Here is a 57,671-nt window from a genome sequence, read left to right as displayed (position 1 = left end):
CACGCAGAATCGCCACCACAGGAATGATCGTCAGGAAGATGCCCGCGAACAGCTTGGCAACCTCTTTCATCGGCTCCCAGTTGAAGCCGTTGCCTTCGCGCGCCGTGCGCGGTGTGATCGCCAGGGAGATCAGCGTCACCACCACCAGGCCAACGTCACGTGCCAGGTTCTGCAAGGCGACCGGCGTGCCGAACACATCGAACGAGACACCCGGCTTCCAGATACCGCTCATCAGCACCAGACCGACGGCGGCGGCGAGCAGAATGAAGTTACGTTTGCCTTCGAGTCGCAGTGGTGCGGCGTGCGGCGTCGGATCCAGCTCGTCGATCTGACGTTCGTTCTTCTGACGGAAGTGATAAGCGTCGATGATGAAGAACAGCACCAGCAATACGGCACAGATAAACAGCGTTTCCGGCCAGATATGCGCGGTCGTCCAGAAGAAATCGACCCCTTGCAGGAAACCGAGGAACAGCGGCGGATCGCCCAAAGGAGTCAGCGAACCACCGGCGTTGGCCACGAGGAAGATGAAGAAGACGACGACGTGCACATTGTGTTTGCGGTTGTCGTTCGCGCGAATCAGCGGACGAATCAGCAGCATGGCCGCGCCGGTCGTCCCCATGATGCTCGCCAGCACCGTGCCCAGCGCCAGCAGCCCGGTGTTGAGCCACGGCCCGCCGCGCAGGTTGCCGTGCACACAGATGCCACCCGCCGTCGTGAACAACGCCGTGAGCAGCACGACGAACGGAATGTACTCCGCGACGACCGCGTGAACGGCCCCGTACCACGCCGCCCCGGCACCGAAGACCAGCGCGAACGGCAGCAGGAAGGCTGCGCCCCAGAATGCCGCGATCTTGCCGAAGTGGTGGTGCCAGAACGCGGGCGCCAACAGCGGTCCGAGCGCGATCGACAGCAGCAGTCCGGCAAACGGCAGCCCCCACCAGGCGACGAGTTGTGCGCCGTCCGGTCCGGCAGCAAAAGCCGCAGGGCTTGCCAATGCCAGCCCCGCCGCCGTGAGTGCTCCCCAAATCCCCTTATGCATTGTTTCTGGTTCCTAGTGATTGATGGTCGACTGCGTACGAGTCGCCGTCAGCGCCGGAGTGCCCCTAATGGCACGACCTTGGGATAAATCCCAAAACAATGATGTGTGTTCTCCGAAAGGACCGATGCCTTCGGCATTCGGTCGCTTTGCGCAAGTCTTGCGCCCCGCTGTCGTGAATCCACGCGGGCGGGTGAGAAAGTCGAAGTCGATACGTCGCGCGCCGGATCGATCGTCTGCGCGACGCGGCGCTACTTAAGCGCCGTCGACAATGATGAGGTGGACGCGGTAGGGGCCATGCGCCCCCAGCACCAGCGTCTGTTCGATATCGGCGGTCCGCGACGGGCCCGCAATGAAATTGGTCGCGCGCGAGAGTTGCCCTCGCTCGCTGCGCATCAACGCAAAGCCGTCTTCGTGCCCCGCGACGACGCGCGACGCAGGCACCACGGCGATGTGCGTCTCGGGCAGCAGCGTGGCCGACGCAAATGTCTCCGGTCCCGACATCATCATCAGCGCGCCGGTCTCGGCAATCGCGCAGAAGCAGCCGGTGATGCCGACGAGATCGTCGCCGTGCGGCTTACGGAATTCCACTTCGCAACCCGCGCTTGCCCAATCGAGCGAGCGTAGCGTCGGCCAAGCCACCGCGCGGGTGGTCAGGCCGTTCGCCTGCAAATACGTGCTGGCTGCGGCCGGCACGTCGCTCATGGCGGGAACACGGTTGATCGTCGTCGACAGGGCTTCGGCCTTGGCGATGAACGTCGCCATGATGTCGCCGGACATCGCCGGACGCGGTCCCTGCGGGTGACGCGCCAGATAGTCCTCGGCCGCCGCCTGCTCGTTCGCTCGGGCGGCATCGGGACGATGCTGGGCGTTGCGAATGCGGGCGAAGATGCGATTGCGAGCGTCGGAGGTATCCATGGGCTGTCCTGTGAAGCCGACGCGCCGGTCTGCGGCCGGCGTCGTCACTGTGTCGTCTCTCGAAGCCACCGGGCCTGAGTCCGGCGGGCGATGCGCAATTATAGCGGCTGGGTCTGCCGACGCGACGGGCGTTCGCGCACTATCGGAATCGTCTGTACCCGCCTTCGGATCACTTCGCCTTTTCCGGCAACGGTGCGATCTCGAACACCTGACGCAGATACGCCAGGTAAGCGTCGTCCTCGCACATATTCTTGCCCGGCGAATCCGACAGCTTGGCCACCGGCTGACCGTTGCAACGCACCATCTTGATGACGATTTGCAGCGGCTGATAGCCGAGGTCGTTGGTCAGGTTCGTCCCAACGCCGAAGGCCAGTTTGCAGCGGTCGCGGAAGCGCTCGAAAAGCTGCAACACCTTCGGAATATCCAGACCGTCCGAGAAGATCATGGTCTTGGTATGCGAGTCGACGCGATTCTGCGCGTAGTGCTCCAGCAAACGCTCGCCCCACGCGAACGGATCGCCCGAATCGTGGCGTGCGCCGTCGAAAAGCTTGCAGAAGTACATGTCGAAGTCGCGCAGGAAGGCGGACATGCCGTAGACATCGGAGAGCGCGATCCCGAGGTCGCCGCGATACTCCTTCGCCCACGTCTCGAAGCCGAAAATCTGCGAATCGCGCAGACGCGGCCCCAGCGCCTGACACGCCTGAAGATACTCGTGCGCCATCGTGCCCAGCGGCGTGAGCCCAAGCTTCGACGCGTAGTACACGTTGCTCGTACCCGCGAACTGCTCGCCGAGTTCGTCGCGAAGTGTGTGTATCACTTCCTCGTGCCACTCTTTCGAGAAACGGCGACGCGTCCCGTAATCGGCGATTTTGCAATCACGGTAATCGGCCGGCTCGGCCAGCATGCAAATCTTGTCCTTGAGACGCTGACGCCCTTCCTCATACGCGGGCGCGCGCTGCGTATTGCGGAAATACACCTCGTTGACGATGGCGAGCACCGGAATCTCGAAGAGAATCGTGTGCAGCCAGGGCCCGCGAATTTCGATGTCGATCTCGCCGTTCCCCTTCGGCGACGGCGTGACCGTGATGTACTTCTCGTTCAGATGGAACAGGTCGAGGAAGTCGATGAAGTCGCTCTTGATGAAGCGCATAGCGCCGAGATAGCGCAGCTCCGATTCTGTGAAGCGAAGCCCGCACAGCAGGCGAATCTCGTCACGGATCTCATCGACGTACGGCGTAAGGTCGACACCTTCGGTGCGGCACTTGAAGCGGTATTCGACCTGAGCCGCAGGAAAGTGATGCAGAACGACCTGCATCATCGTGAACTTGTAGAGATCGGTATCGAGCAGCGACGTGATGATCATGACGACAGGCTCCGCGTGGAGCACTCATGAGAAAGCATCGAACGCTGCCGAACGTTCACGCGTACTTTCATACGCTCGGAATGCTTGTTGACGGGCAGCGCACAGGAACAGCTGGCATCGTACCGCAAAGCGGTGTCACGTATCACATCATCCCCAATGCACTAAGGGATCACAGCGGGGATCATGCTGCGCCTTGCGGTGGGGCGTGCGGAAGCTCGCGAGTCGCACCCGAGGCCCAACGGCAACACCCGTTCGGCTCTCGCACCAGCAATGGCGGGCTGCGTTACAATACGCGCTTTAACGGCCGATCGAAGCCGTTTTGCGCCCTACTCTGGAGTTGGCATGACGCACGTTGTCACCGAAAGCTGCATCAAATGTAAATTCACCGACTGTGTGGACGTTTGCCCCGTGGACTGCTTCCGCGAAGGCCCGAACTTCCTGTCCATCGATCCGGACGAGTGCATTGATTGCGCGGTCTGCGTGGCCGAGTGCCCGGTGAATGCCATTTATGCCGAAGAGGACGTGCCGGGCGACCAGCAGGAATTCATCAAGCTCAACGCCGACCTCTCGCCGGGCTGGCCGAGCATCACCAAGACGAAGCCGTCGCTCGCCGATGCGGACGACTGGAAAGACGTCAAGGAAAAGCTCCATCTGCTCGAGCGCTGAGCCGCGAGCACGACTGGCGGAATTCGCATGACGGACGCATAAAAAATGCGTCCGGAGTGTTGACAGTGTGTAAAAACCGCCACTATAATCGCTTTCTCTTTTGATCCCCGATAGCTCAGTTGGTAGAGCGCCGGACTGTTAATCCGTAGGTCCCTGGTTCGAGCCCAGGTCGGGGAGCCAAGAATACCGAAGCGATGGCCTCGCTCCCGCGAGGCCTTTGTTTTAGTCGGCACATCGTTACAGCGGTGTGCGACTGCCCAGTTTGATCCTCGATAGCTCAGTCGGTAGAGCGCCGGACTGTTAATCCGTAGGTCCCTGGTTCGAGCCCAGGTCGAGGAGCCAAAACACAGAAAAGCCCGTCATTGACGGGCTTTTTTTTTCTACGTCCGAATCGATCGACATCGACAAAAGACCAGCGCTCAAATGAAAAACGGGGCACCGTTTCCGGCACCCCGTTTCCCTGTCATCAATACCGCTGAGAACCGATACAGCAGCCTGCTGCGACCTTACTCGCTGGCAGGTGCACCCATCGCCACCGACGGGCTCGTCGACGTCTTTGCGACGTTGCTGTTTTCGGATTCGATCCAGCGACGGCGCATCGGGGCGAGCACGAACTTCGCACCCACTGCCGCCACGATACTGATGCTTGCCGCCGCAATGAACACACGATCCCAGTGACCGCCGACCGCCAGCACCGACGCCAGCGGCACCAGCAACGCGGCCGTGCCCTTGGCGGTGTACAGCGTACCTGCGTTCGACGCGGCGTTCTTGCTGCCGAACGTGTCCGCACACAGCGCCGGGAAGATCGAGAAGATTTCGCCCCAGCACAGGAAGGTCATCGCCGCGAAGAACACGAACATGTACGGGTTCTGACCGAAGTGCATCAGACCGAGCATCGCCACGCCTTCACCGAGGAAGATGACGAACATGGCGTTCTCACGACCGATCTTGTCCGAGACGAAGCCGCACAGCGGACGCGTAAAGCCGTTGCACAGATTGTCGATGGACAGCGTCATCGTCAGCAGCGGCAGCGTTGCGCCGAACAGCGTCATCGGCATCGAAGCAATGCCATAGTCCTTCGCGATCGGGCCGATCTGCGCCGTAGCCATCAGACCACCGGCCGCCACTGCAACGAAGCAGATGTAGATCACCCAGAACACCGGCGTGCGAATCATCTGGCCCGACGTGTAATCCTGCTTCGTCGCCAGATTGCGGCGCGACACCGTCACACCCTTCGGGGCACGCGGCTTCACCAGCAGCAGTGCGAGGATGAAGATCGCCACGCCTTGCACGATGCCGAAGTTGAAGAACGCAGCTTCATAACCCGACGCTTTGATCATGTTCGCAATCGGAATCACGGTGATGGCAGCGCCCGCACCGAAACCCGCCGCCGTCAGACCGGCCGCCAGACCGCGCTTGTCCGGGAACCACTTCAGCGCATTACCCACGCACGTGCCGTACACGCAACCTGCACCGATACCGGCAATGACAGCCGCCGTATAGAGCACGGTCAGCGATTCGGCGTAGGAATACATGATCCACGACAGCCCGACGCAAACCGCGCCGCCGGCCACCACGGGACGCGGCCCGAAGCGATCCACCAGCCAGCCCTCGATCGGGACCAGCCACGTTTCCACCACGATGAAGATCGAGAACGCCACCTGAATCGCCGCGATGCCCCAGTTGTGCTTCGCTTGCATCGGCTCGACGAACAACGTCCACGAATACTGCAAATTGGCCACAAGGCCCATACAGATGATGCCGATCACCAGTTGTGACCAGCGCCCTCCCAGAAAAGAGGTCTTCTCCTCCGGTTGCGCAGCTGCTTGCATGACTTGCCTCCTGTTCCTGTCAGACGATTGACGACGGCCCGCGTTTTCGTTGTGCGGTGCCCGCCGTCATCGCGTGCTGTCGCGCGCCCCGACCGAGATCGGGGATGTCGCGCAGACGGCACGCCTCCTGGCGTTGCGTGCGGCTCATGCTTGGCCGCTTGATCGCGGAGCACTGCCTGGCGGCAGGCTCGCAGGGCTAAAGCCCCGGCTGACTGACTCTCGGAAGTGCCAAAGGACCCTTCCGGTCCCCTCTTCGGCGCGGCGACGCAGACTTTTCAGGGTCCGCGCCGGCAAGTTGCCGGCTGCCGAAGGGTGACTGGTGAACAAATTCGAGTGCGGATCGGCCTGCGCTGTCGGCGTATCGCGATGGACCGCTCGGATCGCATCGCAGACCTGATCCCATCACTCAGGCGGGCGCGCCTCGCGGACGCGTGATCGCCAGATCGCCTGCCCACAACGGGCGGCAGGGAGATGAGGAACACCCCAGGGCACGCATGTCTCGCGTGGCCACTGACGGCGGATACGACAGGGCAGCCGGTGCGGACTCAACGTCGCACGAAAACTGCCCAAAAGGAAATGTGTACTTACCCACTGATGTCTCCGATGAATCCCGTGCCGCGCCGTCCCCTACCCGGAAATCTCACAGGTCCTGCCGGGGCCGGTTCGACACTTTGAATCTGATATACAAGATTCAATATATCGAATTAAGTATTTTTTATGGTTCCAAAATTAGTCGATGGCCGAACCACTGTCAACCCGAAAGCGCCCGCATATCGGTGTCGGGTGCGTGGGTAAGGCGACGCGCGGCAGCATCTGACGTAAGCGCTCGATAACTCGGAAACTGAGGTAAACCGCGCCATTACGGGGCGTGCCACGCCTGAGCGTCGGCGCAACTGCCCCTGGGCGACGGACGTCACGCAGCGGGAAGGTCAGGGAAAACGATGAGGTTTTGGCGGGTGGGGTTTGCCCTCGGGCGAGGGCCCCGCCGACGCGATAAATCGGGGTCAGACCGGCTCGACGTCGCCCGAGTTGTTGCGGATGAAGGTGAGGTGCTCGCGCAGCGAACGTTGCGCGCTACCGGCATCGTGCGACGCCACGGCATTGAAGATGCGTCGATGCTGATCGATCAGCTCCGCCAGATCGGCACCGTGTCCGACGATCGCGCGGTAATTGTCGACGACCGAACCACGCAGCAATTCGAAGATCGCGTGCATCAGATGCACCAGTACGAGGTTGTGCGTCGCCTCGGCCAGCGCCAGATGGAAATGGGCATCCAGTTCAGGCACGCGGGTGAGCAACGACTGGCCGCGCGCGTCGCCCTCCCCGTCCAGACCATCGCGACCGGTGGCATAGGCCGCTTCCAGCGCTTCGAGGGCCTGTGCGAGTCGGGCGATGTCTTCCGGCGTCGCGCGCTCGGCCGCCAGTTCCACAGCCTTGGCTTCGAGCACTTCGCGCATCTCCAGCACATCGTCGACGGTCTTGCTGTGTCGCGACATCAATTGCGAGAGCGGCTCGGCGAGCAGCGGCTGGCTGGCGTTGGCGACGAGATAGCCGCCGCCGGCCCGGCCGACGATCAGCCCGCGTGACTCCAGCCGCAACAGCGCTTCGCGCAACGACGGGCGCGACACCCCCATCTGCTGCGCCAGATCCCGCTCGGACGGCAGCGCCGAGCCCGGTGCGAGCCGACCTTCGACGACCATCGTCTCCAGTTGCTCGTAGACCATGTCGGACAGGCGCAGACGCGGCGGCGGCGTGACCGGCGCAAAGCTCGCGACGGTCCCTGAGGGTTCACTGGCAGATAAGGAAGACATAGGCAAGGACGACTCGTTTGACGACATGTCGGCTTCGGCTCTCGACAGAAAAATCACAGACGCCACGATACAGGATGCGGCTTCGCTCAGGGCTCCCCTGCGGCCCGTCATCCCAGCGCGCTAGAGGATCGACGTTAAATCTAGGGTTAACCCGCTAGTCGGAATCAGATCATTCCCTTTACGATGACGTCATCCGACAACTGGTCGACCAGTCTACCAGTAGACCAAGGTCCGTCAATGTCATTACACGTCAACGATCGTCCGAGAGCAAGCCAGATGGCATCGAATGCGTCGCCCCTTCCTTCTCCCGTGTCAGCGCCGCCCATGCCCATGACACCTGTATCGCCGATGTCAGCGAGCCCCGCAGTGACGGCCGCCGCCTTCGATACCGCTCGCGCGAACGAGCCGGTCTTCGACACGCTGAACGACGCCACGCGCGTCGCCCGGCTGGCCGCCTTGCGGGCCGCCTTGCGGGCCGCTGTGCCCGACGCCCAATGGCTCACCGACCGCGAACAGATCACGCCGTACGAATGCGACGGCCTGGCCGCCTATCGCAAGCTGCCGCTGGCCGTCGTATTGCCTGCCGACGAAGATCAGGTCTGCCGCATTCTGCGTGCGTGCCACGCGAACAACGTTCCCGTCGTGCCACGCGGCGCGGGCACCGGCCTGTCCGGCGGTGCCATGCCGATCACCGACGGCATCGTGCTGTCGCTCGCGAAGTTCAAGCGCATTCTGGAAGTCGACGCTTACGCCCGCACCGCCACCGTGCAGCCGGGCGTACGCAACCTTGCCGTCTCGGAAGCCGCTGCGCCCTACGGGCTGTACTACGCGCCGGATCCGTCCTCGCAAATCGCGTGCACCATCGGCGGCAACGTCTCCGAGAACTCCGGCGGTGTGCACTGCCTGAAGTACGGCCTCACCGTGCACAACGTCCTGCGCGTGCGGGCTGTGACGATGGACGGCGAGATCGTCGAATTCGGCTCCCACGCACTCGATTCCCCTGGCCTCGACCTGCTGTCGGTGTTCATCGGTAGTGAGGGGATGTTCTGCGTCGTGACGGAAATCACGGTCAAGCTCGTGCCGAAGCCGCAAGTTCAGCAAGTCATCATGGCGAGTTTCGACGACGTCGAAGCGGGCGGCAACGCGGTCGCCGCGATCATCGCCGCAGGCATCATCCCGGCCGGTCTCGAGATGATGGACAAGCCAGCGACGCAGGCCGTCGAAGAGTTCGTGCACGCCGGTTACGATCTGAACGCCGCCGCCATCCTGTTGTGCGAATCCGACGGTACACCGGAGGAAGTCGCCGAAGAAATCGCCCGCGTCTCGGCCGTCCTGCGCGCTTCGGGCGCGACGCGCATCCAGGTCTCGGCCTCGGAGGCTGAACGTCTGCGCTTCTGGTCAGGGCGCAAAAACGCCTTCCCCGCTGCCGGTCGCATCTCGCCCGACTACTACTGTATGGACGGCACCATTCCGCGTCGCACGATCGGCACGTTGCTCAAGCGTATCGAGGCGATGGAGGTGCAATACGGGCTGCGTTGCATCAACGTCTTCCACGCGGGCGACGGCAACATGCATCCGCTGATCCTGTTCAACGGCAACGATCTGGACGAATGGCACCGCGCCGAAGCCTTCGGCAGCGACATTCTCGAGGCGTGCGTCGAACTGGGCGGGACGGTGACCGGCGAGCATGGCGTCGGCATCGAGAAGATCAACTCGATGTGCGTGCAGTTTTCCGAAGCCGAGCGCGACGCCTTCTTCGCCGTGAAGCGCGCCTTCGATCCCGCTGGCCTGCTCAACGCCGACAAAGGCATTCCCACCCGCGCGCGCTGCGCCGAGTACGGCAAGATGCATGTGCGCGGCGGCCTGCTCCCCCATCCCGATCTGCCGAGGTTCTGATGTCGCAAGTCCTTCAGACGGCGTCGGCGGTGCCGCTCACGCCACCGCCGCCATCGTCATCCCCCGACAGCGAAGCGAGCCGCGCCGCACAGGTGCTCGCCGCGATCCGCGAGCGCGTGCTCGCTGCGACTGCCAGCGGTGTGCCGCTCGACATTCAAGGCGGCGGCACGAAGCGCTGGTACGGTGAGACGCCCGCGGGCGAACCGCTCGACGTGCGCGCCTATCGCGGCATCGTCTCGTACGATCCGGCCGAACTCGTGATTACCGCGCGTGCTGGCACCCCGCTCGTGGAGATCGAAGCCGCGCTCGCCGAGCGTGGCCAGATGCTGCCGTTCGAGCCGCCCCACTTCGGACCCGGTGCGACGCTGGGCGGCTGCATCGCTGCCGGGCTCGCCGGGCCGCGTCGCCCGCACGTCGGCGCACCGCGCGACTTCGTGCTCGGCGCAGTCGTCATGAACGGACACGGGCAGGTGCTGCATTTCGGCGGGCAGGTGATGAAGAACGTGGCAGGCTACGACGTCTCGCGTGTGCTCGCCGGTGCACTCGGCACACTGGGCATCCTGCTCGAACTCTCGATCAAGGTGCTGCCCTGCCCGGTGGCGGAGGCGACGTTGCGCTTCGATCTGATGCAGGCGCAGGCCATCGACCAGCTCAACCGCTGGGGCGGTCAGCCGCTGCCGCTCATGGGCTCGGCGTGGCACGACGGTGTGTTGAGCGTGCGCCTCGGCGGTGCCGCTGCCGCCATCGACGCCGCCCGCGTCACGATGGGTGGCCGTCACGTCGACGCCCTCGAAGCGCATGCTTTCTGGGCGTCACTGCGCGAGCAAACGCACCCGTTTTTCGCCACCGCGCCGGTACAGGGAGAGGGGCAGCCGCTATGGCGTCTGTCGGTGCCGCCGACTACGCCACCGCTCGTTGAGAGCGACGGCCATCTCGTCGAATGGGGCGGTGCGCAGCGATGGTGGATCACGCCGCGCTCGGCGAGTGAAATTCGCGCAATCGCCGCAGCGGTCGGCGGGCATGCTACGCTGTTTCGCCACGGCAGCAAGTCGGCTGGCGCAGAGCACGTATTTACGCCTCAGAGCGCCGCACTGCAAGCTATCGGCGAGCGTCTGCAACAAGCATTCGATCCGAGCCGCATCTTCAACCGTCATCGGTTGTACCGGTAAATCGCTAAATACAGAACGATGCAAACGAACCTCGCAGAATTCCTTCGTCAGACACCGGACGGCGACGAAGCCGAAGCCATTCTCCGCAAATGCGTGCATTGCGGATTCTGTACCGCGACCTGCCCGACCTATCAGTTGCTGGGCGACGAACTCGACGGCCCGCGCGGGCGTATCTATCTGATCAAGCAGATGGTCGAAGGCCAGACCGTGACGCGCGAAACGCAGCGCCACCTGGACCGTTGCCTGACCTGCCGCAGTTGCGAATCGACCTGCCCCTCGGGCGTGCAATACGGGCGTCTTGCCGACATCGGCCGCCGTCATATCGACGCCAAGGTCGGCCGTCCCGCCGGTGAGCGCGCTGTGCGCTGGACCCTCGCCCACGTGCTGCCCAACCGCACCCTGTTCTCGCCGGCCCTGCGCCTCGGCCAGCAGTTCCGCACGCTGCTGCCGCGCTCGCTGCGCGAGAAGGTCCCGCACCGTCAACGCTCCGGCAGTTGGCCGCAAGCGAAGCACACACGCCGCATGCTGATGCTCGAAGGCTGCGTGCAACCGGCCATGCTGCCGAACGTCAACAAGGCCACCGCCCGTGTGCTCGACGCCCTTGGCATCGAGATGGTGCGTCCCTCGTCCGCCGGCTGCTGCGGCGCGATCCGTCTGCACCTGAACTATCACGACGACGGTCTCGACGATGCCCGCCGCAACATCGACGCCTGGTGGCCCGAGATCGAAGCCGGTGCGCAAGCCATCGTGATCAACGCGTCGGGATGCGGCGCGACGATCAAGGAATACGGTCATCTGCTGCGGCACGATCCGAAGTACGCAGGCAAGGCACAGCGGGTCTCCGAACTCGCCCGCGATCTGTCGGAAGTGCTGCTCGACAATCTGGAAGCGCTGCAAAAGCGTGTGCCGAACAGAAAGTCCGGCAAGATCGCCTATCACCCGCCCTGCACGCTGCAACACGGCCAGCAACTCAAGGGCGTGGTAGAGAAGGTGCTCGCGGGCGTGGGCGTGAACGTCATGCTGCCGCAGGACAGCCACATCTGCTGCGGCTCGGCCGGGACGTATTCCGTCACGCAACCGGATCTGTCGCATCAGTTGCGCGATGCCAAATGGAAGTCGCTCGACGCACTCGACCCCGAACTGGTCGTGTCGGCCAACGTCGGCTGCATCTGCCATTTGCAAGCGACGGCCAAGGGCGAACACGCCCGTGACCACGCACCGGTTCAGCACTGGGTCGAACTGCTCGACCGGATGATTGCGACGGCCTGAGCGACTGAGCGGCCGACGTAATCCTGCGCGATGCAAGCCCCCCCGGGTGACCCGGGACGCTTGCATCGCCAGCATCACCCCCGCATTATCCCTGTCAACGGGACAATCAATCCCTTCACCGCTCGTTTATCTGCACGATCTCGCTCCCTAGAATTGGGGCTAAGTCAGTCGTCGACGTTGCACCTTCACCCGTCACCGTCGATGGCCGAGCCGACCCTTATTCCCTCACCGGAGCTTGTCATGATCGATACCAAAACTGCCCCGTACGCTGCCCTGCTGCTGCGCGTCTCGCTGGGTATCCTGTTCCTTTCGCATTTGTCGCTGAAGGTGTTCGTCTTCACCGTGCCCGGCTTCGTCGGCTTCATGGGCTCGCTTGGCCTGCCGCCGGTCGTCGCCTATGTCACGATGGCGCTGGAACTGATCGGTGGCCTCATGCTGATCACCGGCTTCTACGCTCGCTGGGCCGCCTTGCCGCTCGCCGCTCTGATGCTCGGTACCATCGTCTCGGTGCACGGCCACAACGGCTGGTTGTTCACCAACAAGGGCGGTGGCTGGGAATTCCCGGCGTTCTGGGTCGTGGGCCTGTTGGCCGTGGCCTTGCTGGGTGACGGTGCTTTCGCGATTCGTCGCAATCGCACCGCGTAATCGCCAAAGCCCGTCAGTAAAGCCTGCCAAGTCGTACGCCGCCTGATTCTGTCGTGATGTCGTTTAGCGTTGTTTTGCCGGAGTGAATGCCATGTCTGCCCTTCCCACCCTCTTCGTCTCCCACGGCTCGCCGTTGCTCGCGGTCGAACCGGGCCGCACCGGTCCGTTGCTGACGGCGCTGGGGCGTGCGGTGCCGCGTCCCAAGGAGATCCTTGTGATTTCGCCGCACTGGTCGACGCCGACACCGCGCGTGGGCAGCCTCGCGCAGCAACGCACAATCCACGACTTCGGCGGCTTCCCGCGCGAACTCTATGAACTGAAGTACCCCGCTCCGGGCGCGCCGGCACTCGCCGAGCGCACCGTCCAGATGCTCAAGGACGTCGGCCTGCCCGCCGTCACCGACGATCAGTGGGGTCTCGATCATGGCGCGTGGGTGCCGCTGAGCTATCTGTATCCCGATGCGGATGTACCGGTCACACAGTTGTCGCTGCAACGGCATATGCGTCCCGAATATCAGTATCAGGTCGGGCAGACGCTTGCGCCGCTCGCTCGCGAGGGCGTGCTGATCGTGGCGTCGGGCAGCTTCACGCACAATCTGCACGAGGTGTTCCGCGCCCCGGGCGGTGCACGCGAAGCGGCCCCCGAAGCGCCGTACGTGGCGGAGTTTTCGACGTGGTTCACCGAGCGGCTGGCGGCCATGGACCTGGACGCCCTGTTCGACTATCGGGCCCGCGCGCCGCACGCCGAGCGCGCGCACCCGACGGACGAGCATCTGCTGCCGATCTACGTTGCCCTTGGCGCGGCCGACGATCCTGCCCGTCAGACGCACTTCGACACCGGTTCGACCTACGGCGCGCTGCGCATGGACGCCTTCGCGTTCGGCAGCGCCGCCCCGTCGCTCGCGGAAGTCGGCGCGCTGGCACAATAACGCCATCGACACCCATGGACCCGGCATGAACAAACTTCGCGAGATCGAGTGCTTCATCGCCGTGGTCGAGTCGGGCAGCTTCGTCAAAGCGGCCGAGTCGATGGGCATTTCGAAGACGGCCGTCTCACGGTACGTCGCAGACCTCGAAGCGCGTCTGGGCACGCGACTGATCCAGCGCACCACGCGCCGGCTGTCGCTGACCGAACCCGGTCAGCGATACGTCGAGCGCTGTCGTCAGATCCTCGCTGAACTCGACGAAGCCGACGCGATGGCCGGCGAGCAGGACGGCGAACCCGCTGGCCCCTTACGGATCAACGCCCCGCACACGTTCGGGGTGCTGCATCTCGCGCCGCTCTGGCCCGCCTTTCTCGCGCAATTCCCGCAAGTCTCGCTGGACATCACGCTGAGCGACCGGCTCGTCGATATCGTGGACGAAGGCTACGACCTGGCGATTCGCATCTCGCGGCTGCCCGATTCGTCGCTCATTCATCGCCGTCTGGCGGGTACGCGTCTGGTGCTGTGTGCATCGCCCGGCTATCTCGCACAACACGGCACACCGAAGCATCCGAGCGAACTGGCGCATCACGAGACGGTCGGTTACAGCTACTTCCTGCACCGTCGCGAATGGCATTTCGACGGACCGGACGGCCCCGTCTCCGTGCAGACGCACGCCCGCCTCATTGCCGATAACGGCGACACGTGCATGGCTGCGGCGCTCGCCGGGGGCGGCATCATCCTGCAACCGGCCTTTCTCGTGCAGGACGCGTTGCGCGACGGACGCCTCGTCGAATTCCTCCCCGAATACACGCAGGGCGAGCGCGGCATCTATGTCGTCTATCCGTCACGCAAATACCTGAGCGCCAAGGTGCGCGCCATGATCGATTTCCTCGTGGAAGCCTTTGCCATGCCGGGTTGGCGCTTGCTAAATCGTCCCTAAGTGTTTGTCACTTATACTGTCGGGCCTGTCGTCCCATTCCCTATATTTTGGAAAACTTCTTACTGATCGTCGCTGCGATCCTGCTGGTGTTGCTCAACGGCTTCTTCGTGGCGGCGGAATTCGGCCTCGTCAAACTGCGCCAGACGCGCGTTCATGTCATTGCCCGCCAGCGCGGTTGGCGCGGCCGTATCCTGGCCAAGGTCCACGGCCAGCTCGATACCTACCTTTCTGCGTGCCAACTGGGTATCACCCTCGCCTCGCTCGGTCTGGGCTGGATCGGCGAACCCGCGTTTGCTCGCATTCTCACGCCGCTGTTCGAACTCGCTGGCGTCACCTCGCCCGAGCTGATCCACGGGCTCGCGTTCTTCATCGCGTTCTTCACGATCTCGTATCTGCACATCGTCGTGGGCGAACTCGCGCCGAAGTCGATGGCGTTGCGCATGCCCGAAGCCGTGTCCGTGTGGACAGCCGCGCCGCTGTACGGCTTCTACTGGCTGATGTACCCGGCCATCTGGGTGCTCAACCACAGTGCCAACCGCCTGCTGCGCTGGACCGGACTCGATCCGTCGCATGGCACCGATGCCCATTACTCGGCCGACGAAATCAAGCTGATCGTGCGTCGTGGCGCGTCGAGCGAAAAACTCTCGCGCGACGACTGGAACGTGGTCGCCTACGCCATCGACTTCAGCGATCTGACGGTGTCCGATCTGATGCGTCCGATGAGCGAAGTCGCAGCGTTCCGTCGTAACGCCACGTTCGCGCAGAACATGGACACGGCCTATCGCCATCGCTACAGCCGCTATCCGTTCTTCGACAACGACGGCGAAACCGTGCTCGGTGTGGTCCACCTGAAGGATCTGTTCCTGGCCGAGCACCATGGTCAGTCCATCGAGGATCTGGGCAGCATGGCGCGCCCGGTCGAGCGCGTGAAGCCCGACATGGCCGCTCGCGAGCTGTTCAGCCGCTTCCGCCGGGGTGCACCGCACTTTGCCATCGTGGGATGGCCGGATCAGAAACCCATCGGCTTCCTCACGCTGGACAACCTGCTCTCCGCGCTGGTCGGCAAGATTCGCGACGAATTCCGTCAGACGGAAGACGACTGGACCCGCATGGAAGACGGCACGCTCATCGGGCGCGGCAGCTTGCCAATCCTGACGCTGGAGCGCGCGCTCGGCCTGGATATTCCGAGCGAGCACGCCGAGTCGGTGGGCGGACTCATCATGAACGCGCTGGGTTATCTGCCCCGCGAGGGCCAGAAGGTCGACTTCGACGGCTTCTCGGTGGTTGTGAAGAAGATGCAGGGGCCACGTATCGTGCTCGTGCGCATCTACCCGGACGGCGTGCGCGAAGCGCGCGGGGAACCGCCGGATGTGGCGGTGCAACAACGCGAGCATTGACCCCGATTGATCCCCGTCAGGTCGCTTGCCAGAATGTCCAGCATGCGTAACACGCCCGTCAGAGGCAACCACAAGGGTTACGCATGTTGGCGCGGGCACGGCAGGACACAAGTTCGTCAAAACAAAGCCAGGGGAGGCGATGATGGACGACACGGGGAAGTTGTCTCTCGATGCGCTGATCGGCACCTGCTACGACGGCGTGCTCGACGAAGCGTGTTGGGATCGGGCATTGCGCGATTTCAACCGGTGGGCCGGCGGTATCGGGTTTCATTCGGTGACTTGGGATCGCGTGCGCCACCGCGCGACGCGCGAATCCAACTCACTGAACGCGCCTCCCGATCTCATCCGCGAGTTCCTCGAGAAGCTCGCCCCCACCGATCCGCGCGTGGCGCTGATGCTGCAACAGCCGATCGGTCACGCGATGCGGTGCCACCATCATCTGAGCGATCGCTACGTCGCCCGTAGCGAGCTGTTCAACGACTTTCTGATTCCCAACGGCGTGCGTTATACGTACGGCATGCATCTGGCTGGCGCAGACGGCACCAGCGAGCTACTGGCGGTGTTCCGCACGCCCGATCACGTGCCGTTCGAAGACGCCGACGACGCGCCGGAACTGGAAATTCTGACCAAGCACATCGCACGCGCGGCACGTCTGCGGGCAGGCACCCGTCACTTGCAGGCGCAGGCGGCCATCGGCATGGCGGTGCTCGATCATCTGGACATGGCCATCGTCATTACGGATGAGACGGGCCATGTGCACTATCTGAACGTCGCTGCGCATCAACGGCTCGGCGTCACGCGAAACGTCTGCATTCGCGGCGGGAAGTTCACCGCCGTGCTGCCCAACGACGAACAGGCAGTGCGCCGTCTGATCACCCACGCGACCGCGCCGATGCCGGTCGCGGGCAGCCATCGCCTGCAAGGCGACAATCAGCAGCACTGGGTCGTCACGGTGCTACCGCTGCGCGAGTCGCATGCCTGTGCTGCGCCGTGGGAAAAGCCGATGGCGATGCTGACGATCGGCGAACTCGACCGGCGCGTCACACTCGGTCCCTACACGCTCAAGGTGCTGTTCGGGCTGTCACCGGCGGAAGCGCGTCTGGCACAAGCCCTGGCCGAGGGCCGTGAGCTGACGCAATACGCCCAGGACGCCAACGTCGCCATCAATACGGCGCGCACGCAGTTGCGACATATCTTCGACAAGACGGGATGCCGGCGGCAGACAGATCTGCTACGTCTGCTGCACGCCATACCGGCGCTGCGAATTCATGCGCCGGGGTGATATCGGGGCAGCAGGCACGGAGCCATGCACTGAACAAGCGACGAGAATGCAAAAAGGGCGACCGAAAGGCCGCCCTTTTTTTGTCGCGTAACGTCGAATGACGTCACGGCTTTCGCCGGAGACCTTAGCCTCGGGCGAACGCCTTGCGATTGAGTTCGAGTTGCGTGATCAGCTTTTGCAAACGCGACTCCGCCGTGCGCGACAGTGCGATGAAGCGGCAGCCAATGTGATACTCGATGTCTTTGGCGAGCGGCACGGCGCGCACTGCGCACACTTCGAGATCGACCTGCACCGTGCCGTAGTCACGCAGTTCGATCTCGACGTGCATCAGCATCGATCCCTTCGGAATCTCGGCAGCCGCTTCGGCCTTCGTGCGCAGCCCAACGCCTCCAAGCGACAGGTCGAACACCGCGAGGCGCATCGGCGTGTCTTCCGGGAATTTGACCGTGCACTGATACGGATCGAGGATCGGCGTCTTCACGCGGAAATAGTCGCGACGCTGCAAGCGCACGAGGGTTTCCGGATACGACGAATAGAACGCGGGATAGCCTTCGTACTCGCGCTCTTCGACGTCGCCGATGGGGAAATGCACCTGAATGCCCTCGGGCACGCCGACGAACAATGCGCGCTTGTTGGCGAGCAGTGCCCGGTTTTCCGTCTCGATGCCGCCCCAGTCGAAATAGAAACCGCGTGCTTGCGGTTCGACCTTGAGCAGTCGCGTGACGAGCTGACGCTGGCCGTTTGCGAAGTACACCGTCATGAAGTCGCCGCGGGTCGCCAGATGACGCAGCACGCCGCCGATTTCCAGCGGGTTGCTGATGCGATACGAGTCATGCAGTTGTGACTCTTCGTCCGTGGGCGCCGGTGTCACCTGCGGTTCTGTCGTTTCCATACCTGATCTTCTATTTGTCCCCGTGACGGTGCGCGCGCAACCACGCTCACCGTACGTAATAAAGCCGTCCCATGCATCTGGTCATGAACGTTAACGGTCACTGGCCGGAAATATTGAGTGCCCCGGCGCACGAGCCTACTGCTCCCCGTGCCGTGCGCCACACCCGGGCCATTCCACGCCCTTCACGCCCTTTCCTTACCTTTCCCGCGTGCGCCGTACGATCAGCGATGCACGGCCGCCATCAACGCACCGAAGCCCATGAACACGCCACCGCTAATGCGGTTGAATGCCTTGAGCACGCGCGCTTCACGCAGATACGGCGCAATGCGCAGCCCGCCCGTGGCGTAGACCATGTACCAGCTCATCTCGATGACGGCGAACGTGCCGAGCAGGATCGAGAATTGCGGCAGCTTGGCAGCCGTCGGGTCGATGAACTGCGGCAGGAATGCCGCAGCGAAAAGAATGGCTTTGGGGTTGCTGGCCGCGACGAGGAAGCCCGACTTGAACAGCTTGCCGAAGCTCGAATCGGCAACCAGCGCCGGCGTCGCGAGTTTGGCGGCTTCGTCCTCGGCGTTCACCGGCGAGCGCCAGCTCTTGTAACCGAGGTAGACGAGATAGGCCGCGCCCACATAACGCAGCGTGTCGAACAGCATCGGCCAGGCTTTGAGCACAGCGCCCAGACCCGCGGCGGAAATCGACATCATCGCGATGAGCGCGGTCATGCAACCGGCCATCGTGCCGAGCGATGCGCGCAGCCCGTGGCGCGCGCCATGCGTCATGACGAGCAACATGTTCGGGCCCGGCGTGGCGGAGACGAAAAAAACGGTGACTACGAATAGCCACCACGTTTGCAGGCTCATGATTGCCCCGGAAAAATGCTTACGCGAATTCGATCAGGCATTGTAGCGTCGAACCGTGACGGTGACACCGTTCGCGTGCACGTCTCATGCGAATCTGCGAGATCTCGTCACCACAGGCTTCAGCGCGCCGAAAAACAAACAGGCCCGATGACTTTCGTCATCGAGCCTGTCGGTCGCGGGACACAGCGCCGCCCGAAGGCTAGCGCGGCATCACGTGAAGCGAATCAGCCTTAAACCGGCTTGATGTTCGCAGCTTGCTTGCCCTTCGGGCCAGTCTTGACCTCGAACGACACTTTTTGGTTCTCTTGCAGCGACTTGAAGCCGTCCACCTTCACTTCGGAGAAGTGAGCGAACAGGTCTTCACCACCGTTGTCCGGGGTAATAAAGCCGAAGCCCTTTGCGTCGTTGAACCACTTAACGGTACCGGTTTCCATGTTTTTTCCTAATAAAACAATAGCCTGAGGTCGGAATTGACCTCGTGAAGCGCTGACAATCAAGGGAAAATGAAGGACTAGAAACCAGCGAGAAGCAGGAAAACTACGTCTGACAACAACTTCGCGGCTTGACAATCTGCAAGCTGTTTTATACGCGGTGGACCGATGCTTGTCAACCGGGAAAATGCCGCAAAAAGAGTAACAATTTCCGCAAATAGCGGGGAATTTGGGCACTGTTTGGATGTCCGACCGGCAATCGCTGCCCGTACAATAGGCGTTTTGTCCCGCGCCCATGCCGTTGTCGCCCGTCTGGCCCGTGTTTTGTGCTGTGTGAAACCGTTTTCCGACGTTTTTCCCCTACCGCGCACATTCCAGCGAAAGTTGGCCGGCCACCGCGTTTTGCGACCGTCAGCGGGCCTCCACCCCCAAGTTTTTTTCAACCTGCCCACGGATGGAGCCTATTCGCCTCGCGCGATCCTTGCGATCGCAACCTGAAATTCGCATGTCCGGCCAGCCGCGCTGGCTTGCCCGCTGCCGTACCCACCTCATCAGTCTGGCGGTTTGCGCGACGCTCGCCGCCTGCGCCGGCACACCGAACTATGGCCCCGTGCCGGCCGGCAGCTATCGCGTGCAGTCCGGCGACACGCTGTACGGCATCGCCCGCGCCAACAACACCAGCACCGCCAATCTGGTGAACTGGAACAATCTGAGCGACGCCGACAAGATCGAAGTCGGTCAGGTGTTGCGCGTCGTGCCACCGCCCGGATCGTCGAGCGCCCCGGCGGCCGTGGCGTCCTCCGGCGGCAGTGCGTCGTCGGGTGCGGCACGTCCCCGCCCTCAGGCCAAGCCTGCGCCGAAGCCCGCGCCGGCCCCCGCCGCGCCGCGTACGGCGACGAACAAGATTCCGATGACGTGGCCGGCGACCGGCAGAATCCTCGCCAATTACAACGGCAGCAGCAATAAAGGCATCGATATTGGTGGCCAGCCGGGCGATCCGATTTACGCCGCTGCGGCGGGCAAGGTCGTGTATGCGGGCAACGGACTGCGCGGCTACGGCAATCTCGTGATGGTCCAGCATGAGAACGGCTACCTCACCGCCTACGCCCACAACCGCGCGCTGCGCGTCAAGGAAGGCGCGTCGGTCAGCAAAGGGCAGCAGATTGCCGAGATGGGCGACACCGACTCGCATGGCGTTGTGAAGCTGCACTTCGAGGTGCGTCAGAAGGGCACGCCGTTCAATCCGAACGACTTCCTGCCGCCGCGCTGATCCAGCCAGCGGCATGCGCAGCACCCAAGAAAAAACGGCAAGGCGCGATGCCTTGCCGTTTTTTTATCCCGTCAACCTTGCATGCAACACTCAGGCAGACGCAAGGAACCCCTGCGACAACCCGTTGGCACGTGCGTCGCACCATTCGGGGTGCGCGCGCGGATCGGTCCACACCAGCAGATGCAGCGCCGCGAGCGCGCGCGGATCGTTGAGCAACTCCCACTTCTGCGTGTTCGTGAGTTTGGTCGGGCCGCGCAGCAGCGCCGTCTCGACACGACCGGCACGCAAGGCGTCGCGCTTCGCATCGTCGAGCGTCGGCTTGACGCTCGACGCCACCAGCGCGTTGGCCATCGGATCGACCACGGCGTCCACGAAATCGACGTGCTTACCCGCCTCGCTCGTGTACTTCTCCGTCATGCGCAGTTCCTTGGGCGGCCACGACTCCTCCGGAATCAGGAACAGGCGCGCACGCTTGAGCCCCCGCCCCAGCGACACACGGCTGGAGAAGACCGACACCGGAATCGAGATCATCATCGAGCCGACAATCGGCATCAGCCACCAGATGAAGTCCGGGTTGAGCCAGTAGACGACCCCGCCCCACGCCACGCCGATCACCGTTTGCAGTCCGTGGCGGCGAATCGCCTCGCCCCAATGCGTCTCGGCATCCTCTCGCGGCGGCGACTTCCACTGAATCGCGATACCGGTGAGTGCCGCCAGCACGAATTGCGTATGGAATAGCATGCGCACCGGCGCGAGCACCGCAGAGAAAACCATCTCGATGAACATGCTGACGGTCACCGCAAAGGCACCGCCAAAGCGCTTCGCCCCTTTCACCCAGATCAGCAGCACCGCCAGGATCTTGGGCAGAAAGAGCAGCGTCGCCGTCGCGGAGAACAACGCCAGCGCGCGCTCGGGGTGCCATTCCGGCCACACGGGGAACAACTGGCGCGGCGCAGTGAAGTACTCCGGCACCACCAGCGTGTGCTTGGCCAGCATGCACGTCGAGAGAATCAGGAAGATGAACCACAACGGCGCGGACACATACGCCATGGCCCCGGTGACGAACACCGCACGGTGCACCGGATGCATGCCCTCCGCGAGGAACAACCGGAAGTTCATCAGGTTGCCCTGACACCAGCGGCGGTCGCGTTTGAGTTCGTCGAGCAGGTTCGGCGGCATTTCCTCGTAGCTGCCCGGCAGATCGTAGGCAATCCACACACCCCAACCCGCGCGTCGCATGAGCGCAGCTTCCACGAAGTCGTGCGAGAGAATCGCGCCGGACATCGCGCCCTTGCCGGGTAGCGGCGCAAGCGCGCAGTGCTCCATGAACGGCTTGAGGCGGATGATCGCGTTGTGCCCCCAGTAGTGCGATTCACCGAGTTGCCAATAGTGCAGGCCTGCGGTGAAGAGCGGGCCATAGACGCGTCCCGCGAACTGCTGCAAACGCGCGTAGAACGTTTCGCGGCCTGCGGCGAGCGGTGCGGTCTGGATCAGACCGGCGCTCGGATGCGCCTCCATCATGCGCACGAGCTTGGTCAGGCATTCGCCGCTCATCACGCTATCCGCGTCGAGCACGATCATGTAGCGATAGTCGCTGCCCCAGCGACGGCAGAAGTCGTCGAGGTTGCCGCTCTTGCGCTTCACGCGGCGCTGACGCCGGCGATAGAAGATGCGTCCGAAGCCACCGACTTCGCGGCACAGCGCCTGCCATGCATCGACTTCGGCGGTGCAGTTATCGGCCTCGTTGGAGTCCGACAGGATGAAGAAGTCGAAGCGTTCGAGCGAGTCGGTCTTGGCCAGCGACTCGTAGGTCGCCCGCAAACCGGCGAACACGCGGCCGACGTCTTCGTTGCAGATCGGCATGACGATGGCGGTGCGCGCGTCGGGTGCGATGGGCGCGTCGCCCGCGGCCATCTTCGAGATCATGTGACGCTCGCCACCGACCAGCAGGACGAAGAAGCCGAAGATGGCCGTCCAGAAGCCCGCCGAGACCCAGCCGAAGAGCAGCACGAACAGCACGAGCACCGAGAACTCCAGCGGATCGGCACCGTGATACGGCAGCACCGAGGCCATGAAGTGCGTGGCCAGCGCCGTCTGCGCAATCATCAGCGCGAGCAGCATCCAGCGCCGGCGGCGTCCTGCCTGCGACCAGCGGCCCTTGGGATCGGGTGCGTCGCGCACGAGCGGATCGGGGTCTTTACGGCCGATGAGCTTGCGCCACAGCCGTGCGAGCGGATTGAGCGACCACGCACGCGGAATGAGCGACGTACGACGCACCGGCGGCGCGACACGCAGCGTCTGCACGCCACGCACTTCGTTCAATCCGGCGGCGGCCGCCAGCGAGCCCCCTTCCGTGAGCGAGAGGCGCACGGGTTGCGACGCGAGCACCGCGTCGCTGTCGGACTCGATCTCTGCGAGATCGTGGGCGTGCCACGCCGCCGTCGCCACCGCTGTGGTGGCGGCGTCGGTCTGCCCGGCGGCCTCAGTACTCTCGGCATCTGTCGCAGACGAATCGATGGCCTCGCCTGCCGAAGGCACGCCGTCGCCGGCGCCGTTCGCACCGCGTGCGAGCAAGCGCTGCAAGCGGGTCAGAACGTCGAGCGAATCGCCACCGTCACGCTTCGCTTGCGCGAGCAGTGCACGACGTTTTTCGGCGGGCAAGGGCAACCGGTCGACGTAAAGTTCGTCGACCGGAATGTCGGAGCGGTCGCTCACTCGGGGGGTAACAGGTAGCTCCACGTTTCGGATAGGGTGTTACTGCCGTTGCGCAGGTAAGCGCGCATTTCGACGGGTTTCTCGGAATCGAGGCGGCGCATGCGAAGCATGACGCGGTAGCCTCCCGTGACGTCATTGCGCTGCGTCTGCACTTCGAGGATCTTGCCGTTGCTGTCGATGGACACATTGCCGTCGACCTTGGCGTCGTCCGGCAGCTTTTTGAGCCCCGGGCCTTCGAAGTCGAGCGCGAAGAGCAGACTGTCGTCTGGTTTTCCCCGGTAGCCGTGTCCCCGGCGGCTTTGCGTCACCCACGCCAAAGGCGGGCGCTTATCGTTATCTTTCTGCCAAGAGAGCCGGTATTCGAGCGACAGCGGCTGCTTGGGCTTGGGCGGCGCATCGGGCACCCAATAGGCGACGATGTTGTCGTTGGTTTCGTCCGGCGTGGGAATCTGCACCAACTCTACGCGGCCTTGTCCCCATTTGCCCTTCGGTTCCACCCAAGCGCTTGGACGTAACTCATAATGGTCCTCAAGGTCCTGATAGTTGGTGAAGTCGCGGTCGCGTTGCACCAGCCCGAAACCGCCGGGATTGGACAGCGAGAACGACGACACCAGCAGGCGCTTGGGATTGACGAGCGGACGCCAGATCCATTCGCCCGTACCGGACTGGATGGACAGGCCGTCGGAGTCATGCACTTCGGGGCGATAGTCGGGCACTGCCGCCGGCTGATTCTCGCCGAAGAAGAACATGCTGGTGAGCGGAGCAATGCCGAGCTTTGTGACGTTCTCGCGCAGGTACAGTTCGGATTTGACGTCGACGGTCGTGTCGACGCCCGGGCGCAGCGTGAAGCGGTACGCACCGGTCGCGCGCGGCGAGTCGAGCAACGCGTAGATGGTCAGCTCTTTCGCGCCGGGCGCGGGACGCTGAATCCAGAACTCGGTGAAGCGCGGAAACTCTTCGCCGGAATTCAGCGCGGTATCGAGCGCGAGGCCGCGAGCGGACAAACCGTAGGTCTGGTTCTTACCCAACGCGCGGAAGTAGCTCGCCCCGAGGAAGACCATGACTTCGTCTTTGTACTTGGGCGTGTTGACCGGGAAGTGAATACGGAAACCCGCGAAGCCGAGGCCGCGCAGTTGTTTGGGGTCAACCTTGAGTGCGCCGAAGTCGAACATGTCGGGGCTGTAGCGCACTTCGCGCACGCTGTTGCCGATCAGTTCGTTGATCTTGACGGGTCGGTCGTAGTACGAACCCTCGTGGAAGAACATCAGCTCGAACGGCAGCTTTTGCGCACGCCACAGGGCCTTTTCGGGCTTGAAGCGAATATTGCGATAGCGGTCGTACGTCAGATTCTGAAGCTCTTTGGGGAGATTCGGATCTTTGGGCTTATAGCGGTTGTTCGCCAGCGTGCGCGCTTGTTTGGCGACGTCGTCGAACGAGAAAGCATGTGCCGCGCCCGAGACGAGCGCACAGACGCTGAGTACGCCGGCAATCGCCAGGCGCAGGGCACGGTGGGAAGTCATGCGGGGTACCGCGTTGAGCAGGAATTCCATCGGCAGTGGGGAATGGCATGTAACGCGCGTGCCGACCGTAGCCAGCGTGCGCTGAACGCGCAATTTTACCCGTTCATTCACCGATTGACTAAAGATGCATCGGCAAAACCTTCGAAGCGGGTACTCACATTACCCCAATCGTCTGCTGTGACGGTGCTTCCAGCGCATCACAAATTTGTGACTATTTGTGACCGGGCAGCGAAATGAAAGGATTTCGCCACCTTTCCTGCCAGTTTTCCGTCACTTTTTGGCCATTCCTGTGCCATTTTCCCGACATTCGGGGCCGATTCACCCGGAAACCCCTATCCCGCTCTTCCACTCTCCCATCCCGGCCTCAACGACTCGCCATCGCCAGCAAGCCGCCCAGCGTCATCAGTGCGCCGCCAATAGTCCGCCTCACGAGATGCTGCCGCCGCACCATCGCCTCACGCATCCACCCCGCCGAGAACCCCAGCGCCACAAGGCTGAACCACGCCCAGTGCGCGAACGACATGAACGCCCCATACGCGAGGCCGAGCGCCCAGCCTGTGCCCGGATGCACGACCTGCGTGAAGGTACTCACCACGAACAAGGTGCACTTCGGATTCAATGCGTTGGTGAAAAACCCCGTGCGGAACGCCTGAAGGGCCTCGCGCCAGCGGGCGGAGGCTCCATTTCCCGCCTCGGGTGAAGCGGATGCCCCGCCCTCCTGCGTGACGTCGACGACCGGCGACCGATCCCGCAACGTCCGCCACCCGATGTACACGAGATACGCCGCACCGATCCATTTGATCACCGTGAACAACCACGGCACCTGCACGATCAACAACCCCACGCCCACCAACGTGTACGCCACGTGCACCTGCACGCCCGCCGCGATCCCCAACGCCGCCCATAGCCCCGCCCGCCGGCCGTGACGCCAGCTCTCACGCGTCACCATCGCGAAATCCGCGCCGGGGCTGATCACCGCCAACACCGTGATCGTCATTACCGCTATTAGCTCTTGCATGACTTTCTTTCACCCTTCTTGTTTGTGCCCGAATTTCCCGTTCCGTACTCGACCCCGCGGGGGACCAGGGCCCTATTCCGCCCCTCAGACATAGACCCAACTCGGTTCAGAACAGGGCCCTGATCCCCCGCTCATCGCACCTTTTCCGTTGGCTTTCTTATCGTCCCCCACCTCTCGTTGTGGAATTCTCGGACGCATTTTCTTCATTTTTCTCATGCCCGAAAAACGATGAATTTGCCCACCTATCCGTGATAATTTCTCACGTATGACGCGATCCCCCTCCCGATCCCTTCGTCCCCTTCCCCTGAACGCCCTTCAGGTCTTCGACGTCGCCGCCGCCGAACTCAGCTTCGCCCGCGCCGCCGACCGACTTTTCGTCACCCACGGCGCCGTCAGCCGACAAATCCGCACCCTCGAACTCGCCCTCGGCCTTCCCCTCTTTGAACGCCGTAACCGTGCCGTCTTCCTGACCGCCGCAGGCGAGAAACTCCACGCCACCACGCGGCAGATGTTCGAGCAACTCGCCACCACCATCGCCACGCTTCACCCCCCTTCGCCCTCGGACACACTCGTCGTCTCCTGCGAACCCACCCTCGCGATGCGATGGCTGATCCCTCGCCTCACCGCCTTCTCACAAGCTCACCCCGGCATCTCCCTTCACCTCCACTCCGCCGGCGGCCCCCTCGACTTCGAAAGCGCCGGTGTCGATGTCGCCATTCGACGCAACGACTTCTTCTGGGGACATTCACTCATCGCCGAACCGCTCGTCGATGAATGGATCGGCCCCGTCGGCCTCCCTTCAGCCTTCGATTCGCTACCGATTTCGCATCTCCACACGCGCACGCGCCCCCACGCCTGGCAGGACTGGCAACGAGCCATGCGCGCCGCGCCGTCGCCCGAACGCCTGAAACACTTGGAACGCTTCCAGACAAGCGCCACCCCGGCGACGCCGCCGTTCGAACACTTCTATCTGAGTCTGCAAGCCGCCGGCGCAGGCCTCGGGGCCGCCATCGGATCGGTCTACATGGTGTGCGACGAACTGAACGCCGGACGGCTCATCGCCCCCGCCAGCTTCATCCGCGACGGCTCAGGCTACGTCGCACTCTCGCGCGAACCGTTCGCCGAAAACCCGGCCAAGGAAACACTGCTGATGTGGTTGCGCACTGCACTGGCTGAATCGGCATCGCCATGGATCGCGAGCACCCAGTGACATTGCGTGAGGGTGAGGTGTGGGGGTGAAGCGGAGGGAAGGCAAGCGACGGAAGCGGCGTCAGGAACGCGGTTCGCTCGACGTGTCCCGAGTGCCCTGATTGCCATGATGGCCCTGAGCAGGAGACGGCTCGGCCGCCGTCGCTGAAGTCGGTGAGGTCGGTGGAAGCGGCACCGGTGCCGGTCCGGCAGCAGCGCCCGCCGCATCCTTGCTCTGCGCCACGGCCGGTGGCCCTTTGGGCAACATGCGCACGCCGCGCCAGTTGCCCCACTTGTAGTAAGCGAGCGCCATGACGAGCGAGACGGCAAACCCGAGCGGGAAGCTCCACCAGATCGCCTCCGCGCCCCACGTCTTTTGCATCTGCCACGCAAACGGCAACCGGATCACCCACTGCGACACGAACAGGATGACGAGCGGCGCAGTCACCGCGCCCGTCGCCCGCACCACCCCGAAGAGCACGATGGTCACGCCGAACAGCACGAACGACCAAGCCACCACGGCATTGATGTGCTGCGCGACGGAGATAGCGTAGCCGTCGTCCGGCAAAAACGCATTCATGAACTGACGATTGAACAGCAGAATCGCGATCACCAGCGTGCCGGTCATGACGAAGTTCAGTCCGACGCCCACGCGCCCGATCTTCGTCACACGATCCCACAAGCCCGCCCCCACATTCTGCGCCGTCATGGAGGACACCCCCGCACCGATCGCCAGCGCAGGCATCTGCACGTACGTCCACAACTGCGATGCGACCCCGTAGGCCGCCGTGGTCTGCGATCCGTAGCCGTTGACGAAGCCCATCATGACCATCGCAGACGACGAGATCACCACCATCTGCAACCCCATCGGCAATCCCTTGACGACGATCAACCGCAGCAACCCCATGTCGATCCGCAGATACTTCCAGTCCTTGCGCGTGAGCCACAGCGGATCGCGGCGCTTGTACAAGGTGTACATCAGTGCGACGAGGCTCACGGTCTGTGCGATGAGCGTCGCGCCCGCCGAGCCCGCAATGCCGAACGGCGGAATCGGCCCCCACCCGAAGATGAGCAACGGATTGAGCGCGACATCCAGCCCTGCGGACAACAGCATGAACCGGAACGGTGTGCGTGCGTCGCCCGCCCCGCGCAACGCCATCATCACGAAGTTGTAGAAGTACATCACCGGCAACGCCACGAAGATGATGCGCAGATACGCCACCGCAAACTCGCGCGCATCGCTCGGCGTGCCCAGCGCCCGCAGCAACTCCGGTGTGAAGATGTAGCCGAACACGGCCACAGCCGTCGACATCAGGATGAAGAATGTCGCGCTCGTGCCGACGATGCGCTGGGTCAGCACATGGTTCTTCGCACCGATGGACTGACCGATGAGGATGGTGTTGGCCATGCTGATGCCGAACACGACACCGAGCAGGAAGAACAACAGGATGTTGGCATTGGACGCCGCGGTGAGCGCCGACTCGCCAAGGTAGTGGCCGATCCACATCGCGTTGATCGACGCATTGAGCGATTGCAGCACGTTGCTGCCCAGCACCGGCAGCGAGAACCAGAACAGGGTCTTGCCGATGGGGCCGCGCGTGAGGTCCTGTTCTGCCATCGTCGTCTTACTTCGTATCGAACTTCACGCCGGCCGCCGGCGCAGGCACGGCACACCGATGGCCGCGCACGTTGTCCAGAAATCGCTCGATGAGCGGCAGTATCTTCGCTTCGATGTCGCCGTGGCCGTAGCCAAAACCCGCAAAGTTGAAGTGCGTCGCACCGTCGACCACCGCCAGCCAGTGACACCCCGGCGGCATGTCGGCGAACGGCTCGGTGCGCGTCTGCCATTTGCCTTCGAGCGGATCGTCGCGCGTGCCGGTCACGAGCAAGGCCGGCTTGCGCACGTCGTGCCATGCCCCCGCCGGAAAGATCGCGCCCTTGCCTTGTGGCGACAGCGCGATGTAGGCGTCGAAACGATCGTCGCTGTCGAGTCCGAGCTTGTTCTTCGCGCCCGCCTCGATCATGACGGTCACCGCCCCCATCGAATGTCCCGCCAGCACGGCAGGCCCGGCGTGACACTGTCCGCGCGCCCAGCGCAACGCCGCCCCGGCATCTTCGAGACGGTCGTCGTACGCTTCGGGGTCCGTAGTGAGAGCGAGCAATCCGTCGCGCAATCCACCATTGCGCACGCGGTCGCGCAGCGAATCGCGTCCGCTCTCCTGATGCGCCATCGTCACCGTCAGCCAGCCATATTGGGAGAGTGCGCGCCCCAGCCACGACATCGCGTCGCGGTCGTCGCCCGCGCCGGGGCTCACCACCACAACACCATTGCAAGCCACTTGAGGACGGAAGACGTGGAGGTTGGCGTACGCGCCATCGCTGCGCATGACGCGCTGATCGACACCGGTCGCGGCAGACGCAGGGGTCGCGATCACGGGTTTCGCCGACGCGGAGGATGCGGCAGACGGGGCAGATGCGGCCTTCGCAGGCGCGCCCCCCGGAAAGAGGGTGTCGGCAGCTAAAACGTGAGACGGGAATGTGGCGAGCGAGAATGCAGCGAACAGCGATGCGCCGACGCTGCAGGCACCGAGCGCGACGCGTAACGTCCCGAACGATCGTCCCACGGCCCTGCGCGACTTTCCGAGCATCCGTTCTCCCCTGGTTTCCGGCAGCACGCAGCCAACCTGGCCCAAGGGGCGCTTGTCCCTGATCTTGCTGAGTTCGAACCACCTAGGGAACGGGTTAGGCCGGGAGCGACGGTCTCGCGACGAAGCTCCGCTGCGACATCACACGATGAGCCATCTTAGCGCGGATTGCGTAGGCACTCGCATGATTTTTGCATCGCGCCCACCTGTCTCGCGTGCGCAACGCACGGGACGATTCCCGAACTCATCAATCGCTCATCGAGGCCACCGCCGGAGCACGTCTGGCACAAGGCGTCAGGCGCGTTGATGTCGCCCCGAATGGCCGTCTCGCGACAAGCCGAGCGCCGACGCGTAACCCTGCGGATCGAAACGCCACGTCAGTGCGATCAGCGCCACGTTGAGTACGATGAGCCCGATCCACGACGGCATGAAGCTGCCCGTCATCGCCATCACCGCACCCGATGCAAACGGTGCGACGGCGGCGATGCAAAAGCCCACGCCCTGCATGAACGCCGCGAGCGCGGCCGCGTGACGCGGATGCGCATGGTGATCGAGCGCCAGCACCAATCCGAGCGAAAAGGTGCCGCCCAGTCCGAAGCCGATGCCGCCGATCCACCACCACGGCGCGGCATCCGGTGCCACGACGAGGCCGCCCAGACCGGCAAGCGTCGCGGCCAGCGCGAGCGTCAGCCACCGCCGACGGTCGACATTGCGCCGCGCCAGCCACGGCAGCATCAGCGCCGCCACGACTTGGCACGCTGTGAGCCCCGCGAGCAGCGCGCCGCTTTGCGTCGCACTCATGCCACGCTGCTGATAGAACGGCGGCAGCCACGCGACCATCGTCGTGTAAGTGCAGTTGATGAGACCGAAGTAGATCGCCAGCGTCCACGCGCGATGCTTGCGCAACAGATCGAGCATCGACGGCGGCTTTCCGGACGTTGCGGCAGTTGCGGAGGTCGAAACGTTCGACGCCACGTGCTGCGTTGCGGCACGGCACGCCGCACGCAGATCCTCGGCAGTTGCGGTCGTGTGCCCAGCCGAGGTGACGACCTGAGCCACAGCATGCCCCTTCAGCGGCGCACGCCACCACGCCAGCGCCGCGACGCCGACGACCGCGAGCCACATCCCCAGTCCGACGCGCCAGTCGCCCGCCTCGGACGCCGCCCACGGGCTCGCTGCCGCCCCAAGACCACCACCGCCCATGAGCGCAGCGGAGTAAAGCCCCATCATCGACGTCATACGCGCCGCACTGTAATTCGCCTTCACCACCCCCGGCAGCAACGCCTGAATGATGGCGATGCCGATGCCCGACGCCAGCGCCGTCGCGATCATCGTCACCGTATCGTCGGCGAAAAAGCGCACGCCGCAGGCCAGCGCCAGCGCCGCCAATCCGAGCAACACACCACGTCGCTCACCGAAGCGACGCGTCAACCCGCTCGCCGCGAATGCCCCCGCGCCCATCGCCAACACCGGCAGCGACGTGAGCAGCGCCGCCACGGGATACGTCATCCCGGTCGCCTCGCGAATCTGCGGCAACAGCGGACTGATGGAGGTGAGCGTCGGTCGCAGCGTCAGCCCGACTGCGACGATGGCCAGCCAAAGCGTCATACCGCCGCGCCCTCGTTCACCACGACGTGACCGTTCGCCACCACCCAGCGACGCGGCGCACGCGTCACGATGGCCTGCGCAGCATTGAGCGCATCGACCAGCACGAGGTCGGCGCGCGCACCGACGTGCAGACCGTAGTCGTCGAACCAGCACGCACGTGCGCCCTGATGCGTCACGCAATCGAGCGCAATGTCCAGCTCGTCGTCGCGACGCAGGTTGTAGCGCAGCCCGATCATCATGGCGCGCTCCAGCATGTCGGGCGAACCGTACGGCGTCCACGTGTCGCGAATGCCGTCGTTGCCGCCCGCGAGTGTCACACCGGCTCGGCGACAAGCCATGAGCGGCGGCACGATGCGCGACGGCGGTGCCGTCGTGATGAGCGCCACACCGGCGTCGGCCAGACGCGCCAGCAAGGCATCGGCGCGTGCCGCATCGAGTTCACCCAGACAGAAAGCGTGCGACACCACGACCTTGCCCTGCATACCGAGCGCCACAATGCGCTCAAGCATCAGTTCGAACGAGAACACGCCCATCTCACCCGGTTCGTGCAGATGGATGTCCACCGGACAGCCATGCTTGTCGGCGAGCGCGAACATCGCGTCGAGCGACGCCTTCGGGTCGCGGTCGATGGCGCACGGATCGAGCCAGCCGAGTACGTCGGCCCCGCGTGCAAGCGACGCGTCGAGCAACTCGACGGTGCCCGCCCGATCGAGCACACCCGATTGCGGGAACGCCACGATCTGCATGTCGAGCGTGTCCGCCAGCGTCTCACGCGTGGCCAGCACGACTTCGAGATGACGCAGGCCCGCGTCGGTATCGATGTCGACGTGGGTGCGCAGCCGCGTGGTGCCGGCCGCGAGGAACGCGCGACCGAGCGCCAGCGACGCCGCGCCCGCATCGTGGCCGCTTTGCGCACGCCACTGGCGTTCGTTGTCGATGCGGTCGATGAGTCGCGAGCCGCATTCGTTCACGTACCAGGGCATGCCCCACGTCGTCTTGTCGAGGTGCGTGTGCGCCTCGACCAGTCCGGGCATGAGCAAAGCGCCGTGCGCATCGATCGTGCGAGTGCTGCCCTCAGCGCCGTTCGCCGATGCAGGCAACGACGGCCCGATGGCCGCAATCTTCCCGTGCTCGACGCGCACGTCTACCGACGTGCCGTCCAGCCCGCGCGCATTGCGAATTTCCAGTGTTGTCATACTTTCCTCAAGAGTCCTGCTTCGGCGTCGGTGTCGACACTCCAGGCGCGCGTCAGCATGCTCACCGTGACGAACGTCACCGCATTCACCGCCAGCGCCACCAGCCCCATGTTGATCGACGCCACGGTATCCGACGCACCCGGCAACATGCGCAGCGTGACGTCGAACCCGACCGCCGCCAGCAACACGAGCGCCCCCGCGCCGATCCCTGCAAACGCGCCGTACTTGTTGCCGAACGGACGCGGCAGCAAACTCGCCACGAACGACGGGAACAACTGCGTGAGCAAGCTCGACGCAAACAGCGCCAGCGCCACGAACGTCGCACCGCCACGCAGCACGAAGAACACCGCCACCAGACCAAAGACCGGCAGCACGCGCTTGGCCAGCTTGCCGACCGTCGCTTCGCTTGCCTGCGGCGCGAAACCGTCGCGATAAATGTTCTTGGCAATCAGCGTCGACGCATTGAGCAAGATCATCGAACCGGGCACCAGCGCGGTCAACACCCCCACCCCGCCAATCACGCCGACGAACCACGGCGAGAACGTCTGTTTGACGATACGCAGCAACGCCAGATCCGAGTCTGCACCGCTCAGCCCCGGCACTTGCAGAATGGCCGCGAAGCCGACGAAGAACATGAACGCGATGACCATCTGATACAGCGGCATCAGAATCGTGTTCTTACGCACGGCGCTCTCCGTCTTCGCCGCATACACCGACGTGAAGACGTACGGATACAGGTAGTAGCCGAGCGACGTGAGCAGAATCGTCGAGTTGTACCAGGACAGCGTCAGGCCGCTCGTGGGCATTTGCAGGAAGCCCGGACGCGCCGCCTCGATGCGGTCGAACATCTCGCCGAAACCGCCGAAGTAGTGCAGCGGCAGATAGATGCCCAGGAAGATCGCGATCACGAGGATCAGGATGTCCTTGTAAATCGCAATGCTCGCCGAGCCGTGAATGCCCGACACGGTGATGTAGACCACCATCGCAATCGCGCCACACCAGATCGCCACGGCCGGGGGAATCGTGCCGTACGACGCCTCGGACACGATGATGCCCAGCCCGCGCAACTGAATGATGAGCAACGCGCTCATGCCCAGCACGGCCACCAGCGACACCACAACGCCCAGCGCGCGCGACCGGTACGCCGTGGCGAAGAAGTCGGAGAACGACACGCAGTTGTGCTTCGTCGCGTGACGCCACGCCGCCGGCAACATCCAGTAGCCGAGCAGGTACGCGAGCGCCCCGTAGGCGAGGATGTAAAACGCGGGCGGTCCCTTGCTGTACGCCCACCCGCTCGCGCCCAGAAACGTGAACGTCGAGAAGGCCTCACCGGCCATCAGCAGGAACACGAGCAGCGTGCCGAAGCCACGACCGCCCACCGCCCATTGTTCAAGGCTCATGGTGCGCCCGCGACGTGCGCGCAGCCCCACGAAAAGCGCAAAAGCCAGAAACGCCGCAATGACGGCAAGCGCGGCGTTCATGATGCGGCTCCGTCGTGGTCGCGGCGCTCGCTCGCGACCTGCTGCGCCGTGCGCTGGGCGGCATCGCGCGAACCGTCGAAGCGGAACATCACGAGCATGACCACCGACGTCAGCAGCAGCCACACGATGTTCCACGTCATCAGAAAGGGCAGCCCGGCCAGCCGGGTGCCCACGTGTTCGGCGAGCCAGCCGCCGCTATAAAAGGCCGCGATGGGAAGCGCGGCCAGGCAATGTACGGGTTTCATAACGTCTCCAGACCCAAAGGGATTCATAAGGCGGTCGCTCGTTTGCAATCCCGGCGACCTGATGCGTTCGGTGGCTTTGTCCATATCGTCGACGCCGGGGTGAATGGCACATCACGGCGATTTGCCATATCATCAACCAAACGACAATAAATGGTTAACCATTTTTGTTGACCATTATCGGTAACGATTTGCCGAAATGCAAGGTCGCGTCGCACAGAGGGCCCAAACGTAGGGTTTTCCGGAGAACGGGCATCGTGGGAAGGTTGGCGTCGGGTTGACGTCGGATTGGCCTCGATAAGCGATGTCACGCCATATCGGATGGCCCGGGGCGACAGGTACAATTCGGCCCACGCCCGCGCACTTTCATGCGAAGCGCCAAATTTCAGGAGATCAGGCTTGAGCCGCACCGCAGCACCGCCCTCGTCCACCGCGTCCGTCGACGTCCCTCGCGCTCAGGCCGCCCCTGTCATGGAGCCGGACCCGGCAACGGTCGACGTCGAGGGAGAGGGCGCGCCGGGCAGCGCAGGTCAGCAGATCGAGGCCCGCGTGTACGCGGCGATCTCGCAGGCGCTGCTCTCGGGCAAGCTCCGGCCGGGGATGCCGCTGCGCGAACGCAATCTGGCGCAGGCGCTCGATTGCACGCGCGGCGCGGTGCGCAAGGTGCTCGCGCGGCTCGGCTTCGAAGGCAAGCTGGTACTCGAACCGAATCGCGGCGCGTTCGTGCCGCAGCCATCGCTCGACGATATCCGTCAGACGTATCGGGCACGGCGCGTATTGGAAACGGGCGTGATCGCAAGCATCTGCGGGCGGTTGAGCGACGCGCAGCTCGCGGTGCTCGACACCCACGTCGACACCGAAGCGCGCTCGCACGCCGACGGCACGCATGAGCGGTCGATCCGTCTGGCGGGCGAGTTTCATCTGAAGTTGATCGGCATGGCCGACAGCGCGGAACTCGACGCCTTCGCGCATCAGCTCGTCGCCAAGACGGAGCTATACAAGGCACTGTACGACCCGGCGGAATTCATGCATTGCGCCCCCACGGAACACGCGCAGCTCGTGAGCCAGCTGCGCGAGGGCAAGACACAGGCCGCGATCTCACTCGCCACCGCGCACCTCGACGAACTCGAAGCGCGGGTACTCACGCGGGCCGCGGCCGCCGAGACGCCCGACTTCCGCGCGATCTTCGCCGAGGCATTCGCGGGCGGGGCGTCCTGACCGGCACAGAACCGCGACGTACCCGACACCGACACCCTCGCCCGTCAAGGGACTGAGGGCAGCGCGGCAATCCCACCACGCCTTGGGGGTCGCGTGGCACACGCGCGCGATTCGGGGGTATATTGCGCCTGATCGCGACGGGCCTGCGGCCCGCCTGCCAACTTCGCCCCCCGCTCGAACGTACTAAGGCACCAAGCCCGAAGGAAGCCCATGTCCCATCTGGTAGTCCACGGCGGCCAGCCGCTACGCGGCCGCATCACGCCCTCCGCCAACAAGAATGCCGTTCTCCCGGTGCTGTGCGCCACACTGCTGACCGATCAGCCCGTGCGCCTGATCGGGGTGCCCGAGATCACCGACGTTCGCAAGATTCTCGACATCTTTCGTCAGCTCGGCAGCGACGTGAGCGTCGATTTCGACGCCGGCATTCTCGACGTCCACCATCTGAATACGAAGTTCGATCCGCGCACCGACCATCTGCCTGAAGAGATGCGCTCGTCGATCATGCTGGTGCCGCCGCTGCTGGCGCGTTTCGGCGTCGCACGCATCGAGGACAACATCAAGGGCTGCACGCTCGGCGTGCGCGAGATCGATCCGCACATCGAAGTGCTGCGCCATTTCGGCGGACGTGTCGAGCGCACCGCCGGCTCGCTGCTGATTCACGCCGACGAGGCCCGCCCCGCGATCCATCACTGGCTCGACTACGCGTCGGTGACAACCACCGAGAACTTCGTGCTGTGCGCCGCCACCGCGAAGGGTCGCTCGCAACTGAACAACGCCGCCTCCGAGCCGCACGTGCAGGAGTTCTGCCGCTTCATGCAGATGCTGGGCGTGCCCATCGAAGGCGTCGGTACTTCGCAGTTGGCGATTGAAGGTGTCGAGCGCTTCGGCGGCGGCGAATTCCGCTTCGCCGAGGACTTCCACGAAATCACCACCTTCCTCGCGCTCGGCGCGATCACCGGCGGTGAGATCACGGTCAAAAACACGGCCCCCGATCAGTTCCCGCTGATCGACCGCACGTTTGCGAAGTTCGGCATCAAGGTCGAGCACCGCGACGGCTGGTCGACGGCCACGGCGCAAGGCAAGCTCAAGGTGCAGGCGCCGTTCACGCAGAACATTCTGACGAAGGTGGAAGCGGCCCCGTGGCCTTACTTCCCGGTGGATCTGCTGCCGATCTTCATCGCCCTGGGTGTGAAGGCCGAAGGCAGCGCGATGTTCTGGAACAAGGTGTATGACGGTGCGATGGGCTGGTCGACGGAGCTGTCGAAGTTCGGCGCGCACGTGTTCCAGTCCGATCCGCACCGGCTGATCACGTTCGGCGGCGTGCCGCTGTCGCCCGCTGTGGTGGAAAGCCCGTACATCATTCGCGTGGCGATCGCCCTGCTGATGGTGGCGGCAAGCATCGACGGTCAGTCGACCATCAAGAACGCACAACCGATTCGCCGCGCCCACCCGCGCTTCGTCGAGAATCTGTGCTCGGTCGGCGCGAACGTGGTCTGGACGGCACCCGAGTAAGCCTGTGTTAAGCACCGGCTCCCCCCGGGGGGGCCGGGCTCGCCCTGCGGCACACGCCAGCGGCAGACGACCCCCCGATCACCTACACGCCGGTCGTCCGCCGCTGCGAACCCGACGGTTGACCTTACCTGAGCCGGTACGGCCCGCCATGACTTCACCTTTGCCCGACGGCATCTCTCGTTTGCCCGGCGGAAATTTATTTCCCGCGCGCCGATATTCGCCCCGGATCGGTGCGGCGCAACCAGGCGAATGTGAAAGAATGGCGACCATCATGAGCGATCGTCACCTGCCCCCGCAGTCGTCTGCCACGCCCGCCACATCTAATGCTGTGGCGACGGCAGCCCCGCGTCAGAGCGGCGCGTGGCCCGCGTCGCCGCATGCCCGTCAGTTGTCGGGCGTGCGCGTGCTCGTCGTCGACGACAATCAGGAAGACCGCATGCTGCTCATGGACTTCCTCAGCCAGCAAGGCTGCCGGGTCTACATCGCGCAAGACGGTCGTGACGGTTACACCAAAGCGCGCACCGTGCAGCCCGACCTGATCCTCATGGACATCCGCATGCCGGTGTGCGACGGCCTCGGCGCGTGCCGCCTGCTCAAGGCCGACCCCGGCACCCGGCACATTCCGCTCATTTTCCTGACGGCGGCCGCCTTACCCGGCGAGCGTGTCGCAGGCCTGTCGGCCGGCGCGGTCGACTACGTCACCAAACCGTACGATTTCGAAGAGGTCCGGCTGCGTCTGTCGATCCATCTGAAATCGACGCCCGCGGCACCTGCCCACAGCGCCGCGCCGGTGGCTGCCGCGACCGACACCGACAAGCACGCCCCGCTGCCCGTACAGGCCCACACGCTGGACGCCGTGCTGTTTCGCGCCACACGTGCGTTGCTGCTCGACCAGCTCGGCACGACGCCCGAACTGGCCGGTCTGGCAAGCGCCGTCGGTACGAACACGCGCCGTCTCAATCTCGCGTTCCGCCGCTGTGTCGGCGTGACGGTGTTCGACTTCCTGCGCGAAGAACGCATGAAGGAGGCGCGACGCCTGCTCTCCGAGACGTCTCTGGACGTGCAGGACATTGCGAGCGCCGTGGGTTTCGCCAGCGCCGCCAACTTCGCCACCGCCTTCCGCGAACGCTTCGGCATGCCGCCCAGCGGGTTCCGCGAACAGGGCGCGCAGACGTATGTCGCGCCCGACGGTTCGGGATCGACGCAGGCATGAGCACTGCGCCATCGGACTTACCGGCACAAGAGACGCGTCGGCCCTCATCGCTCCCTTCCGTCTGGTCGACGCGCGTCGCGCTTGGGTTCGGCGCGCTTGGGTTCGGCGCGCTTGGGTTCGGCGCGCTTGGGTTCGGCGCGCTTGGGTTCGTCGCGCTTAGGTTCGTCGCGCTGATCGCGCTGCTCGTGACGTTCTGCCTGCCGGGCACGGCAACGGCCGCTACAGCGGCGACCGGCACTACCGCCGCGCCATCGACGAACACCGCACCTGCTGCGGTCCAAACTGCCCCGACGTTCATCGATCTCGCCGACGCGCCGTCGCCCCTCAAGCTCGACAGGCAGCTGCGCCTGCTCGAAGACCCGACCCGACGCCTCGACGCCACGCAGGCACTCGCCGCATCCGGCTGGCGCAACGTCGCACCGAGCATGCTCAATGCAGGCTACAGCCGCTCGGCGTTCTGGCTCACCGGTCATGTTTCGAATCCGAGTAACGAACCCGTCACGCGCTGGCTGAGCGTCGGCATCGTGCGACTGGAGGACGTGCGCTTCTACGCGATGCCGTTCGGTTCGACACAGCCGGCCGACACGTGGCGCGCCGGGCACACCGTGCCGCTCGATCAGCACCCGATCATGTCCGAGACGTCGGTCTTCCCCATCACGCTCCTTCCGGGGGAACGGCTCACGTTTCTCCTGCGCGTGGAGACCCGCTCGTCGGTGAGCATCGTGCCGCAGTTCTGGCAGCCGGACGACTTCCGTCAGTCCGAATCGCGCAACGCCATGATCGCCATGCTGCTCGCCGGCTCGATGCTCTCCATCGCGCTGTATGCGTTCGTGCTGGGCATCGCCCGTCGCGACCCGGTGTTCGTGCTGCTCGCGCTCACGACGATCACGCAGGTGGCGCAGGACATGGCGTTCCAGGGCTTCCTGTATCGCTACTTCCTGCCGCAGGGCGGCGAGTTCATCGTGCGTGCGCCGAGCTTCTTCTCGACGCTGACCGCCGGCGTGTTCTCTGCGATGCTGATGATCTTCACCGGCCTTGAACGCGTGACGCTGTGGCGCTGGATCTATCAGGCCATGATCGGCGTCATGGGGTTCATGGCGCTGTGGGTGCTGTTCGGCGATCACCGCGTGGCCGCGTTCACGCATCTCCAACTGCTCACTGTCTTCAATGTGATCTGGGTCATTTCGCTGGCCGACGGCTGGCGACGCGGGTTCAAGAACGCACGCCTGAGCCTGCTCTCGTTCTCGCCCGGTTGTCTCGTGCTGTTCTGGCGACTCGCGATCATCAACGGCCTGCTGCCGGAGGACTGGCTCGCCAACACCGCGATGGCATGGAGCACCAATTTCTCCGTGCTGCTGATGCTGACCATCATCGTGGCCGGACGCTCGCGCGAACTCGTGCGCGAGCAGCGCGCCGCACAGCGCGAGGTACTGCAAACGCGTCGCGAAGAACAGGCACGGCTCGCCAATGCCGTCGACACCCGCACGCGCGAATTGCAAGCCGCCCTCATCGCCGCCGACGAAGCCAACAGCGCCAAGAGCGACTTCCTCGCGCGCATCAGCCACGATCTGCGCACGCCGCTCACGTCGATCATCGGCTTTGCCGATCTGGTGCAATCGGGCGGACGCGAAGACGCTGACCGGGGCCGCATCATCCGTCGCAGCGCACATCACATGCTCGCGATGGTCAACGACCTGATCGAGTACGCGGGCGGAGGTGCGGCCGACGCGCTGCACGTCGCGCCGGTCTACACGCATGCGTTCATCGACGGCATGGCGCACGAAGGCATGAGCCTCGCGCGCAAGCATGACAACGCCTTCCTGCTCGACGTGCGCGCGCCGCTGCCGCCGCTGCTCGCCTTCGACGCCAAGCGGGTGCGTCAGGTGCTCGGCAATCTGCTCGACAACGCGGCGAAGTACACGTCGGACGGCACGATTACGTTGTCGCTGTCCGCCACTCCCGATGCAACACGTGCAGACATCGTGCATGTGAGCTTCGGCGTGGAAGACTCCGGCTGCGGCATCGCCAAGGACGACCTGCCGCGTGTGTTCGAACCGTTCGCCCGGCTCGACCGCGCGCGGCGTCTGCCCGGTGTGGGGTTGGGACTCGCCATCGTCAGGCAATGGATCGAGCGCATGGACGGCACGATCGTCATCGACAGCCAGCCCGACGTCGGCACCAAGGTGACGTTCACGTTGCCGCTGCGCGTGGCACGCGAAGCGGATCTCGTGCCGCAATCGTTCGCGGGGGCCACGCACGCTTTGCCACCGCTCGATGGCACGGGGTATCACATCTGGCTCGCCGAAGACTCTCCCGAAATCCGTCAATTCCTGCATGACGAACTGGCCAGTCTGGGCTTCACCTTGAGCACGTTCGGCGACGGCGTCGCGCTCATCGCCGCGCTGGGCAATCCCAAAGCACCGCAGCCGGATCTCGTGCTGACGGACCACATGATGCCCAACGCCGACGGATTGGCGGTGGCACGCGCCGCGCGCCGCCGCTGGCCCGATGTACCTGTGCTGGCTGTCTCCGCGTCGCCGCAAGTGGTCGCGGGCGCCGGCAGCGAGGGCGAAGGCAGCGAGCGCGGCTATGACGCTTGTCTGCTCAAGCCTGTGGAGTTGGTGGACCTGCGCAACACGCTGGCGCGCCTGCTCGATCTGCAACGCGACGATGCACCGGCCAGTGAAGTGGAACAGGAGCGCGCCATGGTGCGTCCGCCGCGCGAACGGCTGGTGGAAGCCCGCCAGCTGATCGCCATGGGGGCGATTACCGATCTGATGGATTGGTCCCGCGATCTCAGCACACAGGCCCCGCAATACGACGTCTTCGCCCGTCACGTCCACCAACTCGCGCAACGCGGCGATCTCGCCAGTCTCACAGAGTTGTGCGCGCCGACGCAATGAGCCAGCGCGTTGGCGACGACGCCCTCACAACAACGACCTCACAAACGACAACGGCACGCCCGAGAGCGTGCCGTTGTTCATTCGACATCCGTCACATCAGTCGCGAAGCGGCTTGTGCGCCGTCTCCTTCGCCGCGAACAACGCGATGGCCGTGATCGCGAGCGCCGCCGTCACGTACAGCGACACCGACAGCGTCGTGCCGTACTCCTTGTAGAGCGTCACGATGATGAGCGGTGCGAAGCCGCCACCGAGAATGCCCGCCAGCGTGTAAGCCAGCGACGAACCGGCATAGCGCACGCGCGTCGGGAACTGCTCCGTGACGAACGCCGCCTGCGGGCCGTACATGATCGCGTGGATCACGAGACCGACCACCACGGACAGCACGATCAGCGCCGGGCTCGACGTGTCGAGCAACACGAAGAAGCCATAGGCCCAGATCACGGCACACAGCACGCCAAAGCCATACACCGGACGGCGGCCCAGCTTGTCGGAGAGCGCACCGAACAGCGGTACCGTCAGCGCATTGAACGCGGTACCCACAAGCACGGCCGTGAGCGCCAGCGGACGCGACAGATGCAGCGTGCCGGTCACATACGTCAGCGTGAAGACGACCATCAGCGCGTAGAGCACGTCGGAGCCGATGCGCGAGCCGCCCGCGACCAGCAGGTTGCGCCAGTGCTTGCGGAAGACGTCCGCAATCGGCATTTCCGCCTGACGGTCCGAATGCTGCATCTCTTCGAACATCGGCGTTTCTTCCACGCCACGACGCACCCACAAACCGAACGCCACCAGCACGAGGCTCAGCAGGAACGGCACGCGCCAGCCCCAGGCAAGGAACTCGTCCGGCGAAATAGAGAGCGTGATGAGCGCAATCAGACCGGTCGCGAGCAACGTGCCGAACGACGGTCCGACCTGCGTCCACGACGCATTCAGCCCGCGCTTGCGCTGATCGCCATGCTCGACCGAGAGCAGCACCGCACCGGCCCATTCGCCACCCAGCGCCACACCCTGCACGAAACGCAAGGCGACGAGCAGCACCGGACTCCAGATGCCGATCGAGGCGTAGGTCGGCAGCAGGCCCATGAGGCCCGTGGTCAGGCCCATGACGACAAGTGTGAGCACCAGCACGGCACGTCGTCCGATCTTGTCGCCGAGGTTGCCGAACACGAAGCCACCCAGCGGGCGCGAAACGTAGCCGACGGCGTACGTCGACAACGCGAGGATGGTGCCCGCGAGCGGGTCCATCGACGGGAAGAACAGATGGTTGAAGACCAGTGCGGCAAGCGTGTTGTAGACGGTGAAGTCGTACCATTCGAGCGTGGTGCCGACCATGCTGGCGGTGGCTAGCCGGCCCTTGTTTGCGCCTTGTTTGGCGGGCGCGGCAGCGGCACCTGAAGCGGCACCCGATGCAGGGTCGGTGTCCCGTGCATTTCGGGTGTCCCGGGTGTTTGAATACGTTGTCATGGATGTCTCCGGGGGTGCGCGGGGTCAGCCGGATAGGCCGGCCCCGTGAGAAGGCAGCGCGGGCAGCGCAACGTCAGTCGTCGTTGGCACCGAGACGCCACAGCATGGCGAAACGGGTCACGTCGGTGGCCGGCAGGCCGTAGCTCGCCGCCAGCGTTTCGGCAGCCGCTCGCACGGCGTCCGGATCGGTGCCTTCGATGAGCACGACGGCATCGGCCGGCGGCAGTGCGGCGTCCTTCGCCGTGAGCGAGACGGACAGCGTGGGCACGGTGACCTGGAGCGTGGCGCGCACGATGCCGTCGCCCTGTGCGATCTCCGCGAGTTGGGCGTCGAGGCGCGGGCGCGCCTGCGCCACAGCCGCTTGCGTCAGCACGAAGGCGGCGAGCACGCCCCCCTGACCTTCACCGGCTTCAACATCAAGCGTGCCGACGCGGCGTTGCGTGCCCTGCATGCGCGCGAAGTTGCGCAGCGACCACTCCGTCTGATGATTGAAGGCCTGCGCATACGGCGCGCTGGTGAACACGGCGGCGTCCTGCGTGCAGTACAGGGCGAGGTACGGACGGGCGGTGTCATGCAGCGCCTTGAAGCGCCGGGCGAACTGAAAGCCCGGAATCGCCACGCGCTCCTGCATGTGTTCGCGGTCGTACCAGCGGTTGAAATCGGTTTCGAAGGCCGGATCGATATTCGTCCAGATACAGAGTTGGGCGCGCGGGGCAGTCACAGTCATGAGGCATCCATCGGTGTCGACAATCGGGGGCCGGCCGGCGCGCGCCGCTGAGCAGCATCAGCACGCATGAGGCCGACCGTCCATTTGAGTGTGCAAAACGATGGAGGGAGCGTCCAACAAGAAATCAAATTCGCGGCAACAGCAAATTCTTATGACCGGCCCCAAACCCTTGTCGGGCGGGGCATTCGCGGACCGTCACACCCTTGGCTCAGGCGTCGGTCGCGCCCCATGCCGGGGCGGTCATGGCGGCAGCCGGTGGAATTGCGATATCCGGCCCCATGTTCAGGGCGAATTCGCTGGCCGTGCGCTGCGCCAGCCGCGCCACGTTCTCGGCGAGCAGCGCACCCGTGCGGAACGAGCCGACCAGGGGCAGATTGGGGAAGTTGGCATTCACGCGCAGCAGATGCAGGCTGTGCTCGCCCAGTTCACGCTGGATGATGGCGGGCGGCAGCATCGCCACCCCGAACCCGTCGGCCACCAGCCGGATGATCGCCGCGACCGACGTCATACAGTTCACCCGTACCGGCCGCTCGGCGGCGACCGAGAACATGCGCTCCAGCGTCTTGTGCGGCCCGGAATTGCGCGAAAAGCTCACCAGCGGATACGCCGCCAGATCGGCCACATCAAGCGTTTCGCCCTCCAGATTGAGCTTGGGACTCGCGACCCAGCGCATCGGGAATTCGGCCAGCGGCAGGTTTTCCACGCCAGCGCCGTGTTGCATGTCCGTCTGCAATACGAGATCGAGCGCGCCCGCTTCGAGCTGCTTGCACAGATTGATGGTCGTCTCGCTCGTGACCTCGATTTCGAGTTGCGGGTATTCGCGGTGAATGCGTGCCGCCAGATCCGGAAACCAGCTGTGCACGATGGATTCGACGACGCCGATTTTGAGCACGCCCGGCGGCATGTCCGGATCGCTCAGCTCTCTCTTCATCTCCTGACCCAGCATGACGATGCGCTCGGCATACGCCAGCGCTTTCTGGCCGGCGGCCGTGAGCGTGACTTCGCGCGCGCTCCGGTCGAACAGGCGCACGCCGAAACTCTGCTCCAGCGACGCGATCCGGCTCGACACCCCCGCCTGCGTCGTATGCAGACGTTCGGCCGTCAGCCGGAAATTACGCAGCTTGGCCAGCCAGACAAAGGTTTCGAGAAAACGCAGATTCATGCGGCATAGGAACGTAGACGTGTGGTTTGCCTACGCAGAAGTCTTGGGGAAATGCCCATTTTAGCGGGAACACAAAAGACGACGTCCGGCGCGTTTCACACATGAAACACGAATAACGTTCGCCTTCCCTCGGCCACAGCCGCTGCAGCCCCACTGGCAACAGACTGGCAACTCACTCGCCACTGTTACGGCGGCACGTTCCGGCCGTGTTTCGTTTCCGTAACGTTTTCCGATATCGGCGCGCGGCCCGTTCGCCCACACTCCTTACGAATCAAGCAGTTAATGACTTCAAGAGAATTGGCACGGGACTTGCTGAGTCTTTTGCAACGGCCCGTCGAGGCCGGAGGGCCAAATTTCTGGAGACTGTCATGTCAAGCGCCCATTTCCGCCGACCGCATCCGACAGTGGAACTCGCCCGGTGCGTGTTCCGGCAGCATTACATCCGCATCATGCAGGCCGAGCACCCCGGCAGCTATGCGGTGCTGGTCGACATCTGGCCGATGGACGGCCGGACGTATTCGAGCATCGATCAGGCCAAACACGCGGCCATGCTGTTTATCCGCAATATGGAAAACGACTGAGTCCACGTAAGTGATTCCGCGCCAGCGGCCCTGGCGCGGCCAACGAGACGAGACCATGAAACATCACCACACCCGTCACAGCGCCGCCGAGCGGCACGCCCTGGCTGCCATGCCTTCTTCCGCGCATTCGTCGGCTCGCGCAGCACGCCAGCCGGTCGTCCTCGATCCGGCCGGCGACCCGTACGCCCGGGTCGCGGTCGAAGCCTACGCCGAGGCCTGCGCGCAGGACCAGCCCTGGCTGGCCGAAGCGCTGCAACGGCAGTACCAGTTGGCCGGCGGCACGCCGTCGAGCGCCGCAGCGATATGGCGCACGTTTCACGAAGCGCAACAACTGGCGCGCGACGGGGACAATTACGACGAAGCGGCCTGGACGCACGTTGCCCTGCACTTGTGCGGCGTTCTCGGCGCGATGAACCTGTAATTGTGAAGTTTAGGCGGATCGGCGTTTTGGGCGTTGTGTGGCGTTGACGGAAACCTTGGCGCTGCGGGCATTTCTGGCATACTTCGTGCAAAGTAATTTCACGCAGTCTGCCTGGTAACCAATGAGCAAGTCCGCCGCGCCGGCACGGATTCCCCGTCGGCACCTTTTCGCCAATATTTTCGGCACGCTGATCCTGCTGTTCCCTGCCGTGTCCCTGGTCGTTCCACGCGGCGGGAACACGGCGATGTTCCTGACGGTGGCCCTCGGCGCCATCGTCCTTTTCACGGGCCGCGAACGGGGCGAAATCTGTTCGCTCGTACGTGAAAGACCCCATGTCCGCCTGTTGCTCATCTCGCTGGTGCTGCCGTTTTTCGCGATTCTGCTCGTCGAAATTCTGCACGGGCGGATCGTCGCGAACACGCTCGATTCCCCGCTGCGCTTCCTGCTCGCCACTTTCGTTTTCCTCGGGCTGCGCCGGATCGTCGACGTCATGCCGAAGTGGAGCGATCTGTCGTTCGCTACCGGCGCGTTTGCGGCGGCCTTCATGGCCTTGTATTCCACCGCGGATATTCTCGCCGCCCGAGCTGAAAGCTCGTTTCTGAATCCGATCCACTTCGGCGACATCGCCGTCCTGCTGGGCTCGCTGTCCATCGTGTCGATTCACTGGCTGTCGCGCGACAAGCCTTGGACCGTCGCGTTCAAGCTGCTGGGCGCAGCCGCCGGGTGCTACGCGTCGTGGGCCAGCCAGTCTCGCGGGGGCTGGATCGTGCTGCCCGTGCTGCTGGTCGTCTGGCTGCTGTGGCGCAATCAGCCACTGAGCGCAGCGCGGCGCGTTGCGATCGGCGTTGTCGTCGCGGTGCTGCTGGCAGGCACCTTCAGTTCGCATGTCGTGCGCGAGCGCTTCGAAATGATCCGGTTGGATCTGATCAATCTCTCCGCAGGCAACCCAAATACCTCGACCGGTATCCGTGTCGAATTGTGGAAGGTGGCCGGCAATCTCATCGTTGAACATCCGTTGCTCGGCCTCGGCGCACACGGCTATCACGACGCGATGCCCGCCATGGCGGCGTCCGGGCAGTTGACCCCGTTGGCTGCCGATCTTGGCAAGGGCGAAGTGCACAATCAGATCCTCGCCTACTTCGTCGATTACGGATTGCTGGGTCTCCTGTGCATTCTCGGCGTCTACTTCGGCCCTGCCGTCTTCTTCATTCGCTCGGCACAGTTGCAACATGATCACGTCAGGAATCGCGCGGCGTTGATGGGCCTGATGACGGCGGTTGCCTTCTTCGTCTTCGGGCTAACCGTCGAGACCTTCAATCTGAAGGTGACAGTCGCCTTCTATGCGACGATGCTGGCTCTGTTTGCCGCGTTCGCCTATCCTGTCGGCTCCTCAGACGACAAGTCGCCCGTTGACAAGCGATAGCACCGTTCCCTCATGCTAAGCATTCTGATCCCCACCTGGAACAACCTGCCGTTCCTCAAGCTGTGTATCGATAGCGTTCGCCGGCACTCCGGCGAGGCGCACGAGATTCTCGTGCACGTCAACGACGGCAGCGACGGCACGCTCGACTGGGTGCGTGAGCAGGGTTTGCGTCACACGCATAGCAGCGGCAACGTAGGCGTTTGCCTCGCGCTCAATCAGCTCGCGCCGCTCGCGTCCCACGATCAGTTGCTGTTCCTGAACGACGACATGTTCGTCACGCCCGGCTGGGACACTGCGCTCGTCGATGCCGCAGGCGCCCTTCAGGCACTCGGCACGCAGGTCTATTACCTCTCGTCGGTCATGGTCGAGCCCAACGCCGGGGTCAGCAAGCAAGTCGTTTCGAAGGATTTCGGCACCACGCCGGAGACGTTCGACGAAGCCGCGATGCTCGCTTTCGCCGCCTCGCTGGAACGCGGCGACGTGAACGGTGTGCCGACGCAGCCCACGCTCGTGAGCCGCGCGCTATGGCATCTGGTCGGCGGCTATAGCATCGAGTTCGGCCCCGGCATGAGCAGCGACGACGACTTCCTGATGAAACTCTGGCTGGTCGGCTGCCGGACGTTCCGCATTGTCGGCAAGAGCGTGGTCTATCACTTCGGTTGCCGCTCGACCGGGCGCGTGGTGAAGAATCGCGGCAGCCGCGAATTTCTGATGAAGTGGGGGATGACGCAGGCCGAGTTCAAGCGTGACTATCTCGATCTCGCAGGCACGCCCGCAGGCGCGGCACTGCCGAACGTGCCGATGCCCAGCGGCAAGAGCCGCATCAAACGCGCGCTGCACGGCAGCAAGCCCTACCCGCTCGAAGACCTCGCGCGCTGGGACGCCAACGTCCCGCAACATCTGAAGCTGGACTGAGACGTCCGGCCGCACGCCAGTACCGTTGAAACCGTGAATCAGTGCCGTGGGTGACGGATACGTGCCCACGCGTGCTCAAGACGCTTCACCGCAGGACTCTCCGGGTGACGCGTCCACCACACCCCCATCTCCCACACCATGCCTGCAAGCACGGCGATCAGCACGAGTGCGCCGACGGTGTACCAGATCTCGCCGAATGAGGTTGACATAACGGCCTCCCAAAAACGCACCACGGACGACCGGCGGCCGTCCGTGATTGCATTCTAGGCGACGAAACCCGGCTTGCCCGCCGGGTCTGCCCTAAGGTCCGGGTGTCATCCTTCCAGCCGCCTCAGAGCTGCCCCATCGTCAGTTGCACCACGAGGCTGCTGACCGACACTGCCGCCCAGACACCCAAACCGAGCAGGATCGGACGCACACCGGTCGACGCCATGCGGCGCAGGTTCGACGACAGGCCGATGGCGGTGAGCGCCACGATGATCAGGAATTCGGCAGCGTCGTGAATCCAGGGTTGCAGCGCGCTCGGCACGAGGCCTGCCGTACGAATGCCCGAGGCGATCAGGAAGCCGAGGATGAACCACGGGAAGATGCGGGCGAGGCTGAAGTTACCGGCACCGGCACGCTTGGCGCGGTACGCCACGATGGCGGCCAGCGTCAGACAGATCGGGATGATCAGCGTGGCACGGGTGAGCTTGACGATGGTGGCGTAGTCGCCGGCCGCCTTGCTGTAGCTGTAACCGGCCGCCACGACCGACGACGTGTCGTTGATCGCCGTGCCGGCCCACATGCCGAAGCCCAGATCCGAGAGATGCAGCGCGTGACCGAGCACCGGGAACAGCAGCACGGCGGCGATGTTGAACAGGAAGATGGTCGAGATGGCGAAGGCCGTTTCGTGATCGTCCGGCTTCACGATGGGTGTGACGGCCGCAATTGCCGAACCGCCGCAAATCGCCGTGCCCACGCCGATGAGCAGCTTGAGCTTGTCGGGTACGCCCAGCAAGCGGCCCAGCCCCCAGGCCGACAGACCGGCGGCGGTAATCGTCACAGCCGTGACGGCAAGCGATTCGAGCCCCGTGTGTGCCACCTGCGACAGGGAGAGACCGAAACCCAGCGCAATGATCGACCACTGAAGCACGTACTTCGATGCGAACTTGATGCCCGACTCGTAACGCGCGCCCGGGGCGAAGATATTACGCACGAGAATGCCGAGCAGAATGCCAAACACCGGACCGCCGACGAGCGGCATCTGACGCCCCAGCAACAGCGCCACGAAAGCAATCACGGTCGAGAGAACGAGGCCCGCCCAAGGGTTGTGCTGATCCGGCACCAGCGTATCGGGACGGCTGGCCGAAGCGGGCGTTGCAGCGTGGGTTTTTGTTGTCATGTCGGGCACTCCTTGCGAATGAGTGCCAGTCTAAAAACTCCGCTTCAATAATAAAAATCGTTATATCAAATACAAATTATCCAAAATTCCGATGAATCTTCGGGCCGATGTTAAGCCACTGATTCCATGAAGGTTTTTGTGACGTTCGCGCTGTCCCGCTACACTGTCCGAAGCGTCGAGTCGCACGCGCCGAGAAAAATTTCTACACAGGAGACCGCGCCCTATGTCGCAAACTGACGACACCCCCGCCCGTCACGCCCAGTGGTATTTCGACTTCGCCTCCCCGTTCGCGTATCTGCAATTCGAGCGTTTCGATACGCTGCCGCGCACGCTCGCCATCGAACTGAAACCCATCGTGCTGGGCGCGATCCTCGTGCATTTGCAGACGCAGGGACCGGCCGAGACGCCGCACAAGCGCATCTTTACCTACCGCATGGCGCAGTTTCGCGCCGAGCAGGACGGCATTGCGTACCGCATGCCGCCGGTGCACCCGTTCCATCCGATTCGCGTGTTACGTCTGGCGGTCGCGTTGGGCGCCACGCACGATGTCGTGCGCACGATCTTCCGCTTTATCTGGGCAGAGGGGCGCGACGTGACCGACCCGCAGGGCTGGGCCGACCTGAGCGAGCGCCTCGGCCTGTCGGCCGACGACGCGCTCGCGCGTGCGGAATCGCCTGAGGTCAAAGCGGCGCTTCGCGAGAACACCGAAGGCGCGATTGCCGCCGGGGTGTTCGGTGTGCCGACGTTTGCTTATGACGGGGAGTTGTACTGGGGAGACGACGCCACGGCGATGTTCCGCCACTGCCTCGCGCATCCGGAATGGCTGCAATCAGCGGACGTCAGCCGGCTGCAACAGGTGACGGTCGGGGTGAAGCGCGAGCGTTGATACCGGGCGTAGAGGTGCGTTAGCGTTCGCTAGCGTTCATTAGTTCATCAGCGCGCTGCGCCAGGCGGTTGCGCCTTCGCACCAGCACCGAGAATCAGCGGCAGTGAGACGGCGTCCGCCATTGCGGCGTAACCGGCGTCGCTCGGATGCGTGCCGTCGCCGCTATCGAGACGCGGCAGCATGCGCGTCGGTTGCGACGGATCGCGCAATGCCGCGTCGAAATCGATCACGCCATCGAAAGCGCCACCGGTACGCACCCATTGATTGACGGCCTCGCGCACCGCTTCACGCTCGGGCGGGAGTTTGCCCGGCGGGATCGTGGTGCCGAGAATGCGGACGTTACGGGCGTGGGCCGCTGCGATCAGCGACTGATAGCCCGCGATCATCTCGGGCGCGGTGACGATCACGTGCGGTACATCGCAATCGAGCCCGGCGTGCGGCGGCACGTAACCGAAATTGATGTCGTTGATGCCGATCTGCACGACGACCGTCTTCACGCCGGGTTGCTCCAGCGCGTCGCGGCGAAAGCGCGCCACCAGCCGCTCGCCGTAGCAGGCCGAATCGTGCAGCAGACGATTGCCGCTGATGCCGAGATTGAGCACGGCGACATCGCGCCGTCCGGCGGCATCCAGGCGACGCACCAACCCATCCGGCCAACGACGATTGGCGTTCAGTGTGCTGCGCATGCCGTCCGTGATCGAATCGCCGATCGCGACGATGGCGTGCGCCGGTGCGTCGGGCACGACACTCAGCCCGGCCAGCCACAACGTATTCGTGAAGCGCGTTGGGAACGACGCCGCCTGTGCGTTATCGACGAAATCCCCTGCGCCGCTCAGGAAGGCGGTCTGCTGCGCGATCTTGTGCCACGTGGTGGGCGTCTTCGATTCTTGTGTGAAGAGACTGACGGCCAGCGGCGTTCCGGCGCGCACCGTGAACGGCAACGGGTCGCTTTCGAGCGACGCCCCCGGCGCAATGCGCGCGGCCGGTTGTCCGCCGAACGTCAACGCTCGCACCGTGCCCGCGTCGACGGCCGCACCGCGCGCGGACACTGCGAGACTTGCGCGTTCGATGACCAGCGGCTGCGTGCCATAGGCGTTCGAGAAACGCACTCGGACATCATTTCCGGACAGCGTGGGATAAACGATTTGACGAACGGTGCGCCCGCCTGCGGCCGGTGCCCGGTTGAACGAAGGTGCCGCCGGATGCTGCGCGACGGCTTGCGGCGCAGTCGCCCATGCACCGACGCGTGCGTTCGGCACATTGGGAGCGCCCTGCCCCTGGGCCAGCGCCGCCGAGGACACCCCCGCGATGGTGGCCGCGAACACGGTCAGCGCGACGCGCAAAGCGCGTTGCATTCGGGGCGAGCCCTCGGCAACGGGAAACCGGTAGTTCGTGAACGTAGACAACGTCGGGTGCATGAAAACAGCGTAGGCCAGCATGAGTGATTCGGGCAGCAGTCGCCATTGTGCCTGATTGCGGCCGTTGGCAAGGACTTACATTGCCTTTCAGGCATGGCCCTGCCGCACGGTTTGGCGTGTCGAAACCCGACCAGCGACGGTGCCCGGACTCAGTAGGTGGAAAGCAGTATGTCGAACGCAGTACGGTGCAATCAGCGCGTCGAGATTACGATGGCGACGCGCCGGTTCTGGGCACGCCCTGCCGGGGTGCTGTTATCGGCGACCGGGTTGCGCTTGCCCGCACCGATCGTCTGAATGCCCGCGCGTTTGACGCCCGCCTCGGCCAACACATCGGCCACGGCATCGGCACGGCGTGCCGAGAGTTGCTCGTTATACGTGTCGCTGCCGACCGAGTCGGTGTAGCCATAGACGCGCACCGCGTCGAGTCCGACCTTCACCAGCGTGTGCCCGATGCGCGTGACCGTCTCGCGTGCAGGGTCGCGCACCACGAATTTGTCGGTGTCGAAGAGCACCGTGTCCGACAGCCCGAATTCCCAGCCTTCTTCGGTCTGCGTGAAGCCTTCCGACTTGAGCGCGGCGATCTGCGCGGGCGTCAGACCGTGCACGGGCGTGGTTTGGCAACCGGCGAGCGCACCGAAGCCGAGCAGGACCACCAGCCCGAGCGCGCGACGCAGGAGCGTCCGGTATTGCGAGAAAGTGCGACCCAGCGCGGCGGCAAAGTTGCCACCGAAGGTGCCCCGACGGGCAGATGAATGTTGTTGGCTGCCCGTACCGACAGCGTCGGCGGTGTTAGCAGCGATAGCAGCGAAGTCCAAGGCCAATCCCCATTGCGGTGTGAAATCCGGTCGTCATTTATGTTTATGTTTGCGTTTTTACAGCTTAGGTGTTGCTCGCCACCTTATCCCTTGGGGCTTTCCGCAACATGCCAGGTGCCGTCTCCGGCACGCTTGGCCTGATACATCGCCGCATCCGCTGCGCGCAGCAGCGCCACCGCGTCGTCGGCGTGTGTCGGGTACAACGCCACGCCGATGCTCATCGACGTGGCCAGTTCGCTGCCATCGGGCAGCGCAATCGGCCGTTCCATCGAGGCCAGAAGGTTCTGCGCAAGGCGCACGGCGTTGGATGTCTGCCGCACGCCGGGTAGCATCACCGCGAACTCGTCGCCGCCCAGACGCGCCACCAGATCGCCCTCGCGCAGCGGCTGTCGCAAACGCTCGGCAATCGCCACGAGCACCGCGTCGCCAGCGTCGTGGCCGAGCTGATCGTTGATGTCCTTGAAGCGGTTGCTGTCGAGATACAACAGCGCCACGTGCGTGCCCAATTCGCGCGCCTCGTCGAGCGCCTGTACCAGACGCGACTCGAAATACGCGCGATTCGGCAAGCCCGTCAGCGGGTCGTGATTTGCCTGATGGGCGAGCGTCGCATTCTGCGCGCGCAAATGGTTCTGCCAGCCTTCGAACTCGTCGAGCAGCGCGTTAAAGTCGTCGCCCAGTTCCTTCAATTCGGCAATCGGTGTGGCGGCCACACGCTGGTGGAACGCCCGCTCCCGACGCACCGCATGCGCCACTTCCGCCAGCGCACGTAACGGCTTGACGATATCGCGGTGCATCCGCTTGGCGAGCACATTCGCTACGCCAAACGTCACGGCGAGACACGCAAGCACGCCGCCGATCCCGCTCATCAGAAACACGAAGAACTGATTGCCCTGCCCCTGCACTTCGATCGTGCCGACGACCTTGTCTTCATGACGGATCGGCAGCGTCACCGGGCCGGGCATGGCGATATCGGCGACGGTTCGCTCGATCCGTGCCAGCGTGCCGCCGTCGGGACGCCGCCACATCGCGAACTGCGCGTTGCGCGCATCGAGCACGCGCACCTGAACCACATCTTCGTCTTTGGCGATGAGGGCAATCGCTTCCTGCGCCGCGACCTTGTCGCCGAACACGACCGCCGCTTCGGCGGTGTAGGCCAGTGAGCGGCCGATCAGCAGCAGATTGTTTTCGGCATAGGCGCGCAACGCGATCCACGCGACGACCGAGAGCAAGAGGGCAGCGAGGACCACGGCGGAGACTGCGAGGCGCAGATGCGTGCGTCGCAGCACGCGCTGCAAGGAGGGCCGTCGCCGACGCACGGACGACGCGGCTGGCGGCGTCGACGTTGCGATGGTGGCACCCGGCGGTGGCTCATGTGTCGACTCGTGCGCCGCTGCACCGGTCCCCGTATCTGGCGCGGCCTGCGGTGACAGCAGTCCGGCCACGGGCGTCCCGGGTCCGGACGGCGGTGGATGGGCGGGGGGGAATTGGGTGGTCATGGCGTAGCCGGCTTTCGCGCCAGCTTCAGCACGTTCGGGTGGACACGCACGCCGCTGCGCGCGACGGTGTCGAGGTTGATATCGAAGGTCACCCGGTCCGCATCGACGTTCAGGCAGAACATCGTGCCGATCGTGCACGAGTCGTTGCGCTCGCTGATCGTCAGCACGGGATGACCGGCGAGGTTGGCCAGCACCTGACGGCGCTCGATGTCGCTCATTGCGCCGACGTACAGCACGTCGCACAACGAACCAATGGCCGGCTCCAGAGGAGAAATGCGCTGCGCTTCCACCGGTGGCGCGCTGCCCGTCGGCTGAACCGTTAGCAGGTCTCGCGCATAGTCGGTAGTGCCTGCCACGCACAGACGCACTTTCGCGGGCGTCGTCGGCCAGCGGGTGAAACTGATGATGCCGAGCACGACTTGCCGGACATTGGCGTCACGCACACTGACGGATGGGGTCCCCGCGGTACCTGCGTTACCTGCACTTCCGGCAGCCGAGGACTGCGCCACCGCCTGCCCGGCAAATCCCACGAGTCCCACCAGTGCTGCCATGAGCACGCTCAGGGACATCAGGCACAGCCGCAACACGCGCAGCCACGAGCGCGCGCGCGCAGACCGGCCACTGCCGCATGTCTGCCGCAGGCCCCGTGTCACTCCGGTCGTCTTTGTCCGGACGCTATGCAACGTCGCCTTCCCTCAGTACCCAAATGTTTCGCGGTCGTCCGCTTGCCCGGCAAAAATGCCCTGTCGGCACCTCCGGCGAGATCGACGCCATTTCGGTGCCATCCCTTCGGAAACAGGCCGCATGATACCGAACGGCTCCCGGCTAAGCCATACGGACCGGGTCAGGTGCGGCATTTCTGCACAGGTAACGCCAGCCCACAGCATGCGCGTGCCGCCGCCTTTTCGGAACCCCTTCCGACCCCGCGTTTTCCCTTGCACGAAGACGCTTGCATCGTGGCAGAATGGCGCTCATAACCAATTGAAAAACAAGAGGAATCGGGCGACGAGATCGCTCGATTTTCGAGATAAAAATCGCGACGCCAGGGAGGTGTTGCATGACGTTCCTGAATTCCGGCCGCGCCGGCTTTCGGGAGGTACGGACGTGAACGATCTCGTACCTCGTCGGGTGCCCGACGTACAGGGCGAACTGAGCCGTGCCGCGCTCGACAGCGCGCCGTATGCCATGTTCGTCTGTACCGACGACGGCATGCTCGAGCGCATGAACGCGGCGTTCACGCGCCTGACCGGCTATACGCCCGACGACCTGCTGGGCAAACGCAGCTTCCTTTCCCTGCTCGATCCCTCGGAACTGGCGCGTCGCCGCCTGCCTGCGCTCACCAGTTTGTCGGCGCATGAAGCGGTGCCCTATGACGACGAGTGGCATCTGCTCACTCACATCCGCAGCTGGCTGCCGATCCGCCTCGCGCTCTCCTGTGTCGAACACGCGCCGGGCGAGCGCCGCTGGGTGGGCATCGTGCTCGATCTGTCGCAGCAGGTGCAGGTGGCGTCGCGACTCTGGTACGTCACCCACCACGACCCGGTCACGAGCCTGCCCAATCAGACCTTGCTCAACGAACGTCTCGAACTGGCGATTCATCGTTGCGCGATTCAGCAGGTCGGGCTCACGGTGATGCTGGTCGAACTCGATCACCTGCGCAAACTGCGCAGCACTTTCGGTCCGCCCGCCGCCGAGCTGGCGCTGCGCATCGCCGCCGAGCGGCTGCGCGAAGCCAGTGGCCCCGAAGACGCCCTCGCCTGTCTGGGCGGCAGTCAGTTCGTGATCGTCACCAACGAAACGGGCGACGGCGCACGCTTGCTCGCCGCACGTATTCAGGCACGGCTCGCACAATGGGTGGACGTCGATCAGAACTCAGTCGCGCTCGATGCGAGCATCGGCGCGGTCAGCTACCCGGATCACGGCAATACCCCCGAGACACTGCTGCGGCGCGCCCATGTCGCGCTCGGCATCGCCAGCGCCGCCGGCGGCGGTCTGCGCTTCTTCAGCAGCGAGATGGATTCACAGGCGCGACGCCGCAACGAACTGGAGACGCTGCTGCGTGTGGCCGTGCACGAGGCGTCGCATTCGCAGTTGCATCTCGTGTATCAGCCGCAGGTCACGCTCTCGACGGGCGAGATCCGCAGCGCGGAGACCCTGTTGCGCTGGCGTCATCCGTCGCTTGGTGCGGTGGGACCTGCGGAATTCGTGCCGATTGCCGAGACGTCGGGGCTGATTCTCCCGCTGGGCGAGTGGGTGATGCAGACAGCCTGCCGGGAGGCGAGCCGGTTGCTGCGACGCTGCGGCCATCTGCCGCGCATCTCCGTGAATGTGTCCGCGCAGCAGTTCGCGCGGCAGGACGTCGTAGGCATGATCGAGCGCGCGCTGAATACGCACGCGCTGGAGCCGCGCCATCTGGAAATCGAAATCACCGAGACGGTGTTGCTGGGCGACTCCAGCGCCTCCGTCGGCTGTCTGCGCTCGCTGCACGATATGGGCGTGGAGATTGCCGTGGACGACTTCGGCACGGGTTACGCGAGTCTCGCCTATCTCACGCGCTTTCCGATTCATCGCCTGAAGATCGATCAGAGCTTCGTGCGCGACATGCTCACGCATGCGCCAAGCCATGCCATTGTGAACGCCGTCATCGCCATGGCGCACTCGCTGGGGCTACGGGTGACGGCCGAAGGTGTCGAGACGCAGGCGCAGGCGCAGCGGCTCACCGAACTCGGGTGCGACGAAGCGCAGGGCTACTGGTTCGCGCGCCCGGTCGACGCGCAGGGCTTCTATCACATCGTGGCACCGTTGGGCAGCGGCGCACGGCGCTGAACAGGCGCTGCACCTGGCAATTCATGTATCCGGCCACGTCTTTTTTGTCGACATGGCGTGTCAAGACTCGCGCGTGACTTTAGAACGCGGTATGGTACGTCGCGAAGGGATTCCCCCGAACGACGTAGCAACGAGGAATAACGCCATGAAAACCAAAGCCGCCATTGCCTGGGAAGCAGGCAAGCCCCTGACCATCGAAGAAGTCGATCTGGAAGGGCCGCGTGCCGGTGAGGTGCTGATCGAGGTCAAGGCCACCGGCATCTGCCATACGGACTACTACACACTCTCCGGCGCCGACCCGGAAGGCATCTTCCCCGCCATCCTCGGCCATGAGGGCGCGGGCGTGATCGTCGACGTCGGCCCGGGCGTGACGACGCTCAAGAAAGACGACCACGTCATTCCGCTGTACACGCCGGAATGCCGTCAGTGCAAATTCTGCCTGTCGCGCAAGACCAATCTTTGTCAGGCCATCCGCAGCACGCAGGGTCGCGGCCTGATGCCGGACGCCACGTCGCGCTTCTCGCTCGACGGCAAGCCCATCTTCCATTACATGGGCACGTCCACCTTCTCGAACTACATCGTCGTGCCGGAAATCGCCGTGGCGAAGGTCCGCTCCGACGCACCGTTCGACAAGGTCTGCTACATCGGCTGCGGCGTGACGACCGGCGTCGGCGCCGTCGTCTATTCGGCCAAGGTCGAAGCGGGTGCTAACGTCGTCGTGTTCGGCCTCGGCGGCATCGGCCTGAACGTGATTCAGGGCGCGAAGATGGTTGGCGCGGACAAGATCATCGGCGTCGACATCAACCCGGGGCGTGTGGAACTGGCGAAGAAGTTCGGCATGACGCACTTCATCAACCCGAACGAAGTGGAAAACGTCGTCGACGCCATCGTGCAACTGACCGACGGCGGTGCGGACTACTCGTTCGAATGCATCGGCAACGTCACGACCATGCGTCAGGCGCTGGAGTGCTGCCACAAGGGCTGGGGCCAGTCGTTCATCATCGGCGTGGCCGCAGCGGGTCAGGAGATCAGCACGCGTCCGTTCCAGCTGGTGACGGGTCGCGAGTGGAAGGGTTCGGCGTTCGGCGGCGC

Annotated in this window: 48 protein-coding genes and 2 tRNA genes (2 of these 50 only partly in view); 24 read left to right on the top strand and 26 right to left on the bottom strand. The window is 64.2% G+C overall.

Features of this window, described 5'->3' with window-relative positions; translation table 11 throughout:
• The 3 genes from PAQ31011_RS12340 to pncB form a co-directional block, all read right to left on the bottom strand.
• Positions 1-1,039, bottom strand: the 5' portion of a protein-coding gene (locus PAQ31011_RS12340; RefSeq protein ID WP_150576111.1) for a sodium:proton antiporter. Its footprint begins 380 nt before the window's first position; 1,039 of the gene's 1,419 nt are visible here — the first part of the coding sequence; it begins with the start codon at positions 1,037-1,039; the stop codon falls past the left edge of the window.
• Positions 1,040-1,291: 252 nt separating this feature from the next.
• Positions 1,292-1,954 carry a LutC/YkgG family protein gene (locus PAQ31011_RS12335; RefSeq protein WP_150576110.1) on the bottom strand — a complete coding sequence of 221 codons (663 nt, stop codon included), beginning with the start codon at positions 1,952-1,954 and terminating at the stop codon, positions 1,292-1,294.
• 169 nt (positions 1,955-2,123) lie between these two features.
• Positions 2,124-3,317 carry a nicotinate phosphoribosyltransferase gene (gene pncB / locus PAQ31011_RS12330; RefSeq protein ID WP_150576109.1) on the bottom strand — a complete coding sequence of 398 codons (1,194 nt, stop codon included), beginning with the start codon at positions 3,315-3,317 and terminating at the stop codon, positions 2,124-2,126.
• Between the two features lie 342 nt (positions 3,318-3,659).
• Here pncB and fdxA point away from each other — a divergent pair, with 342 nt between their 5' ends.
• The 3 genes from fdxA to PAQ31011_RS12315 all read left to right on the top strand — a co-directional run bounded on the left by fdxA (position 3,660) and on the right by PAQ31011_RS12315 (position 4,325).
• On the top strand, positions 3,660-3,983 hold the full coding sequence (fdxA, locus tag PAQ31011_RS12325; protein WP_150576108.1) for a ferredoxin FdxA: 324 nt from the start codon (positions 3,660-3,662) through the stop codon (positions 3,981-3,983).
• Between the two features lie 104 nt (positions 3,984-4,087).
• Positions 4,088-4,163: transfer RNA gene (locus PAQ31011_RS12320), tRNA-Asn, on the top strand.
• 86 nt (positions 4,164-4,249) lie between these two features.
• A tRNA-Asn gene (locus tag PAQ31011_RS12315) sits at positions 4,250-4,325 on the top strand.
• Positions 4,326-4,489: 164 nt separating this feature from the next.
• Here PAQ31011_RS12315 and oxlT read toward each other — a convergent pair.
• Together oxlT and PAQ31011_RS12305 are read right to left on the bottom strand one after the other, a co-directional pair.
• Positions 4,490-5,815 (bottom strand): oxalate/formate MFS antiporter, encoded by a 1,326-nt coding sequence (gene oxlT / locus PAQ31011_RS12310; protein WP_150576107.1) that lies wholly within the window; start codon positions 5,813-5,815, stop codon positions 4,490-4,492.
• A gap of 1,004 nt (positions 5,816-6,819) precedes the next feature.
• Positions 6,820-7,626, bottom strand: coding sequence for a FadR/GntR family transcriptional regulator (locus tag PAQ31011_RS12305; RefSeq protein ID WP_174990095.1), 807 nt, complete (start codon positions 7,624-7,626; stop codon positions 6,820-6,822).
• Between the two features lie 348 nt (positions 7,627-7,974).
• Between PAQ31011_RS12305 and PAQ31011_RS12300 the strand changes: the two genes are divergently transcribed.
• The 8 genes from PAQ31011_RS12300 (at position 7,975) to PAQ31011_RS12265 (ending at position 17,149) form a co-directional block, all read left to right on the top strand.
• Entirely contained in the window at positions 7,975-9,522 is a 1,548-nt protein-coding gene (locus tag PAQ31011_RS12300) for an FAD-linked oxidase C-terminal domain-containing protein (protein ID WP_150576105.1), read from the top strand.
• Positions 9,522-10,691, top strand: a complete 1,170-nt coding sequence (gene glcE, locus PAQ31011_RS12295) for a glycolate oxidase subunit GlcE (RefSeq protein ID WP_150576104.1) — start codon at positions 9,522-9,524, stop codon at positions 10,689-10,691. The genes PAQ31011_RS12300 and glcE overlap by 1 nt, the downstream gene beginning before the upstream one ends.
• A gap of 18 nt (positions 10,692-10,709) precedes the next feature.
• Entirely contained in the window at positions 10,710-11,960 is a 1,251-nt protein-coding gene (glcF, locus tag PAQ31011_RS12290) for a glycolate oxidase subunit GlcF (protein ID WP_150576103.1), read from the top strand.
• Positions 11,961-12,200: 240 nt separating this feature from the next.
• Positions 12,201-12,605, top strand: a complete 405-nt coding sequence (locus PAQ31011_RS12285) for a DoxX family protein (protein WP_150576102.1) — start codon at positions 12,201-12,203, stop codon at positions 12,603-12,605.
• Positions 12,606-12,696: 91 nt separating this feature from the next.
• Positions 12,697-13,533 (top strand): dioxygenase family protein, encoded by an 837-nt coding sequence (locus PAQ31011_RS12280; protein ID WP_150576101.1) that lies wholly within the window; start codon positions 12,697-12,699, stop codon positions 13,531-13,533.
• Positions 13,534-13,558: 25 nt separating this feature from the next.
• Complete coding sequence (locus PAQ31011_RS12275; RefSeq protein WP_150576100.1) at positions 13,559-14,470, top strand: LysR family transcriptional regulator; 912 nt, start codon at positions 13,559-13,561, stop codon at positions 14,468-14,470.
• 47 nt (positions 14,471-14,517) lie between these two features.
• Positions 14,518-15,867 (top strand): hemolysin family protein, encoded by a 1,350-nt coding sequence (locus PAQ31011_RS12270; RefSeq protein ID WP_150576099.1) that lies wholly within the window; start codon positions 14,518-14,520, stop codon positions 15,865-15,867.
• A 139-nt stretch (positions 15,868-16,006) separates the two neighbouring features.
• Positions 16,007-17,149 (top strand): helix-turn-helix transcriptional regulator, encoded by a 1,143-nt coding sequence (locus tag PAQ31011_RS12265; RefSeq protein ID WP_150576098.1) that lies wholly within the window; start codon positions 16,007-16,009, stop codon positions 17,147-17,149.
• Between the two features lie 124 nt (positions 17,150-17,273).
• Here the strand turns inward: PAQ31011_RS12265 and PAQ31011_RS12260 are convergent, their stop codons facing one another.
• From PAQ31011_RS12260 to PAQ31011_RS12250, 3 genes are all read right to left on the bottom strand, one after another.
• Positions 17,274-18,041, bottom strand: a complete 768-nt coding sequence (locus PAQ31011_RS12260) for a flagellar brake protein (RefSeq protein ID WP_150576097.1) — start codon at positions 18,039-18,041, stop codon at positions 17,274-17,276.
• Between the two features lie 221 nt (positions 18,042-18,262).
• Positions 18,263-18,901, bottom strand: coding sequence for a LysE family translocator (locus PAQ31011_RS12255; protein WP_150576096.1), 639 nt, complete (start codon positions 18,899-18,901; stop codon positions 18,263-18,265).
• A 230-nt stretch (positions 18,902-19,131) separates the two neighbouring features.
• The gene (locus tag PAQ31011_RS12250) at positions 19,132-19,335 is read right to left on the bottom strand and encodes a cold-shock protein (protein WP_039392958.1); all 204 of its coding nucleotides are present in this window, start codon (positions 19,333-19,335) and stop codon (positions 19,132-19,134) included.
• A 502-nt stretch (positions 19,336-19,837) separates the two neighbouring features.
• Here PAQ31011_RS12250 and PAQ31011_RS12245 point away from each other — a divergent pair.
• Positions 19,838-20,602, top strand: a complete 765-nt coding sequence (locus PAQ31011_RS12245) for a M23 family metallopeptidase (RefSeq protein WP_150576095.1) — start codon at positions 19,838-19,840, stop codon at positions 20,600-20,602.
• Between the two features lie 90 nt (positions 20,603-20,692).
• On the opposite strand, the gene mdoH is transcribed toward PAQ31011_RS12245, so the two are convergent.
• The 3 genes from mdoH to PAQ31011_RS12230 form a co-directional block, all read right to left on the bottom strand.
• On the bottom strand, positions 20,693-23,317 hold the full coding sequence (mdoH, locus tag PAQ31011_RS12240; RefSeq protein ID WP_246179526.1) for a glucans biosynthesis glucosyltransferase MdoH: 2,625 nt from the start codon (positions 23,315-23,317) through the stop codon (positions 20,693-20,695).
• Positions 23,314-24,837 carry a glucan biosynthesis protein G gene (locus PAQ31011_RS12235; protein ID WP_150576094.1) on the bottom strand — a complete coding sequence of 508 codons (1,524 nt, stop codon included), beginning with the start codon at positions 24,835-24,837 and terminating at the stop codon, positions 23,314-23,316. The genes mdoH and PAQ31011_RS12235 overlap by 4 nt, the downstream gene beginning before the upstream one ends.
• A 364-nt stretch (positions 24,838-25,201) precedes the next feature.
• On the bottom strand, positions 25,202-25,855 hold the full coding sequence (locus PAQ31011_RS12230; RefSeq protein WP_150576093.1) for a LysE family translocator: 654 nt from the start codon (positions 25,853-25,855) through the stop codon (positions 25,202-25,204).
• Positions 25,856-26,120: 265 nt separating this feature from the next.
• Between PAQ31011_RS12230 and PAQ31011_RS26905 the strand changes: the two genes are divergently transcribed.
• Positions 26,121-27,065 (top strand): LysR substrate-binding domain-containing protein, encoded by a 945-nt coding sequence (locus tag PAQ31011_RS26905; RefSeq protein ID WP_217424862.1) that lies wholly within the window; start codon positions 26,121-26,123, stop codon positions 27,063-27,065.
• A gap of 60 nt (positions 27,066-27,125) precedes the next feature.
• Here PAQ31011_RS26905 and PAQ31011_RS12220 read toward each other — a convergent pair whose 3' ends face one another.
• The 6 genes from PAQ31011_RS12220 to PAQ31011_RS12195 all read right to left on the bottom strand — a co-directional run bounded on the left by PAQ31011_RS12220 (position 27,126) and on the right by PAQ31011_RS12195 (position 34,218).
• Positions 27,126-28,661 (bottom strand): MATE family efflux transporter, encoded by a 1,536-nt coding sequence (locus tag PAQ31011_RS12220; RefSeq protein ID WP_150576092.1) that lies wholly within the window; start codon positions 28,659-28,661, stop codon positions 27,126-27,128.
• 7 nt (positions 28,662-28,668) lie between these two features.
• Entirely contained in the window at positions 28,669-29,478 is an 810-nt protein-coding gene (locus PAQ31011_RS12215) for an alpha/beta hydrolase family protein (RefSeq protein WP_150576091.1), read from the bottom strand.
• 504 nt (positions 29,479-29,982) lie between these two features.
• A complete protein-coding gene (locus PAQ31011_RS12210) occupies positions 29,983-31,296 on the bottom strand; it encodes an MFS transporter (protein ID WP_150576090.1) in 1,314 nt (437 codons plus the stop codon).
• A complete protein-coding gene (locus tag PAQ31011_RS12205; RefSeq protein WP_150576089.1) occupies positions 31,293-32,492 on the bottom strand; it encodes an amidohydrolase family protein in 1,200 nt (399 codons plus the stop codon). The genes PAQ31011_RS12210 and PAQ31011_RS12205 overlap by 4 nt, the downstream gene beginning before the upstream one ends.
• A complete protein-coding gene (locus PAQ31011_RS12200) occupies positions 32,489-33,973 on the bottom strand; it encodes a sodium:solute symporter family protein (protein ID WP_150576088.1) in 1,485 nt (494 codons plus the stop codon). The genes PAQ31011_RS12205 and PAQ31011_RS12200 overlap by 4 nt, the downstream gene beginning before the upstream one ends.
• Positions 33,970-34,218 (bottom strand): DUF3311 domain-containing protein, encoded by a 249-nt coding sequence (locus PAQ31011_RS12195; RefSeq protein ID WP_150576087.1) that lies wholly within the window; start codon positions 34,216-34,218, stop codon positions 33,970-33,972. Before PAQ31011_RS12195 ends, PAQ31011_RS12200 begins: the two co-directional genes overlap by 4 nt.
• Before the next feature lie 396 nt (positions 34,219-34,614).
• Here PAQ31011_RS12195 and PAQ31011_RS12190 point away from each other — a divergent pair, with 396 nt between their 5' ends.
• The 4 genes from PAQ31011_RS12190 (at position 34,615) to PAQ31011_RS12175 (ending at position 41,061) form a co-directional block, all read left to right on the top strand.
• Entirely contained in the window at positions 34,615-35,433 is an 819-nt protein-coding gene (locus tag PAQ31011_RS12190; RefSeq protein WP_246179525.1) for a GntR family transcriptional regulator, read from the top strand.
• 210 nt (positions 35,434-35,643) lie between these two features.
• On the top strand, positions 35,644-36,945 hold the full coding sequence (locus PAQ31011_RS12185) for a UDP-N-acetylglucosamine 1-carboxyvinyltransferase (protein WP_150576086.1): 1,302 nt from the start codon (positions 35,644-35,646) through the stop codon (positions 36,943-36,945).
• 436 nt (positions 36,946-37,381) lie between these two features.
• Positions 37,382-38,158, top strand: a complete 777-nt coding sequence (locus tag PAQ31011_RS12180) for a response regulator transcription factor (protein WP_246179565.1) — start codon at positions 37,382-37,384, stop codon at positions 38,156-38,158.
• Positions 38,155-41,061 carry a hybrid sensor histidine kinase/response regulator gene (locus PAQ31011_RS12175; protein WP_150576084.1) on the top strand — a complete coding sequence of 969 codons (2,907 nt, stop codon included), beginning with the start codon at positions 38,155-38,157 and terminating at the stop codon, positions 41,059-41,061. Before PAQ31011_RS12180 ends, PAQ31011_RS12175 begins: the two co-directional genes overlap by 4 nt.
• 96 nt (positions 41,062-41,157) lie before the next feature.
• On the opposite strand, the gene PAQ31011_RS12170 is transcribed toward PAQ31011_RS12175, so the two are convergent.
• The 3 genes from PAQ31011_RS12170 to PAQ31011_RS12160 form a co-directional block, all read right to left on the bottom strand.
• The gene (locus PAQ31011_RS12170; protein WP_150576083.1) at positions 41,158-42,525 is read right to left on the bottom strand and encodes an MFS transporter; all 1,368 of its coding nucleotides are present in this window, start codon (positions 42,523-42,525) and stop codon (positions 41,158-41,160) included.
• 73 nt (positions 42,526-42,598) lie between these two features.
• Complete coding sequence (locus tag PAQ31011_RS12165) at positions 42,599-43,252, bottom strand: DUF4286 family protein (protein WP_150576082.1); 654 nt, start codon at positions 43,250-43,252, stop codon at positions 42,599-42,601.
• 208 nt (positions 43,253-43,460) lie between these two features.
• On the bottom strand, positions 43,461-44,414 hold the full coding sequence (locus PAQ31011_RS12160) for a LysR family transcriptional regulator (RefSeq protein WP_150576081.1): 954 nt from the start codon (positions 44,412-44,414) through the stop codon (positions 43,461-43,463).
• 368 nt (positions 44,415-44,782) lie between these two features.
• Here PAQ31011_RS12160 and PAQ31011_RS12155 point away from each other — a divergent pair, with 368 nt between their 5' ends.
• From PAQ31011_RS12155 to PAQ31011_RS12140, 4 genes are all read left to right on the top strand, one after another.
• Positions 44,783-44,995, top strand: coding sequence for a hypothetical protein (locus PAQ31011_RS12155; protein WP_039392977.1), 213 nt, complete (start codon positions 44,783-44,785; stop codon positions 44,993-44,995).
• A 55-nt stretch (positions 44,996-45,050) separates the two neighbouring features.
• Complete coding sequence (locus tag PAQ31011_RS12150) at positions 45,051-45,416, top strand: hypothetical protein (protein ID WP_150576080.1); 366 nt, start codon at positions 45,051-45,053, stop codon at positions 45,414-45,416.
• A 121-nt stretch (positions 45,417-45,537) separates the two neighbouring features.
• Positions 45,538-46,839, top strand: coding sequence for an O-antigen ligase family protein (locus PAQ31011_RS12145; protein ID WP_150576079.1), 1,302 nt, complete (start codon positions 45,538-45,540; stop codon positions 46,837-46,839).
• A 12-nt stretch (positions 46,840-46,851) separates the two neighbouring features.
• Positions 46,852-47,754 (top strand): glycosyltransferase family 2 protein, encoded by a 903-nt coding sequence (locus tag PAQ31011_RS12140; RefSeq protein WP_150576078.1) that lies wholly within the window; start codon positions 46,852-46,854, stop codon positions 47,752-47,754.
• A gap of 38 nt (positions 47,755-47,792) precedes the next feature.
• Here the strand turns inward: PAQ31011_RS12140 and PAQ31011_RS26380 are convergent, their stop codons facing one another.
• Entirely contained in the window at positions 47,793-47,963 is a 171-nt protein-coding gene (locus PAQ31011_RS26380) for a hypothetical protein (RefSeq protein WP_174990094.1), read from the bottom strand.
• A gap of 122 nt (positions 47,964-48,085) precedes the next feature.
• Positions 48,086-49,138, bottom strand: a complete 1,053-nt coding sequence (locus tag PAQ31011_RS12135; protein ID WP_150576077.1) for a YeiH family protein — start codon at positions 49,136-49,138, stop codon at positions 48,086-48,088.
• A 223-nt stretch (positions 49,139-49,361) separates the two neighbouring features.
• Between PAQ31011_RS12135 and PAQ31011_RS12130 the strand changes: the two genes are divergently transcribed.
• Complete coding sequence (locus PAQ31011_RS12130; RefSeq protein ID WP_150576076.1) at positions 49,362-50,024, top strand: 2-hydroxychromene-2-carboxylate isomerase; 663 nt, start codon at positions 49,362-49,364, stop codon at positions 50,022-50,024.
• Between the two features lie 47 nt (positions 50,025-50,071).
• Here PAQ31011_RS12130 and PAQ31011_RS12125 read toward each other — a convergent pair whose 3' ends face one another.
• From PAQ31011_RS12125 to yfiR, 4 genes are all read right to left on the bottom strand, one after another.
• Entirely contained in the window at positions 50,072-51,379 is a 1,308-nt protein-coding gene (locus tag PAQ31011_RS12125) for an SGNH/GDSL hydrolase family protein (RefSeq protein WP_150576436.1), read from the bottom strand.
• Positions 51,380-51,633: 254 nt separating this feature from the next.
• Positions 51,634-52,257, bottom strand: coding sequence for an outer membrane lipoprotein YfiB (gene yfiB, locus PAQ31011_RS12120; protein WP_343031670.1), 624 nt, complete (start codon positions 52,255-52,257; stop codon positions 51,634-51,636).
• 83 nt (positions 52,258-52,340) lie between these two features.
• On the bottom strand, positions 52,341-53,606 hold the full coding sequence (gene dgcN, locus PAQ31011_RS12115) for a diguanylate cyclase DgcN/YfiN (protein ID WP_150576434.1): 1,266 nt from the start codon (positions 53,604-53,606) through the stop codon (positions 52,341-52,343).
• 143 nt (positions 53,607-53,749) lie between these two features.
• Positions 53,750-54,304, bottom strand: coding sequence for a regulatory sequestration protein YfiR (gene yfiR / locus PAQ31011_RS12110; protein ID WP_246179523.1), 555 nt, complete (start codon positions 54,302-54,304; stop codon positions 53,750-53,752).
• Between the two features lie 553 nt (positions 54,305-54,857).
• Between yfiR and PAQ31011_RS12105 the strand changes: the two genes are divergently transcribed.
• Together PAQ31011_RS12105 and PAQ31011_RS12100 are read left to right on the top strand one after the other, a co-directional pair.
• Positions 54,858-56,579: a putative bifunctional diguanylate cyclase/phosphodiesterase gene (locus PAQ31011_RS12105; protein WP_150576074.1), complete on the top strand. Its 1,722-nt coding sequence runs from the start codon at positions 54,858-54,860 to the stop codon at positions 56,577-56,579.
• 145 nt (positions 56,580-56,724) lie between these two features.
• On the top strand, positions 56,725-57,671 hold the 5' portion of the coding sequence (locus PAQ31011_RS12100; RefSeq protein ID WP_150576073.1) for an S-(hydroxymethyl)glutathione dehydrogenase/class III alcohol dehydrogenase. The gene runs 160 nt beyond the window's last position; 947 of the gene's 1,107 nt are visible here — the first part of the coding sequence; the start codon lies at positions 56,725-56,727; the stop codon falls past the right edge of the window.

Source organism: Pandoraea aquatica, assembly GCF_902459565.1.
Taxonomy (GTDB): domain Bacteria; phylum Pseudomonadota; class Gammaproteobacteria; order Burkholderiales; family Burkholderiaceae; genus Pandoraea; species Pandoraea aquatica.
Note: the sequence above shows the minus strand (reverse complement) of the source record. Positions and strands in the feature narration are given on the sequence as shown.

Coding starts and splice junctions, on each gene's coding strand:
- PAQ31011_RS12155 (WP_039392977.1), top strand. CDS start 44,783: ATGTCAAGCGCCCATTTCCGCCGACCGCATCCGACAGTGGAACTCGCC.
- PAQ31011_RS12245 (WP_150576095.1), top strand. CDS start 19,838: ATGTCCGGCCAGCCGCGCTGGCTTGCCCGCTGCCGTACCCACCTCATC.
- PAQ31011_RS12265 (WP_150576098.1), top strand. CDS start 16,007: ATGATGGACGACACGGGGAAGTTGTCTCTCGATGCGCTGATCGGCACC.
- PAQ31011_RS12170 (WP_150576083.1), bottom strand. CDS start 42,525: ATGACAACGTATTCAAACACCCGGGACACCCGAAATGCACGGGACACC.
- PAQ31011_RS12130 (WP_150576076.1), top strand. CDS start 49,362: ATGTCGCAAACTGACGACACCCCCGCCCGTCACGCCCAGTGGTATTTC.
- PAQ31011_RS12185 (WP_150576086.1), top strand. CDS start 35,644: ATGTCCCATCTGGTAGTCCACGGCGGCCAGCCGCTACGCGGCCGCATC.
- PAQ31011_RS12180 (WP_246179565.1), top strand. CDS start 37,382: ATGCTGCTCATGGACTTCCTCAGCCAGCAAGGCTGCCGGGTCTACATC.
- PAQ31011_RS12145 (WP_150576079.1), top strand. CDS start 45,538: ATGAGCAAGTCCGCCGCGCCGGCACGGATTCCCCGTCGGCACCTTTTC.
- pncB (WP_150576109.1), bottom strand. CDS start 3,317: ATGATCATCACGTCGCTGCTCGATACCGATCTCTACAAGTTCACGATG.
- PAQ31011_RS26380 (WP_174990094.1), bottom strand. CDS start 47,963: ATGTCAACCTCATTCGGCGAGATCTGGTACACCGTCGGCGCACTCGTG.
- PAQ31011_RS12260 (WP_150576097.1), bottom strand. CDS start 18,041: ATGGAAACGACAGAACCGCAGGTGACACCGGCGCCCACGGACGAAGAG.
- PAQ31011_RS12250 (WP_039392958.1), bottom strand. CDS start 19,335: ATGGAAACCGGTACCGTTAAGTGGTTCAACGACGCAAAGGGCTTCGGC.
- PAQ31011_RS12285 (WP_150576102.1), top strand. CDS start 12,201: ATGATCGATACCAAAACTGCCCCGTACGCTGCCCTGCTGCTGCGCGTC.
- PAQ31011_RS12195 (WP_150576087.1), bottom strand. CDS start 34,218: ATGAAACCCGTACATTGCCTGGCCGCGCTTCCCATCGCGGCCTTTTAT.
- oxlT (WP_150576107.1), bottom strand. CDS start 5,815: ATGCAAGCAGCTGCGCAACCGGAGGAGAAGACCTCTTTTCTGGGAGGG.
- fdxA (WP_150576108.1), top strand. CDS start 3,660: ATGACGCACGTTGTCACCGAAAGCTGCATCAAATGTAAATTCACCGAC.
- PAQ31011_RS12200 (WP_150576088.1), bottom strand. CDS start 33,973: ATGAACGCCGCGCTTGCCGTCATTGCGGCGTTTCTGGCTTTTGCGCTT.
- PAQ31011_RS12165 (WP_150576082.1), bottom strand. CDS start 43,252: ATGACTGTGACTGCCCCGCGCGCCCAACTCTGTATCTGGACGAATATC.
- PAQ31011_RS12125 (WP_150576436.1), bottom strand. CDS start 51,379: ATGCAACGCGCTTTGCGCGTCGCGCTGACCGTGTTCGCGGCCACCATC.
- PAQ31011_RS12300 (WP_150576105.1), top strand. CDS start 7,975: ATGTCAGCGAGCCCCGCAGTGACGGCCGCCGCCTTCGATACCGCTCGC.
- PAQ31011_RS12150 (WP_150576080.1), top strand. CDS start 45,051: ATGAAACATCACCACACCCGTCACAGCGCCGCCGAGCGGCACGCCCTG.
- PAQ31011_RS12210 (WP_150576090.1), bottom strand. CDS start 31,296: ATGACGCTTTGGCTGGCCATCGTCGCAGTCGGGCTGACGCTGCGACCG.
- PAQ31011_RS12140 (WP_150576078.1), top strand. CDS start 46,852: ATGCTAAGCATTCTGATCCCCACCTGGAACAACCTGCCGTTCCTCAAG.
- PAQ31011_RS12235 (WP_150576094.1), bottom strand. CDS start 24,837: ATGACTTCCCACCGTGCCCTGCGCCTGGCGATTGCCGGCGTACTCAGC.
- PAQ31011_RS12280 (WP_150576101.1), top strand. CDS start 12,697: ATGTCTGCCCTTCCCACCCTCTTCGTCTCCCACGGCTCGCCGTTGCTC.
- PAQ31011_RS12160 (WP_150576081.1), bottom strand. CDS start 44,414: ATGAATCTGCGTTTTCTCGAAACCTTTGTCTGGCTGGCCAAGCTGCGT.
- glcE (WP_150576104.1), top strand. CDS start 9,522: ATGTCGCAAGTCCTTCAGACGGCGTCGGCGGTGCCGCTCACGCCACCG.
- PAQ31011_RS12255 (WP_150576096.1), bottom strand. CDS start 18,901: ATGAGCCTGCAAACGTGGTGGCTATTCGTAGTCACCGTTTTTTTCGTC.
- PAQ31011_RS26905 (WP_217424862.1), top strand. CDS start 26,121: ATGACGCGATCCCCCTCCCGATCCCTTCGTCCCCTTCCCCTGAACGCC.
- yfiR (WP_246179523.1), bottom strand. CDS start 54,304: ATGGCAGCACTGGTGGGACTCGTGGGATTTGCCGGGCAGGCGGTGGCG.
- PAQ31011_RS12135 (WP_150576077.1), bottom strand. CDS start 49,138: ATGACAACAAAAACCCACGCTGCAACGCCCGCTTCGGCCAGCCGTCCC.
- PAQ31011_RS12220 (WP_150576092.1), bottom strand. CDS start 28,661: ATGGCAGAACAGGACCTCACGCGCGGCCCCATCGGCAAGACCCTGTTC.
- PAQ31011_RS12205 (WP_150576089.1), bottom strand. CDS start 32,492: ATGACAACACTGGAAATTCGCAATGCGCGCGGGCTGGACGGCACGTCG.
- PAQ31011_RS12230 (WP_150576093.1), bottom strand. CDS start 25,855: ATGCAAGAGCTAATAGCGGTAATGACGATCACGGTGTTGGCGGTGATC.
- PAQ31011_RS12335 (WP_150576110.1), bottom strand. CDS start 1,954: ATGGATACCTCCGACGCTCGCAATCGCATCTTCGCCCGCATTCGCAAC.
- PAQ31011_RS12275 (WP_150576100.1), top strand. CDS start 13,559: ATGAACAAACTTCGCGAGATCGAGTGCTTCATCGCCGTGGTCGAGTCG.
- PAQ31011_RS12305 (WP_174990095.1), bottom strand. CDS start 7,626: ATGTCTTCCTTATCTGCCAGTGAACCCTCAGGGACCGTCGCGAGCTTT.
- PAQ31011_RS12175 (WP_150576084.1), top strand. CDS start 38,155: ATGAGCACTGCGCCATCGGACTTACCGGCACAAGAGACGCGTCGGCCC.
- glcF (WP_150576103.1), top strand. CDS start 10,710: ATGCAAACGAACCTCGCAGAATTCCTTCGTCAGACACCGGACGGCGAC.